This is a genomic window from Rhizobium terricola (assembly GCF_012927355.1).
In the GTDB taxonomy this organism is placed as follows: Bacteria; Pseudomonadota; Alphaproteobacteria; order Rhizobiales; family Rhizobiaceae; genus Allorhizobium; species Allorhizobium terricola.
The window spans coordinates 1-57,671 of the sequence record NZ_JABBGK010000008.1; the positions used below are offsets into that span (position 1 = coordinate 1).

Annotated in this window: 53 protein-coding genes (1 of these 53 running past the window's edge); 35 read left to right on the forward strand and 18 right to left on the reverse strand. The window is 63.1% G+C overall.

Annotated elements, in window-relative coordinates:
- From HHL25_RS21385 to HHL25_RS21400, 4 genes are all read left to right on the forward strand, one after another.
- Positions 1-161: fumarylacetoacetate hydrolase family protein (locus HHL25_RS21385; RefSeq protein WP_205927975.1), on the forward strand; the 161-nt coding region annotated here is incomplete at its 5' end.
- A 101-nt stretch (positions 162-262) separates the two neighbouring features.
- A complete protein-coding gene (locus HHL25_RS21390) occupies positions 263-979 on the forward strand; it encodes a FadR/GntR family transcriptional regulator (RefSeq protein WP_169595273.1) in 717 nt (238 codons plus the stop codon).
- 19 nt (positions 980-998) lie between these two features.
- Positions 999-2,201, forward strand: coding sequence for a mandelate racemase/muconate lactonizing enzyme family protein (locus HHL25_RS21395; protein WP_169595274.1), 1,203 nt, complete (start codon positions 999-1,001; stop codon positions 2,199-2,201).
- 32 nt (positions 2,202-2,233) lie between these two features.
- Entirely contained in the window at positions 2,234-3,157 is a 924-nt protein-coding gene (locus tag HHL25_RS21400; protein ID WP_390624532.1) for a DMT family transporter, read from the forward strand.
- A 225-nt stretch (positions 3,158-3,382) separates the two neighbouring features.
- Here the strand turns inward: HHL25_RS21400 and HHL25_RS21405 are convergent, their stop codons facing one another.
- The 6 genes from HHL25_RS21405 to HHL25_RS21430 form a co-directional block, all read right to left on the reverse strand.
- Complete coding sequence (locus HHL25_RS21405) at positions 3,383-4,387, reverse strand: TRAP transporter substrate-binding protein (protein WP_169595275.1); 1,005 nt, start codon at positions 4,385-4,387, stop codon at positions 3,383-3,385.
- A gap of 48 nt (positions 4,388-4,435) precedes the next feature.
- Positions 4,436-5,713, reverse strand: coding sequence for a TRAP transporter large permease (locus HHL25_RS21410; protein WP_169595276.1), 1,278 nt, complete (start codon positions 5,711-5,713; stop codon positions 4,436-4,438).
- On the reverse strand, positions 5,713-6,246 hold the full coding sequence (locus tag HHL25_RS21415; protein ID WP_169595277.1) for a TRAP transporter small permease: 534 nt from the start codon (positions 6,244-6,246) through the stop codon (positions 5,713-5,715). Before HHL25_RS21415 ends, HHL25_RS21410 begins: the two co-directional genes overlap by 1 nt.
- 19 nt (positions 6,247-6,265) lie before the next feature.
- Positions 6,266-7,426 carry a fumarylacetoacetate hydrolase family protein gene (locus tag HHL25_RS21420; protein ID WP_169595278.1) on the reverse strand — a complete coding sequence of 387 codons (1,161 nt, stop codon included), beginning with the start codon at positions 7,424-7,426 and terminating at the stop codon, positions 6,266-6,268.
- A gap of 201 nt (positions 7,427-7,627) precedes the next feature.
- Positions 7,628-8,344 (reverse strand): FadR/GntR family transcriptional regulator, encoded by a 717-nt coding sequence (locus HHL25_RS21425; protein ID WP_169595279.1) that lies wholly within the window; start codon positions 8,342-8,344, stop codon positions 7,628-7,630.
- 35 nt (positions 8,345-8,379) lie between these two features.
- Positions 8,380-9,828 carry an FAD-binding oxidoreductase gene (locus HHL25_RS21430; RefSeq protein WP_169595280.1) on the reverse strand — a complete coding sequence of 483 codons (1,449 nt, stop codon included), beginning with the start codon at positions 9,826-9,828 and terminating at the stop codon, positions 8,380-8,382.
- 186 nt (positions 9,829-10,014) lie between these two features.
- Here HHL25_RS21430 and denD point away from each other — a divergent pair, with 186 nt between their 5' ends.
- The 3 genes from denD to HHL25_RS21445 are packed head-to-tail and all read left to right on the forward strand — an operon-like array spanning position 10,015 to position 13,696.
- The gene (denD, locus tag HHL25_RS21435; RefSeq protein WP_169595281.1) at positions 10,015-10,998 is read left to right on the forward strand and encodes a D-erythronate dehydrogenase; all 984 of its coding nucleotides are present in this window, start codon (positions 10,015-10,017) and stop codon (positions 10,996-10,998) included.
- A complete protein-coding gene (locus HHL25_RS21440; protein WP_315853109.1) occupies positions 10,995-11,915 on the forward strand; it encodes an NAD(P)-dependent oxidoreductase in 921 nt (306 codons plus the stop codon). Before denD ends, HHL25_RS21440 begins: the two co-directional genes overlap by 4 nt.
- Positions 11,912-13,696 carry an IlvD/Edd family dehydratase gene (locus HHL25_RS21445; protein ID WP_169595282.1) on the forward strand — a complete coding sequence of 595 codons (1,785 nt, stop codon included), beginning with the start codon at positions 11,912-11,914 and terminating at the stop codon, positions 13,694-13,696. Before HHL25_RS21440 ends, HHL25_RS21445 begins: the two co-directional genes overlap by 4 nt.
- Before the next feature lie 79 nt (positions 13,697-13,775).
- On the opposite strand, the gene HHL25_RS21450 is transcribed toward HHL25_RS21445, so the two are convergent.
- Together HHL25_RS21450 and HHL25_RS21455 are read right to left on the reverse strand one after the other, a co-directional pair.
- Complete coding sequence (locus tag HHL25_RS21450) at positions 13,776-14,567, reverse strand: aldolase (RefSeq protein ID WP_169595283.1); 792 nt, start codon at positions 14,565-14,567, stop codon at positions 13,776-13,778.
- Positions 14,568-14,595: 28 nt separating this feature from the next.
- Positions 14,596-15,297 (reverse strand): haloacid dehalogenase type II, encoded by a 702-nt coding sequence (locus HHL25_RS21455; protein ID WP_169595284.1) that lies wholly within the window; start codon positions 15,295-15,297, stop codon positions 14,596-14,598.
- An 88-nt stretch (positions 15,298-15,385) separates the two neighbouring features.
- On the opposite strand from HHL25_RS21455, the gene HHL25_RS21460 reads away from it, so the two are divergent.
- On the forward strand, positions 15,386-16,258 hold the full coding sequence (locus HHL25_RS21460) for a LysR family transcriptional regulator (RefSeq protein ID WP_169595285.1): 873 nt from the start codon (positions 15,386-15,388) through the stop codon (positions 16,256-16,258).
- Positions 16,259-16,355: 97 nt separating this feature from the next.
- Here HHL25_RS21460 and HHL25_RS21465 read toward each other — a convergent pair whose 3' ends face one another.
- Complete coding sequence (locus HHL25_RS21465; RefSeq protein ID WP_169595362.1) at positions 16,356-17,123, reverse strand: SDR family oxidoreductase; 768 nt, start codon at positions 17,121-17,123, stop codon at positions 16,356-16,358.
- 196 nt (positions 17,124-17,319) lie between these two features.
- On the opposite strand from HHL25_RS21465, the gene HHL25_RS21470 reads away from it, so the two are divergent.
- The 7 genes from HHL25_RS21470 to HHL25_RS21500 all read left to right on the forward strand — a co-directional run bounded on the left by HHL25_RS21470 (position 17,320) and on the right by HHL25_RS21500 (position 25,819).
- Positions 17,320-18,042, forward strand: coding sequence for a FadR/GntR family transcriptional regulator (locus HHL25_RS21470; protein WP_169595286.1), 723 nt, complete (start codon positions 17,320-17,322; stop codon positions 18,040-18,042).
- The gene (locus tag HHL25_RS21475) at positions 18,039-19,211 is read left to right on the forward strand and encodes a PLP-dependent transferase (protein WP_169595287.1); all 1,173 of its coding nucleotides are present in this window, start codon (positions 18,039-18,041) and stop codon (positions 19,209-19,211) included. The genes HHL25_RS21470 and HHL25_RS21475 overlap by 4 nt, the downstream gene beginning before the upstream one ends.
- Before the next feature lie 41 nt (positions 19,212-19,252).
- Positions 19,253-20,509, forward strand: a complete 1,257-nt coding sequence (locus HHL25_RS21480) for an ABC transporter substrate-binding protein (protein ID WP_169595288.1) — start codon at positions 19,253-19,255, stop codon at positions 20,507-20,509.
- Positions 20,510-20,579: 70 nt separating this feature from the next.
- Positions 20,580-21,503 carry a carbohydrate ABC transporter permease gene (locus HHL25_RS21485; protein ID WP_169595363.1) on the forward strand — a complete coding sequence of 308 codons (924 nt, stop codon included), beginning with the start codon at positions 20,580-20,582 and terminating at the stop codon, positions 21,501-21,503.
- 4 nt (positions 21,504-21,507) lie between these two features.
- Complete coding sequence (locus HHL25_RS21490; RefSeq protein WP_169595289.1) at positions 21,508-22,341, forward strand: carbohydrate ABC transporter permease; 834 nt, start codon at positions 21,508-21,510, stop codon at positions 22,339-22,341.
- Positions 22,342-22,354: 13 nt separating this feature from the next.
- Positions 22,355-23,422, forward strand: a complete 1,068-nt coding sequence (locus tag HHL25_RS21495) for an ABC transporter ATP-binding protein (RefSeq protein WP_169595290.1) — start codon at positions 22,355-22,357, stop codon at positions 23,420-23,422.
- Positions 23,423-23,455: 33 nt separating this feature from the next.
- On the forward strand, positions 23,456-25,819 hold the full coding sequence (locus HHL25_RS21500) for a transketolase (RefSeq protein ID WP_169595291.1): 2,364 nt from the start codon (positions 23,456-23,458) through the stop codon (positions 25,817-25,819).
- Between the two features lie 61 nt (positions 25,820-25,880).
- Here HHL25_RS21500 and HHL25_RS21505 read toward each other — a convergent pair whose 3' ends face one another.
- Positions 25,881-26,780: a LysR family transcriptional regulator gene (locus tag HHL25_RS21505; protein WP_169595292.1), complete on the reverse strand. Its 900-nt coding sequence runs from the start codon at positions 26,778-26,780 to the stop codon at positions 25,881-25,883.
- 257 nt (positions 26,781-27,037) lie between these two features.
- Between HHL25_RS21505 and HHL25_RS21510 the strand changes: the two genes are divergently transcribed.
- From HHL25_RS21510 to HHL25_RS21545, 8 genes are all read left to right on the forward strand, one after another.
- Positions 27,038-27,838, forward strand: a complete 801-nt coding sequence (locus tag HHL25_RS21510) for a 5-oxoprolinase subunit PxpA (RefSeq protein WP_169595293.1) — start codon at positions 27,038-27,040, stop codon at positions 27,836-27,838.
- 12 nt (positions 27,839-27,850) lie between these two features.
- Positions 27,851-28,090, forward strand: coding sequence for an acetyl-CoA carboxylase (locus HHL25_RS21515; protein WP_169595294.1), 240 nt, complete (start codon positions 27,851-27,853; stop codon positions 28,088-28,090).
- Positions 28,087-29,469, forward strand: a complete 1,383-nt coding sequence (locus HHL25_RS21520) for an acetyl-CoA carboxylase biotin carboxylase subunit (protein WP_169595295.1) — start codon at positions 28,087-28,089, stop codon at positions 29,467-29,469. The genes HHL25_RS21515 and HHL25_RS21520 overlap by 4 nt, the downstream gene beginning before the upstream one ends.
- Positions 29,469-30,344, forward strand: a complete 876-nt coding sequence (locus HHL25_RS21525) for a 5-oxoprolinase subunit B family protein (protein WP_169595296.1) — start codon at positions 29,469-29,471, stop codon at positions 30,342-30,344. Before HHL25_RS21520 ends, HHL25_RS21525 begins: the two co-directional genes overlap by 1 nt.
- Complete coding sequence (locus HHL25_RS21530) at positions 30,334-31,302, forward strand: 5-oxoprolinase subunit C family protein (RefSeq protein ID WP_169595297.1); 969 nt, start codon at positions 30,334-30,336, stop codon at positions 31,300-31,302. Before HHL25_RS21525 ends, HHL25_RS21530 begins: the two co-directional genes overlap by 11 nt.
- A gap of 35 nt (positions 31,303-31,337) precedes the next feature.
- Entirely contained in the window at positions 31,338-32,414 is a 1,077-nt protein-coding gene (torT, locus tag HHL25_RS21535) for a TMAO reductase system periplasmic protein TorT (RefSeq protein ID WP_169595298.1), read from the forward strand.
- A 79-nt stretch (positions 32,415-32,493) separates the two neighbouring features.
- Positions 32,494-34,008 carry a sugar ABC transporter ATP-binding protein gene (locus tag HHL25_RS21540; protein WP_169595299.1) on the forward strand — a complete coding sequence of 505 codons (1,515 nt, stop codon included), beginning with the start codon at positions 32,494-32,496 and terminating at the stop codon, positions 34,006-34,008.
- Positions 34,005-35,042 (forward strand): ABC transporter permease, encoded by a 1,038-nt coding sequence (locus HHL25_RS21545; RefSeq protein ID WP_169595300.1) that lies wholly within the window; start codon positions 34,005-34,007, stop codon positions 35,040-35,042. The genes HHL25_RS21540 and HHL25_RS21545 overlap by 4 nt, the downstream gene beginning before the upstream one ends.
- Before the next feature lie 323 nt (positions 35,043-35,365).
- Here the strand turns inward: HHL25_RS21545 and HHL25_RS21550 are convergent, their stop codons facing one another.
- Entirely contained in the window at positions 35,366-36,139 is a 774-nt protein-coding gene (locus HHL25_RS21550) for a helix-turn-helix transcriptional regulator (RefSeq protein WP_246701931.1), read from the reverse strand.
- Between the two features lie 684 nt (positions 36,140-36,823).
- Between HHL25_RS21550 and HHL25_RS21555 the strand changes: the two genes are divergently transcribed.
- Entirely contained in the window at positions 36,824-37,828 is a 1,005-nt protein-coding gene (locus HHL25_RS21555; protein ID WP_169595301.1) for a fibrinogen-binding protein, read from the forward strand.
- 146 nt (positions 37,829-37,974) lie between these two features.
- The gene (locus tag HHL25_RS21560; protein ID WP_169595302.1) at positions 37,975-40,017 is read left to right on the forward strand and encodes a hypothetical protein; all 2,043 of its coding nucleotides are present in this window, start codon (positions 37,975-37,977) and stop codon (positions 40,015-40,017) included.
- Here HHL25_RS21560 and HHL25_RS21565 read toward each other — a convergent pair.
- Positions 39,995-40,480 (reverse strand): hypothetical protein, encoded by a 486-nt coding sequence (locus HHL25_RS21565; RefSeq protein WP_169595272.1) that lies wholly within the window; start codon positions 40,478-40,480, stop codon positions 39,995-39,997. The genes HHL25_RS21560 and HHL25_RS21565 overlap by 23 nt on opposite strands.
- Between HHL25_RS21565 and HHL25_RS21570 the strand changes: the two genes are divergently transcribed.
- The 5 genes from HHL25_RS21570 (at position 40,395) to HHL25_RS21590 (ending at position 46,539) form a co-directional block, all read left to right on the forward strand.
- Positions 40,395-42,593, forward strand: a complete 2,199-nt coding sequence (locus tag HHL25_RS21570) for a type I secretion system permease/ATPase (protein ID WP_390624534.1) — start codon at positions 40,395-40,397, stop codon at positions 42,591-42,593. The two genes, HHL25_RS21565 and HHL25_RS21570, sit on opposite strands and share 86 nt — an antisense overlap.
- Before the next feature lie 4 nt (positions 42,594-42,597).
- Complete coding sequence (locus tag HHL25_RS21575; protein WP_169595303.1) at positions 42,598-43,947, forward strand: HlyD family type I secretion periplasmic adaptor subunit; 1,350 nt, start codon at positions 42,598-42,600, stop codon at positions 43,945-43,947.
- A gap of 34 nt (positions 43,948-43,981) precedes the next feature.
- The gene (locus tag HHL25_RS21580; RefSeq protein ID WP_169595304.1) at positions 43,982-44,473 is read left to right on the forward strand and encodes a hypothetical protein; all 492 of its coding nucleotides are present in this window, start codon (positions 43,982-43,984) and stop codon (positions 44,471-44,473) included.
- Positions 44,474-44,610: 137 nt separating this feature from the next.
- On the forward strand, positions 44,611-46,242 hold the full coding sequence (locus HHL25_RS21585) for a GNAT family N-acetyltransferase (RefSeq protein ID WP_169595305.1): 1,632 nt from the start codon (positions 44,611-44,613) through the stop codon (positions 46,240-46,242).
- Between the two features lie 69 nt (positions 46,243-46,311).
- Complete coding sequence (locus HHL25_RS21590) at positions 46,312-46,539, forward strand: hypothetical protein (protein ID WP_169595306.1); 228 nt, start codon at positions 46,312-46,314, stop codon at positions 46,537-46,539.
- 3 nt (positions 46,540-46,542) lie between these two features.
- On the opposite strand, the gene HHL25_RS21595 is transcribed toward HHL25_RS21590, so the two are convergent.
- Positions 46,543-47,349: a helix-turn-helix transcriptional regulator gene (locus tag HHL25_RS21595; protein ID WP_169595307.1), complete on the reverse strand. Its 807-nt coding sequence runs from the start codon at positions 47,347-47,349 to the stop codon at positions 46,543-46,545.
- A gap of 189 nt (positions 47,350-47,538) precedes the next feature.
- Here HHL25_RS21595 and HHL25_RS21600 point away from each other — a divergent pair, with 189 nt between their 5' ends.
- From HHL25_RS21600 to HHL25_RS21620, 5 genes are all read left to right on the forward strand, one after another.
- Positions 47,539-48,627, forward strand: a complete 1,089-nt coding sequence (locus HHL25_RS21600; protein WP_169595308.1) for an ABC transporter ATP-binding protein — start codon at positions 47,539-47,541, stop codon at positions 48,625-48,627.
- Positions 48,628-48,669: 42 nt separating this feature from the next.
- Complete coding sequence (locus tag HHL25_RS21605; RefSeq protein ID WP_169595309.1) at positions 48,670-49,830, forward strand: polyamine ABC transporter substrate-binding protein; 1,161 nt, start codon at positions 48,670-48,672, stop codon at positions 49,828-49,830.
- Positions 49,831-50,014: 184 nt separating this feature from the next.
- Positions 50,015-50,881 (forward strand): ABC transporter permease, encoded by an 867-nt coding sequence (locus HHL25_RS21610; protein ID WP_169595310.1) that lies wholly within the window; start codon positions 50,015-50,017, stop codon positions 50,879-50,881.
- Positions 50,881-51,705: an ABC transporter permease gene (locus tag HHL25_RS21615; RefSeq protein WP_169595311.1), complete on the forward strand. Its 825-nt coding sequence runs from the start codon at positions 50,881-50,883 to the stop codon at positions 51,703-51,705. Before HHL25_RS21610 ends, HHL25_RS21615 begins: the two co-directional genes overlap by 1 nt.
- A gap of 3 nt (positions 51,706-51,708) precedes the next feature.
- On the forward strand, positions 51,709-52,470 hold the full coding sequence (locus tag HHL25_RS21620; RefSeq protein ID WP_169595312.1) for an SDR family NAD(P)-dependent oxidoreductase: 762 nt from the start codon (positions 51,709-51,711) through the stop codon (positions 52,468-52,470).
- Between the two features lie 55 nt (positions 52,471-52,525).
- Here the strand turns inward: HHL25_RS21620 and purU are convergent, their stop codons facing one another.
- The 5 genes from purU to HHL25_RS21645 form a co-directional block, all read right to left on the reverse strand.
- Complete coding sequence (gene purU, locus HHL25_RS21625) at positions 52,526-53,407, reverse strand: formyltetrahydrofolate deformylase (RefSeq protein WP_169595313.1); 882 nt, start codon at positions 53,405-53,407, stop codon at positions 52,526-52,528.
- An 88-nt stretch (positions 53,408-53,495) separates the two neighbouring features.
- Complete coding sequence (gene glnT, locus HHL25_RS21630) at positions 53,496-54,803, reverse strand: type III glutamate--ammonia ligase (protein ID WP_169595314.1); 1,308 nt, start codon at positions 54,801-54,803, stop codon at positions 53,496-53,498.
- An 82-nt stretch (positions 54,804-54,885) separates the two neighbouring features.
- On the reverse strand, positions 54,886-56,214 hold the full coding sequence (locus HHL25_RS21635; RefSeq protein ID WP_169595315.1) for an FMN-binding glutamate synthase family protein: 1,329 nt from the start codon (positions 56,212-56,214) through the stop codon (positions 54,886-54,888).
- Between the two features lie 14 nt (positions 56,215-56,228).
- Positions 56,229-56,915, reverse strand: coding sequence for a GltB/FmdC/FwdC-like GXGXG domain-containing protein (locus HHL25_RS21640; RefSeq protein WP_169595316.1), 687 nt, complete (start codon positions 56,913-56,915; stop codon positions 56,229-56,231).
- A 34-nt stretch (positions 56,916-56,949) separates the two neighbouring features.
- Positions 56,950-57,671, reverse strand: the 3' portion of a protein-coding gene (locus tag HHL25_RS21645; RefSeq protein ID WP_169595317.1) for a class II glutamine amidotransferase. 184 nt of this gene lie beyond the right edge of the window; 722 of the gene's 906 nt are visible here — the last part of the coding sequence; its start codon lies off the right edge, out of view; the stop codon is at positions 56,950-56,952.

The window sequence follows — 57,671 nt, forward strand, 5'->3', positions numbered from 1 at the left end:
AGTTCATGAGCCTGCATCCCGGCGACGTCATCTCCACCGGCACACCCCCCGGCGTCGGCATGGGCATGAAGCCGCCCCGTTACCTGAAAGCCGGCGACACCGTCGAACTCGGAATCCATGGCCTCGGTGCGCAGAGGCAGACGTTCAAGGCCGATATCTGAGGACCAGAAGAGGGGGCAGTCACCGGCCCCCTCCATCCGAATTGGCTCTTGGCAGGCCCGCAAACCTATAGTACAGGTTTTTGAAACTTGTAGGATAGGTGATGAGCAACGTTCATTCTGCAGCGGCGGGTACCGGTGATCTGGTCACCGGCGCCGTAGCTCACATTTCGACATTGATCCGCGAAGGCGAGCTGAAACCCGGCGACCGCCTTCCCTCGGAGGCGGCGCTGAGCCAGGAACTGAGAGTTTCGCGCACGGTCGTGCGCGAGGCCCTGCGCTCCCTTGCCGCCCTGCGCCTGATCGACCTCGGCGCCGGCAAGCGCCCGACCGTCGCGGTTCTCGACGACACCTCGATGGCGCTCACCTTCCGCCACGGCCTCTTCACCGACCAGATCGACATCCGGCAACTGCTGGATGCCCGCCGCACGATCGAGGCGCGCACGGCGACCCTCGCCGCTCTGCTCCGCACCGACCGCGAGGCAGCCGAGATCCTCGGGCATGCCCGGGCCATGCAGGACGCCGTCGATCGCCCTGCCCTCGTCATGGAACACGATCTGGCGCTGCACCTCGCGATCGCGCGCGCCTCGCGCAATCCGGTCTTCGCCCTCATCATCGGCGCGATCGAGGGCGTGGTCGTCGAGACCTGGCCGATCGGCTGGAAAAGCCGGGCAAGCGACAACGAGCGCGCAGCAATGAACCGCCTTCACCTCGACCTTGCCGAAGCGATCGCCGAATCCGATCCGAAAGCCGCTACCGAACTCATGAACCGGCACTTCGACGAGAGCCTGAAGGCACTCGCCGCCGCCGGCCTGCTCTAGACCCGAACGGGAGCCCCCGATGAAAATCACCCGCCTCGAAACGGTGCGCGTCGCCGAACGCGCCAACCTTCTCTGGCTGCTTGTCCATACCGATGAAGGGCTGACCGGCCTCGGCGAAACTTTCTTCGGCGCGGAGACCGTGGAAGCCTATATCCACGAATACGTCGCGCCTCGCGTCATCGGCCGGGATCCGCTCGAGATCGACAGGCTTTCGGGCGATCTCGTCGGCTATGTCGGCTTCCGTTCCTCCGGTGCGGAGGTCCGCGGCAACTCGGCCTTCGACATCGCCCTTTGGGATATCTTCGGCAAGGCGACCAACCAACCGATCGCCCAATTGCTCGGCGGTTTCACCCGCCGCGAGATCCGCACCTACAACACCTGTGCCGGCACCGAATACATCAAGAAGGCGACTGGCCAGACCACCGCCAATTACGGCCTTTCGACCGGCCGCGACTATGACGACCTGAACGGCTTCCTCCACCGCGCCGACGAGCTTGCCCAGTCCCTGCTCGAGGACGGCATCACAGCGATGAAGATATGGCCCTTCGATGCCGCGGCCGAGAAGACACGCGGCCAGTATATTTCGGTGCCCGATCTGAAGGAGGCGCTGAAACCCTTCGAAAAGATCCGGGCCGCGGTCGGCGACAAGATGGACATCATGGTCGAGTTCCATTCGATGTGGCAGCTCCTGCCGGCGATCCAGATCGCCAAAGCGCTGACACCGTACGGGACCTTCTGGCACGAGGATCCGATCAAGATGGACAGCCTCTCCAGCCTCAAGCGCTATGCGGATGCCTCCCCGGCGCCGATCTCCGCTTCCGAAACGCTTGGAAGCCGCTGGGGCTTTCGCGACTATATCGAGACCGGGGCCGCCGGCGTCGTCATGCTCGACATATCCTGGTGCGGCGGCCTGTCGGAAGCCCGCAAGATCGCCTCGATGGCGGAAGCCTGGCACCTACCGGTCGCCCCTCACGACTGCACCGGCCCCGTCGTGCTGTGCGCCTCGACCCACCTTTCGCTCAACGCCCCGAATGCCCTGGTCCAGGAAAGCGTCCGCGCCTTCTACCGAACCTGGTATCGCGATCTTGTGACCGCCCTTCCCGAAGTGAAGAACGGCATGATAACGGTGCCGCCCGGCCCCGGTCTCGGCATGGAGCTCAACCCCGAACTCGAACGCGCCTTCACGGTTTCCCGAAGGGTCTCCGACGCGGCGAGCCTTTGAGAGCCGAAGGCTCCGCAAGTGATGAGGATATGATGGCAGACAATACCCGGATGATTTCGACCGCCGGTCGCCTCGGCGCCTTCGCCGGGCCGGCGACCATGCTGCTCGGCATGTTCATGTTCGCGCTGAACGACGCCATGGGCAAATGGCTGGTGGCGAACTACGGCCTCGGCCAGGTCGTGCTGATCCGCTCCATCGCGGCGCTGCTGATCCTTGCCCCGTTCCTCTGGCGCGCCGGCTGGAAGCCGATCGTCGAGGCAGAGCGGCCGCTGATGCAGGCGGCACGTGTGCTCTTTTCGACCATGGAAGTGTTCTGCTTCTACTATGCCGTCATGTACCTGCCCCTCGCGGACGTCATGACCTATTGGCTGGCGGCCCCCATCTATGTCGCGGCCGCCTCGCCGCTCCTGCTTGGTGAGAAAGTCGGCTGGCGGAGATGGACGGCGATCTGCATCGGCTTCGTGGGGGTCATCATCACGCTGGAGCCGTCGAGCGCCATGTTCACCATGCCCGCGATCATCTCGATCGTCGGCACCTTCGCCTTTGCCTTCATGCTGCTCTCCGGTCGCAGCCTGCGCGGCACGCCCGACAAGACCCTCGTGCTCTTCCAACTGCTGGGCGCAGGTCTTGCAGGCCTTGCCTTCGCCCCATTCGACTGGACACCACTCACGTCGCCGTCGGAACTGTCGCTGCTTTGCCTCCTCGGCGTCGTGGCTATGGGCGCACACATGCTGGTCAATCGTGCGCTGAAGATTTCGGACGCGGCGACCGTCGCGCCGCTGCAGTACACGCTCCTGCTCTGGGCGATCATCTTCGGCTGGATGTTCTTCGGCGATATCCCGCGTCTCACCATGCTGTTCGGTGCCGCGCTGATCGTCGGCTCGGGCATGTTCATCTTCTTCCGCGAACAGCAGTTGAAGAAGCGCCAGCCGGACAGGCCTCTCGACGTGCCGTGAGCCAGGCGAGTTAGGATCTGGGTACAAGAGGCCGCTTCAACGAAGCGGCCTTTTCTGTTTACGTTTGCTAAGCCCGCGACGTGATTCCGTTCCTCGCACCTTATCCGATGCCACCCAATGGCCTGAAGCCCACGAAAAAAGCCCGCGGCGACGGCCACGGGCTTTCTCCTCTTGAGCGCGGCCGCGAAGGAGCACGGCTGCATCTCTGCGGTATTCGGTGAAGGCTTACTTACGGATCTCGGCGAGCTCAGCGAGGATGCCGTCGACAACGTCGGCGCCGATTTCAGCCTTGTGCTTTTCGTAGACCACCATCGACTTTTCGCGGATGCGGGTCTGCTCTTCAGGGGACAGAACGTTGACCTCGAGGCCGGCAGCCTTGATCTTCTCCAGCGACTTCTTGTTCAGATCGGCGATGACCTTGCGCTCGACGTCGCGACCGACAACGGCACATTCGCGCAGTGCTGCCTGTTCTTCGGGCGTGTAGGTGTCGAAGATCGCCTTGGAGAACAGGAACAGGAACGGCGTGTAGGCGTGGTTGGTCTCGGTAACGTACTTCTGCACTTCGAAGAACTTCGAGGTGTCGATCGTCACATAGGGGTTTTCCTGGGCGTCGATGGTCTTGGTTTCAAGCGCCGAGAAGACTTCGCCGAAGGCCATCGGGGTGGCGTTGGCGCCAAGGTTCTGGAAGGTGTCGAGGAACACGTTGTTCTGCATGACGCGAACCTTCATGCCTTCGAAGTCTTCCCACTTGGTGACCGGGCGAACCGAGTTCGACAGGTTGCGGAAGCCGTTTTCCCAGTAAGCCAGGTTGACGAGGCCGACGGCAGCCATCTTCTCGTTCATCATGTCGCCGAACTTGCCGTCGAGAACCTTGTAGGCTTCCTCGGCATTGGCGAACAGGAACGGCAGGTCGAACACGCCGAGCGCCGGCTCGATGCCGACCAGCGGCGAGGACGAGGTGACGACGGCTTCCTGGACGCCCGAACGCAGCGCCTGGGTTGCCTGCAGGTCACCGCCGAGCGCGCCGCCCCAGAAAGCGGTCAGCTTCAGCTTGCCGCCGGACTTGGTGTCGAGGCATTCCTGCATGGCCTTGATGCCGTTGCCGACCGGATGGTCGGCATTGATACCGTTCGAGACGCGGATGTTACGGTCGTTGAACTCGGCGAAGGCCGGAGCGGCGGCCGAGCAGGCAAAGGCGATGGCGGTGGTGGTGAGTAGAAGCTTTCTCATAGTATCCTCCCAAGGACGGTTGATTGAGCAGGTTGATGGGTCAGTCCATCACCGCAGCCACTGCGCGGGCACGGTGATGATTTCGGGAAACAGCACGAACAGCATCAGGAGTGCCGTCTGGGCCAGCAGGAACGGCACGATACCGGTGACGACCTTGCCGAGCGGCACGCGGCCGACGCCGCTGACGACATTGAGCACGACGCCCACTGGCGGCGTGATCAGGCCGATGCAGCAGTTCATGATAAACATGACGCCGAAGTAGATCGGGTCGACGCCCGCCTGCTTGATGATCGGCATCAGAACCGGCGTCAGGATCAGGATGGTCGGCGTCAGGTCGAGCGCGGTGCCGACGATCAGGATGAGGATCATGATCGCGAAGACCAACAGTTTCGGACGGTCGATCAGCGGCTCGATGTAGCTGGTGATCTCGGCCGGAATGTTGGCGGCGGTGATGAGCCATGCCGAGACAAGCGCGGCGCAGACCAGGAACATGATGACAGACGTGGTCTTGGCGGCCTGCAGGATCACGTGCGGCAGATCGCGCGGTTTCAGCTCGCGATAGATCACCATGCCGACGAACAGCGCGTAGAAGGCGGCGATGACGGCGGCCTCGGTCGGGGTCACCACGCCAGCCTTGATGCCGCCGAGGATGATCACCGGCATGCCGAGCGCCCAGGCTGCGCGACCCGTGGCGTTGATGCGCGCCGACATCGGTGCCTTTGGTAGCGGCTGGATATTGTCCTTGCGAACCACAAACTGCCAGGTCACGATCAGCGACAGCCCCATCAAGAGACCCGGCACGATGCCGGCCATGAACAGCTGGGTGATCGACACGTTGGCCGATACGCCGAAGACGATGAAGGCCATCGACGGCGGGATGACCGGTGCGATGATGCCACCCGAAGCGATCAGGCCGGCGGAGCGCGGCACGTTGTAGCCGGCCTTCGCCATCATCGGGATGAGGATCGCGGCAAGCGCCGCGGTGTCGGCGGCGGCCGAGCCGGAAATCGAGGCCATGATCACGGCAGCCATGATCGCGACGATGCCGAGCCCGCCACGGATATGGCCGACGCAGGCGATCGCGAATTCGATGATGCGCTTGGACAGGCCGCCCGAGTTCATCAGTTCACCAGCCAAAACGAAGAACGGAATTGCCAGCAACGTGAAGGTGTCGGCACCGATGATCATGTTCTGAGCGATGATCTGGCTGTTGAACATCCCCATGAACCACATGAGGACGACACCGCAGAACATCAGGGCGAAGGCGACGGGAACACCGATCGCCATGGCGCTGAGCAGGGAGGCGATGAAGACGAGAAGGGTCATCAGCTACGCTCCACCAGATGCTCGATGGACATGTTTTCGCCCGCGAAGGCCGCCAATTCCTCCTCGGTCACGCGACCGGTCAGAATACGGATGAGGCGCTCGACGGCGATCAGGATACAGCCAGCGCCGGTGAAGAAGCCGATACCGTAGACGAAACCCATGGACAGGCCGGTCACCGGGGCGCTCATGCTCCAATTGATCGGAAACTGTTTCCAGGTTCCCCAGAAGAAGATCGCCGACACGCCGATAATCACGATGTTGCTGAGCGCCATGCAGATCACGCGCCCCTTGCGTCCAAGCATCGCCACCAAGGTTTCGACACCCATGTGCCCATGTTCACGAAACGCCACGACAGCGCCGATGAAGGTCAGCCAGACGAAGAAATAGCGCGCCATCTCATCCGAGACGGTCAGGCCGGAATTCATGGTGTAACGCATCACCACATTGATGAAGACCATGACGGCCATGCCCGCCAGAAGCAGGATCAGCAGGTACTCCAGAACCTTGTAGAAAAGATCGACTAGTTTTTGCACGTGTTCCTCCCCGCCTCGTTCACAAGAGGCCGCGCTGGGCGAGATTTTTCATGAGGGCCCCGATGCCGAAGGTCCATTCCGGGCAGGCGTCGCTGCGCTGAACCCAGTTGACCAGACGTCCGAGCTTCGGCGTGGCGATCTCGACCCGGTCGCCAAGCTCATGGGTGAAGCCCTTGCCCGCGCCGCGGCGGTCCTTCACAGGCGCGAACATCGTGCCGAGAAACAGCACGGCGCCGTCCGGATATTGGTGATTGCGGTTCATCAGCTGGCGGGCCAGTTCCGCCGGCTTGCGGCTGATCGCCTCCATCGGGCTTTCACCGGTCATCTCGAAGCCGTCCTCGCCCTCGACGAGAAGCGAAACACGCACGCGACCGAGATCTTCGAGCGTGAAGCCGTTGTCGAACAGCCGGATGAACGGACCGATCGCGCAGGAGGCGTTGTTGTCCTTCGCCTTGCCGAGCAGCAGTGCCGAACGGCCTTCGACGTCGCGCAGGTTGACGTCGTTTCCGAGCGTCGCGCCGACAATCTCCCCGCTCGAACGGAGCACGAGCACCACTTCGGGCTCGGGATTGTTCCATTCGGAGATCGGGTGGATGCCGACCAGCGCCCCGCAGCCGACGGCAGACATCGGCTGGGCCTTGGTGAAGATTTCCGCATCCGGGCCGATACCGACCTCGAGATACTGGGACCAGAGGTTCATGTCCTGAAGCAGCGCCTTGACACGGGCGGCCTGTTCCGAACCCGCGACGACGCCACGAAGGCTATCGCCGAGCACGGGTGCGAGACGCTTGCGAATTTCGAGCGCACGAGAGGAATCGCCCTTGGCCTGTTCCTCGATCACGCGCTCCAGCATGCTGTCCGCGAATGTCACGCCAGCGGCCTTGATCGCCTGGAGATCGACCGGCGCCAGAAGTTCTCCGGCATCGCCCGACAGGAAATCATCCACCGAACCGAATTCGGCAAGATCGCCCGCAGCCTTCAGGCGGGCGGCGATGCCGTCGATTTCGAGAAGCGACGAGACGGTGGGCGAGATCGGCGAAAGGTCGAGAAGGCGGCCGTTTCTAACCATCACGGGGCACGGGCCGTTGGCCGCTTTGGACCAGACGCGACCGATCAGAAGCGCCTCGGCGGCGTCCTCCGGCAAAATCTTCACGGCATGCAGCGAATGCTTGGAACCCAAGTCCACCCTCCCTCGTTCTGAACGCAAGATGCGCCCTCCAGCACTCTTGCCGTATTGTCAGGATGTCTGACAACGTAACTTACAACGTTTTAGTCATACTTTTTGCCACTGTCCAGCGCGTAAAATAGCAGCCTGTGAAAAACCCCTTCCGGCTTGTGCAGCCAGTCGCGGGATACTTCACCCTCGGACCGAGGAGCGACCTCAGTCGGTCTCGAGCGTCAGATCGAGGCGTCCAGCGGCGCCAAGCAGATGATGCTTCATCGCCTCGCGCGCCTTCTGCGGAACCCGGCCGGCGATCGCGTCACGGATCGCCACATGTTCCGCAATCGTCACCTCGACGATCTCCTCGAGAACCGCCGTTGCCCGCGCCGCGTTGATCGCCAGGCTTATACGCTCGGCGATAAAACCGATGAACAGCGAGAAATACTCGTTGCCGGTGGCGGCGGCGACCGCGCGATGAAAGGCAAGGTCGGCGACGATCCCCTGGTCCGTCCACTTGTCCGCCCCGGTCATGGCGGCAAGCGTCTCATCGAGCTTGGCGAGGTCGGCGTCGGTGTGGTGAATGGCGGCCAGACCGGCAGCCTCGATCTCCAACGGCATGCGCAGCTGGAAAAGGTCACGAAAGCTCGCCCTGTCGTGCAGGTCGTCCTGCTCGATGCGGATCGACTGGCGGGCCTGCAGCTCGGTGGCGAAAGCCCCCACACCTTGCCGCGTTTCGACGAGGCCTTCGTTTCGAAGCTGGGCGATTGCCTCGCGCACCACCGACCGGCTGACGCCGAAACTGTTGGCGAGGAAATGCTCCGTCGGCAATTTCTCACCGGGCAGGATGCGCCCCTCCGCGATCTCCCGACCGATCTGCGCGGCAATACGCGCAGGCAGATGCTCGCCGCGCCTGATCTGACCGAAATCCACCGACATTCCGTCCCGTTCTCCTGAGATCCCCCGGCGGTTTTCTATGAATTTCGTTCGAAATTCAATTGGCAACCCGGGTTCATGACCAAAGTCGGATCGATCGCCGTCTTCAACGCCGTCAGCAGCTTGCGCCGCACCTCCGGCAGACGGGCGTCGTAGTCCGGCCGCTTCAGCCGACCGATACCGTGTTCCGCGCTGATCGAACCATGATAGGTGTCGAGAACCGCGTTGATGACGGACTTGGCCTTGTAAATCCGCGCCGCGATCTCTTCCGGCGCCAGATCCGACGGCGGCAACACATTCAGATGAACATTGCCGTCCCCGACATGGCCGTAGGAGACATTGACACAGTCCGGAAGGGCGGCGGCAACCGCGGCTTCTGCATCGCGCACAAAGTCCGCAAGCCGCGACAGCGGCACGGAGATATCGGTGCGCAGATGCGGGCCGCGCTTGGCCTGCCCCTCGTTCATGCCCTCCCGGAAGAGCCAAAGATTGCGGGCCTGCGCCTTGGAACTGGCGATCACGCCGTCGGCGACGAGCCCCTCCTCCATCACCGCCCCCAGGAAGCGCTCCATGAGGTCGTTGATGTCGACCAGTCCGGAGCCCGAGATCTCCATCAGCACATAAGCGGGGTAGTCACCGGATATCGGCATCGGCAGATCGGGGATTGCCTCGTGCGCCAGCACGAAGGCGAGCGGCGGCATGAATTCGAAGGCCGACATGAGATCGCAGCAGTCACGGCGTGCGCGGCGGAAGAGCGCGATGGCGTCATCGAGCGCGTTGAGCCCCAGGAGCGCCGTCGCGACCTGATCCGGCTCCGGCGTCAGCTTGACGGAAACCGCGGTGACGATGCCGAGCGTCCCCTCCGCGCCGATGAAGATCTGCTTGAGATCAATGCCGCGATTGTCCTTTCGCAGCGTCGACAACCCGTCGAATATCGTGCCGTCCGGCAGCACGACTTCGAGACCGAGCACCAGTTCGCGGGTCATGCCATAGCGCAGTACGTTGATGCCGCCGGCATTGGTGGAGACGTTGCCGCCGATGCGGCAGGAACCCTGCGCCCCGAGCGCCAGCGGGAAGAACATGCCCTCGCGCGCGACCGCATCCTTGAACTCGGAGAGGATGCACCCAGCCTCGACGACCGCGGAAAAATCGTCGGCGTCGATGCGGCGGATCCGCGCCATGCGCTCGAGGCTGATGACGACCTGGCGCGCCGGATCGTCGGGCGTCGCCCCCAGCACAAGTCCTGTATTGCCACCCTGGGGCACGACGGAAAGACCGAGTGCGGCGCAGGCCTTTACCGCAGCCGCCACATCTTCGGTCGAGCGCGGACGAAGAACAGCGACAGCACCGGTCGTCACGTCGCCATGCCAGTCACGGCAGTAACGCGCCACCTCGTCGCCGACGAGCACGAGATCCGCACCGAGTGCCTGCACCAGACGCTCTTCATACTGCACTTGCCGCGCCGCCCCGTCCTGTCCGCTCACCACATTTCTCCCGTATTGCGCCGGTCCGGCCGACGATCCACAAGACCTCGGGCCATCTCAGCACAGTAATTAACTATTCTGTTTCCAAACTCACCATATAAGGTTATCAGACAACCTTACAATATTTTTGTTTGGGTATCACCACCTGCGTCTTCGGAGGTGACCCGCATCACAGGGAGGAGGATTTCCATGCACATTCTCATCATCGGCGCCGCCGGCATGGTCGGCCGCAAGCTCGCGCAACGCCTCACGAGTGACGGGGCGCTCGGCAATCGCCCGATTGAGGCGATGACCCTGGTTGACGTCGTCACCCCCGAGGCACCGGAAGGTTTTACCGGCAAAGTTACCCTCGAAACCGTCGACCTCTCGACGCCGGGCGAAGCCGAACGCCTGATCGCCGGCCGCCCCGACGCCATCTTCCACCTCGCCGCGATCGTCTCCGGCGAAGCCGAACTGGACTTCGACAAGGGTTATCGCATCAACCTCGACGGCACGCGCTATCTGTTCGATGCCATCCGCATCGCCCATGGCCAGGAAGGCTATAAGCCGCGCGTCGTATTCACCTCGTCGATCGCTGTCTTCGGCGCGCCGCTGCCCTATCCGATCCCGGACGAATTCCACACCACGCCGCTGACCAGCTACGGCACGCAGAAGGCGATCTGCGAACTTCTCCTCGCGGACTATTCCCGTCGCGGTTTCTTCGACGGCATCGGCATTCGCCTTCCGACCATCTGCATCCGCCCCGGCAAACCGAACAAGGCCGCCTCTGGCTTCTTCTCCAACATCCTGCGCGAGCCGCTGGCCGGCATCGAGGCAGTGCTGCCGGTGCCCGACGACATCCGCCACTGGCATGCGTCACCGCGCTCCGCCGTCGGCTTCCTGATGCACGGCGCAACGATCGACCTTGACGCGGTCGGCCCGCGCCGCAATCTTTCGATGCCGGGGCTGAGCGCCACGGTCGGGGAACAGATCGAAGCGCTGCGCCGCGTCGCCGGCGACAAGGCCGTGAAGCTCATCCGTCGAGAACCGGACGAGATGATCATGCGCATGTGCGCCGGCTGGGCTCCGGGCTTCGAGGCGAAGCGGGCAACCGCCCTCGGCTTCACCGCCGAGACGTCGTTCGACGAGATCATCCGCGTCCATATCGAGGACGAAATGGGAGGAAAGCTGTGACCGCATCCATTCAGGCAACACCGGCCGTCAAGCGCCGGATCGCCTTTCTCGGCACCGGCCTGATGGGCGCACCCATGGCCCGCCGGCTGCTGAAGGCCGGATTTCCGGTCACCGTCTGGAACCGCGACCCCTCTAAGGCCCAGGCGCTTGCCACAGACGGCGCCATCGTCGCCGCGACCGCGGCAGAGGCCGCAACCGGCGCCGACATCGTCATCACCATGCTGAGCGACGGCAAGGCGGTCGGAGAGGTCTTGTTCGCCGGCGGCGTCAAAGCGGCCCTGAGGTCCGGCGCGGTGGTCATCGACAGCTCGTCGATTGCACCGCCCATTGCCCGCGACCATGCGGCACAGCTGGCCGAAACCGGCATCACGCATGTCGACGCCCCGGTCTCCGGCGGTGTCGTCGGCGCCGAGGCGGGAACGCTTGCCATCATGGCCGGCGGCGATGCGGCTGTTGTCGAAAGTCTTGAGGACGTCTTTGCCGCTCTCGGCCGCGTCACCCATGTCGGCCCCTCCGGTGCCGGCCAGATCTGCAAGCTCGCCAACCAGCAGATCGTCGCAATCACCATCGGCGCGGTGGCCGAGGCGATGATCCTCGTCGAAGCAGGCGGCGCCAGCCGCGAGAAATTCCGCGACGCGATCCGTGGCGGCTTTGCCGAAAGCCGGATCCTCGACCTGCATGGCGGGCGCATGGTGGCCCGGACCTTCGCACCCGGCGGTCCCTCGCGGCTGCAACTGAAGGATCTCGACGCCGTCGCTGCCATGGCCGAGCTCTTTTCGCTCGACCTTCCGCTGACAGCACAGGTCCGCGACGAATTCCGCGACTTCGTCGCCGACGGCGGTGGCGACACGGACCATAGCGGCCTGCTGCTGCATCTGGAAAAGATCAATCAACGCCAAGGGGAGGAAAACCGATGAGCGACGAGACGAGACCGACCCGCCGCCTGCGCTCCCAGGACTGGTTCGACAATCCGGACCATATCGACCTGACCGCGCTCTATCTCGAGCGCTTCATGAACTACGGCACAACGCCGGAAGAGCTGCGCTCGGGCAAGCCGATCATCGGCATCGCCCAGTCGGGCAGCGACCTCAACCCGTGCAACCGCCACCATCTCGACCTCGCCAAGCGCCTGCGCGACGGCATTCGCGACGCCGGCGGCATTCCGATCGAGTTCCCCACCCATCCGCTGTTCGAGAACTGCAAGCGCCCGACCGCCGCGCTCGACCGCAACCTCGCCTATCTCGGCCTGGTCGAGATCCTCTACGGCTACCCGCTCGACGGCGTGGTTCTGACCACCGGCTGCGACAAGACCACACCGTCGGCGCTGATGGCGGCCTCCACGGTCGACATTCCGGCGATCGTGTTTTCCGGCGGCCCCATGCTCGATGGCTGGCATGACGGCGACCTCGTCGGCTCCGGCACCGTCATCTGGCGCTCACGCCGCAAGCTCGCCGCCGGCGAGATCACCCGCGAGGAATTCCTCGAAGCGGCGCTTGATTCCGCTCCCTCGGTCGGCCACTGCAACACCATGGGCACGGCCTCGACGATGAACGCCATGGCCGAGGCGCTCGGCATGTCGCTGACCGGCTGCGCCGCCATTCCGGCCGCCTATCGCGAGCGCGGCCAGATGGCCTATCGCACCGGCCGCCGCGCCGTAGAACTCGTGCTGCAGGACATCAAGCCGTCCGACATCCTGACGCGCGCCGCCTTCCTCAACGCCATCAAGGTCAACTCTGCCATCGGCGGCTCGACCAATGCCCAACCGCATCTCGCCGCCATGGCCAAGCATGCCGGCGTCGAACTGCATCCAGCCGACTGGCAGGTACACGGCTTCGATATTCCGCTTCTGGCCAACGTCCAGCCGGCCGGCGCCTATCTCGGCGAACGCTTCCACCGCGCCGGCGGCGTGCCGGCGATCATGTGGGAACTGCTGAAGGCCGGCAAGCTCGATGGCGCCTGTCCGACGGTCACCGGAAAGACCATGGCCGAAAACCTCGAAGGTCGGGAATCCGACGACCGCGAGGTCATCAAGCCCTATGACGCGCCGATGCGCGAACGGGCCGGCTTCCTGGTGCTGAAGGGCAACCTGTTCGACTTCGCCATCATGAAGATGAGCGTCGTGTCGGAAAGCTTCCGCCAGCGCTACCTCCAGGAGCCCGGCCGCGAGGGCTTGTTCGAGGGTCGTGCCATCGTCTTCGACGGTTCCGAGGACTACCACAAGCGCATCAACGATCCGTCGCTCAATATCGACGAGAACTGCATCCTGGTTATCCGCGGCGCCGGACCGAAGGGTTGGCCGGGCTCGGCCGAGGTGGTCAACATGCAGCCGCCGGATCATCTCCTGAAGAAGGGCATCATGAGCCTGCCGACGATCGGCGACGGCCGCCAGTCCGGCACCGCCGACAGCCCGTCGATCCTCAACGCCTCGCCGGAAAGTGCTGCCGGCGGCGGGCTGGCATGGGTTCGCACCGGTGACATCATCCGCATCGATTTCAACAATGGCCAGTGCGACATGCTGGTCGAGGAGGCCGAAATCGAACGGCGCAAGGCGGATGGCATCCCCAAGGTTCCGGCCGACGCCACGCCGTGGCAGAAGATCTACAGGCAGACCGTCACCCAGCTCGCGGACGGGGCCACGATCACGGGCGCCGACGCGTTTCGCCAGATCGCGAAAACCCCGCCGCGTCACAACCACTGACGCCGCGCACTCCGACAAATGAAAAAGCCCTCCCGGACGACACCGGGAGGGCTTCTCTGTTGAGGTCAGGACATCAGGCTCAGTCGCGATATTCCGGTTCTTCCCGGTCAAGACGCCGCCGCAGGCTTTCGAGGTGCATCAGCGCACTTGCCGGGTCGCCTTCGCGCATCTGCCGGGCCGCTGCCTCGGCAATCTCCGGAGGAACCGGCAGCAACTTGCGCCCGGTGCTCATCGCCTTCAACTGCACCTCCGCGGCGCGTTCCAGGTAATAGAGATCGTCCCAGGCTTCGGCGATGTTGGGGGCGCAGACCATGACGCCGTGATTGCGCATGAAGATGATGTCCTTGTCGCCGAGCACGGCGGCGATGCGGTCGCCTTCGCGCTCGTCGAGTGCCAGGCCGTTGTAATTGTCGTCGACGGCGACACGCCCATAGAACTTGAGCGCCGTCTGGCCGGCATAGACCAGCGGATCCCCCTCGACCATGCTGAGCGCCGTCGCGTTCGGCATGTGGGTATGGAAAGCAGCCCCGACGCGAGGCGCCATCTTGTGCAGCCGGGCATGAATGAAGAAAGCGGTCGCTTCCGGCTCGCCGTCGCCGGCAACCACGTGGCCGTCGAAATCGCAGATCAGCAGCGACGAGGCGGTCGCCTCCTCGAAGGCCCAGCCGAGCCGGTTGACGAGAAAGAGATCCGGATGTCCGGGCACGACGGCGGAGAAATGGTTGCAGATCCCCTCCTCCAGGCCGAGCCGTGCCGCCATGCGCAACGAGACGGCAAGGTCGCGACGAACCTCCCAGATTTCGTCGGTGTCGAGCGAGGCGTTGCGCAGGAGCGCAGGCGCACCCTTGTGCAAGTTAAGTTCGTGAGCCATTCCGTTGCGTCTCCTTAGTACTCTGTCATCACATCCAGCCGGCGTCGGCGAACAGCCCCGGCACGTGGTCGAGGCTCGGCACCGTACCGTCGGGCTGGTAGTCGGGCAGCGGCTTGCGCCCGGTACCGCGATCCACCCAGACACAACGAAAGCCGAGTTCGCGTGCCGCCGCAAGGTCGAGATGCGGACTTGCGCAAATATGCACGAGATCGTCCATGCCAATGTCGAGTTCGTCCCAGGCATGAAGGAAGATCTGGGCTGAAGGCTTGTAGGCTCCCGCCTGTTCAGCCGTGATCACGCGATCGATATGGCCTCCGAGCTGGGCCACATTACCGGCAATGATCGCATCGTCCGTATTCGAGACGATCGCCAGTTTGAAACCGGCTGCCTTGAAGCGGCCGAGCGTCGTGACGACCTCCGGAAAAGGTGGCATACGGCCGATCGAAGATGTCAGGATCTCGGCATCGGCCGGGTCGAAGGCGAGATCGAATTCGCCCATGGCATATTGCAGCGCGGCGGCGCTGACCGCTTTGAACGTCCGGTGCGGCCGCTCCTCCTCCAGGGCATGTTCGAAACGGTCATACGTGGCGATAAAGGCCTGCCGGTCGATCGAGCCTCCCTTGCGGCCAAGAATTCGGTCCATGGCCGCGATCAACCCCTCGTCCCACTGGATCAACGTCCCGTAGCAATCGAATGTCAGCCAAGTCGGCCGTCGTCCCTTCAGTGTCATGATACGCTCCCTTGTTTCACAGAGAGATTGACAAACGACAGAGACATTTGGAAATTAAATGCCTCCATAAATGAAATTGGATTTTCGAATGACCTTCGCTTTCGACCTGGATCTTCTGGGGACGTTTGTCGCCGTCGTCGAGACCGGCGGCTTCACCCGTGCCGCAGAGCGGATAAACCTGACGCAGTCGACGGTCAGCCAGCAGATCAAGAAGCTCGAGACCAATGTCGGTCACACGTTGCTCTCGCGCGACAAGTCCGGGAGCGGAGTCGAGCCCACCGAACAGGGTGAATTGCTGCTGAGCTATGCGAGGCGCATTCTGTCGATCAGCGAGGAAGCGACCGAGACGATGCGCCGGCCGACGGCCCCCAGGACCGTCAGGCTCGGCGTGCCGGAGGATTTCGCCGGTCGACGCCTGATCGACCTTCTTTCACGATTTTCCATGGCCACGCCGCATATCCGCCTCGATACGGTCAGCGGCTGGAGCGCGCAGCTCAACCGCCTGCTCGAACTCGGCGAGATCGACCTTGCGCTGGTCAAGCGGGAGCCGGGCGAGGGTACGGCGATTGCGCGCTGGCCCGAGGATTTGGTCTGGGTGGCCGGCGCCGGTCATAACGTGCCCACCGACCCTGTCCCGCTCGCCGTCTTTCCGCCCGGTTGCATCTACCGCGAACGAGCCATTCGCCTCTGCGAAAGCCAGGGGCGGCCCTGGCGCATTGCCTATACGAGCCAGGGCCTAATGGGGGTGCAGGCAGCCGTCGCCTCGGGCCTCGGCATCAGCCTGCTTCCGGCCAATGCCGTTCTGCCGGAACATCGCCGGCTTGGCAAAGACGACGGCTTTGCCCCCGAAGCACCCTCCGAACTCGCGCTCGTCAAGTCAAAATCGCGCCTGACCTCCGAGGTGCGCATCCTCGGCGACTTTCTCGCCACCAATCTGGACACGGCCGGCGACGTCTCCTGAAGGACCCGCTCGCCAGACGCCGGAGCCAGGAACGCTCAATCAGAACTTGACTGTCGGATCGCCCGAGGCCCCGGCAGAAGATCTGAAGTATGCGAGGTCAAAGAACAGAACTCATGCCGCCGTCGACATAGATGATCTGGCCGTTGACGTAGTCGGAGGCGGCCGACGACAGGAAGATGGCCGTGCCGACCAGCTCGTCCGGGCGTCCCCAGCGGCGGGACGGCGTGCGCGACTTCACCCAGGAATCGAATTGCGGATTGCTGGTCAGCGCCTGGTTCATGTCCGTCAGCATGTAGCCCGGACCTATGGCATTGGCCTGGATGCCGTGCTCGGCCCATTCCGCCGCCATGGCCTGGGTCAGAAGCTTGATCCCGCCCTTGGCCGCCGTGTACGGCGCGACTGTCGGACGGGCAAAATTGCTCATCAGCGAACCTATATTGATCACCTTGCCGCGGCCGCGCGGGATCATGCGCCGGGCCGCCTCGCGACCGACCAGGAAGGCGCTGGTGAGATTGGTGTCCAGAACACGATGCCATTCTTCCGCAGAGAAGTCGACGAGCGGTTTTCGAAGCTGGATACCGGCATTGTTGACCAGGATATCGACTTCGATCCCGGCCGCGTCGAGACGTCGGAAGGCGGCGATCACCGCGGCTTCGTCCGTCACGTCGAAGGCAGCGGCGTGAACCGAATGCCCCTCCGCCCTCAGAGCATCGGCGGCCGCCGTGAGCCGTTCGGCATCCATCCCGTTCAGAACGACGGTCGCGCCGGCCTCCGCCAGTCCCCGCGCGATCGCTTGGCCGAGCCCCCGCGACGAGCCGGTGACGAGCGCCGTCCGCCCCTCGAGATTGAATTGCGTGACCGACACCATCGTGAACTCCTCCTTCGAAACGCCCCGCGAATATAGGCCCCGCCGCGCGCGGCGAAAGGTCCGCCCGGTGCTCGCCAACAGGGAACTGCATCTCTCCGGAGAGGTCTCCGGGGAAAACGACAGATTCGTTATTGACCAAAATCAATGAATGCGAAATGGTATGTTGTCAGACCAATTTTAAGGCAAGCTCGCCATGACGATCTCGTCGAACCCCAGACCACCGATCGCGCCACTGCCGACGATGGACCGCGCCCGCCAGGTCATGGATTCGCTTGCCGCCTACATCGACCAGGCAAACCTCGCCGGCGGGGACAGGCTCCCTGCCGAGCGCGAACTGATGGCAGCACTCGGCGTCGGGCGGTCGACGATCCGCGAGGTAATCCGCCACTTCCAGGCGCTCGGCGTCATGGAAACCCGAAAGGGAAGCGGCACCTATCTCCTGAAGCCGATCACTTCGGCGACGATCCACATGCCGCTCTCGGTCGAGACAGCAAGCGTCCGCGACGCGCTCCTGCAGACGCTCGAGGTTCGCCGCGGCATCGAATGCGAGGCCTGCATGGTGGCCGCGCGCCGACGCACCGACGCAGACCTCTTCAACATCGAGGAGAAGCTCGACGAAATGGAGCGCGTCCACCTTCTCAAGGGCACCGCCGGCGAAGAAGACCTGGCCTTCCATCTGGCGATCTATGACGCAACGCATAACCCGCTGTTCCGCCAGCTACTCGAACAGATGCGCGAAGCCTTCGAGCGCTTCTGGGAAAAGCCATTCGATCGGCCGGACTTCGCCCGCCGGTCCTTTCCATATCACCGCACCCTGTTCAATGCGATCGCCGCCCAGGACACCGAGGCAGCCCGTCGCGAGACCATCAAGATCCTCGACGTGGTCGAGGAAGACATCAAGGAAATGTCCAAATGATCAACGGGTCAGAACCGTTTGACTATGCATCGCTCGTCGTCGCCCATGACGAGAGCAACGCCTTCGACGCCGTCGTCCCGCCGATCGTCCAGACGTCGCTTTTCACCTTTTCCAGCTATGACGAGATGGTCGAGACCTATCGCGGCGAAAAGGTCCGTCCCGTCTATTCGCGCGGCCTGAACCCCACCGTGCGCGTCTTCGAGGAAATGCTGGCCAAGCTCGAATGCGGCGAGGATGCGCTCGGCTTCGGCAGCGGCATGGCCGCGATCTCGTCGACCGTCCTGACCTTCGTCGAGCCGGGCGACCGCATCGTCGCTGTCCGCCACGTCTATCCGGATGCCTTCCGCCTGTTCGGCACGCTGCTGAAGCGCATGAAGGTCGAGGTAACCTATGTCGACGGCCTCGACGAGGATGCGGTGGCCAAGGCACTTCCCGGCGCCAAGCTCTTCTACATGGAAAGCCCAACCAGCTGGACCATGGAGGCCCATGACGTCGGCGCCCTCGCCAGGCTCGCGAAAGAGCACGGCGTCATCAGCGTGATCGACAACAGCTGGGCGAGCCCCGTCTTCCAGCGCCCGTTGACCCTTGGTGTCGATCTGGTCCTGCACTCGGCCTCGAAATACCTTGGTGGCCACAGCGACGTGGTCGCCGGGGTGGTCGCCGGCCCCAAGCACCTGATCGACCGGATCCGCGGAGAAACGCTTCCCTATCTCGGCGGCAAGCTCTCGCCCTTCGACGCATGGCTGCTGGTGCGCGGCATGCGCACCCTCCCGGTGCGCATGAAGGCCCACGAAGCTTCCGGCCTCGAAATCGCCAAGCGCCTGCAATCGCTCGCGATCGTCGAGCGGGTCCATCACCCGGCCCTGGCCAACCAGCTGCCTCCCGGCCTTTCCGGCACGTCGGGCCTGTTTTCCTTCATCTTCCGCGAAGGCATCGACATCCGCGCCTTCGCCGACAACCTGAAGCTCTTCAAGCTGGGCGTCAGCTGGGGCGGACACGAGAGCCTGATCGTCCCTGGCGAAGTCGTCCTTCAGCAGAAGGCCCAACCCAATTCCGCGCACACCTTCGGCATCAGTGCGCGGTCCGTTCGTCTCCATGTCGGCCTCGAAGGAACCGAGGCTCTGTGGAGTGACCTGGAAGCGGCGATGGCCGCCGCGACCACAACCTGAATCTCTTGCCGCACCAACACACAAAAGAGGAGGAACTACGCATGAAAACACTTCTGACCGCCGCCCTGATGAGCGCGCTCATGGCCGGAACGGCCCTCGCCGACACGACGCTGAAGCTCGTCGAAGTTATCACCAGCCCCGAACGCACCGAGACCCTGAAGTCTATCGTCTCGAAGTTCGAGGCGGCCAACCCGGGCACCAAGGTGGAAATCATCTCGCTCCCATGGGGTGAAGCCTTCCAGAAGTTCGCCACCATGGTTTCGGCCGGCGAAATTCCGGACGTCATGGAAATGCCGGACACCTGGCTGTCGCTCTATGCCAACAACGGCATGCTCGAGAGCCTGGAACCTTATCTTGCCAAGTGGGACAAGACGTCCGACCTCAGCGATCGCGCGCTTGAACTCGGCCGCGACGTCAAGGACACGGCCTACATGCTGCCCTACGGCTTCTACCTGCGCGCCATGTTCTACAACAAGAAGCTGCTCGCCGAGGCCGGCGTCTCCGAGCCGCCGAAGACCATGGACGAATTCGCCGAAGCTTCGAAGAAGGTCTCTGCCATCTCGGGCAAGTACGGCTACTGCCTGCGCGGCGGTCCGGGCGGCCTGAACGGCTGGGTGATGTTCGGCGCCTCGATGGCCGGCTCCAACAAGTTCTTCAACGAAGACGGCACCTCCACCTTCAACTCGGAAGGCTGGGTCAAGGGCCTCACCTGGCTGATCGACCTCTACAAGAACGGCTATGCGCCGAAGGACTCGGTCAACTGGGGCTTCAACGAAATCGTCGCCGGTTTCTACAGCGGCACCTGCGCCTTCCTCGACCAGGATCCGGATGCGCTGATCGCGATCGCCGAGCACATGAAGTCGGAAGACTACGGCATCATGACCATGCCGAAGGGTCCGGACGGCAAGACCTTCCCGACCATCGGTTATGCCGGCTGGTCGATGATGGCGAAGAGCGAGAACAAGGACCTCTCCTGGAAACTGATCGAGACCCTCGAAGGTCCGGAGGGCAACATCGAGTGGAACAAGCGGACCGGCGCATTGCCGGCGCTGAAGTCCGCCGAAAAGGACCCCTTCTACTCCAGCCCGCAGTTCAAGGGCTGGTTCGAGGAACTGGCCGACAAGGACGCCGTTCCGACCGTGATGCCGACCCATCTCGAGGAGTTCGCCTTCTTCAAGGACTCGCTCGTGATCAAGACCTCGCAGCAGGCGCTGCTCGGCGACATCACGCCTGAGGAACTGGCCAACCAGTGGGCCGACTACCTGACCAAGGCGCAGCAGAAGCACCTCGCCAAGTAAGGCGACCCGTCCGGGCGGACAAGTCCGCCCGGACCCCTTCATGTCTGACTGCCTGAACGGAATCGAGCCGATGAATTCGCCCGCACGACCCGATGACAGACGCCCGCTCGTAAAGCGGCTCGCGGATGCGTCGGAACCCTATCTCTACAGCGCCCCCGCGCTGTTCCTGATCATTGCCGTGATGCTGGTGCCGCTGGTACTCGGCGTGTCCTACGCATTTCGCGACATCCAGTTGCTCAATCCGTTTTCCGGCGGTTTTATCGGTCTCGACCATTTCCGGGCGCTCGGACGGGACGACGATTTCTTCCGGGCGCTGAAGAACACGCTCTGGTGGACCGGCGCATCGGTCTTCCTGCAGTTCGTCTTCGGCCTCATCCTCGCGCTGCTGCTCGACAAGCCGTTCCGCGGCCGCGGGCTTGCGCAGGCCCTCGTCTTCCTTCCCTGGGCGGTCCCGAGCTTTCTTGCAGGCCTCAACTGGGCCTGGCTCTTCAATCCGGTGATCGGTCCCCTGCCGCACTGGCTTCACGCACTCGGCATCCTCGACGCGCCAAACAACATTCTCGCCGACCCCGACCTCGCCATGTGGGGGCCGATCGTCGCCAACGTCTGGTGGGGCATCCCCTTCTTCGCCATCACCCTGCTCGCCGCGCTTCAGGCAATCCCGCGCGACCTCTACGAGGCGGCATCCATCGACGGCGCGGGCCCGGTGCAGCGGTTCATGTCGATCACCCTGCCCTTCCTCGCGCCGACCATTGCGATCACCGTGCTGCTCAGGACCGTCTGGATCTCGAACTTTGCCGACCTGATCATCGTGATGACCAATGGCGGCCCGGCCGACCGGACCCAGATCGTCGCATCCTACATCTTCACCCAGGCCTTCAAGCGGCTGGACTTCGGCTATGCCTCGGCGATCGCGCTGGTCCTGCTCGTCCTGCTGCTCGCCTATTCCATGCTGATCGTCTTCCTGCGCCAGTCGCTGCTGAACAAGGATTGAGACCATGAGGCCGACCAAGATCCTGCTCACCGGCGCCCACCGCCTGGCGATCCTCGCCTATATCGTCGTGGCCCTCTTCCCGCTCTTCTGGCTGCTGAAGGTGTCGGTGACGCCGAACGAACTGCTGTACAGCGAGGGCGTGCGCCTCTGGCCGTCACGCACGACCTTCGAGCACTTCGAATTCGTCATCGCCCACAGCGCCTTTCCGACCTTCTTCATGAACAGCCTGATCGTCGCCGGCTCGACGGCGCTGGTCGTCACCGCGCTCGCTTCGCTGTCGGGTTATGCCCTCTCCCGCTTCTCGTTCCGTGCCAAGTACTGGATCGTCGGGCTGATGCTGCTCACCCAGATGTTCCCGCTCGTCATGCTGGTCGCGCCGATCTTCAAGATGCTCTCGCCGCTCGGCCTGACCAACAGCCTGACCGGCCTGGTGGTCGTCTACACGGCCTTCAACGTGCCCTTTGCCACCTTCCTGATGCAGTCCTTCTTCGACGGCATCCCGAAGGACTTGGAAGAGGCTGCGATGATCGACGGCGCAACCCAGTTCGTGGCCTTCCGGCAGATCATCCTGCCGCTCACTTTGCCCGGCATTGCCGCGACGCTCGGCTTCGTCTTCACCGCCGCCTGGAGCGAACTGCTCTTCGCGCTGATGCTGATCTCCGGCAACGACGCGGCGACCTTCCCGGTCGGCCTCCTGTCCTTCGTCTCCAAATTCTCCGTCGACTTCGGGCAGATGATGGCGGCGGGCGTTCTGGCCCTCATTCCGGCCTGCCTCTTCTTCCTCCTCATCCAGCGCTATCTCGTGCAGGGCCTGACGGCCGGCGCGGTCAAAGGCTGAAAGGTCTCATTCCATGGCTTCCATCGACATCTCCGCCATCCGCAAGAGCTACGGACATTTCCCCGTCCTGCACGGCGTCGACCTCACCATCCGCGACGGCGAATTCATCGTGCTGGTCGGCCCCTCAGGCTGCGGCAAGTCCACGCTGCTCCGCATGATCGCCGGCCTCGAGGAGGTGACCTCCGGCGAGATCCGCATCGCGGGCAGGCGCGTCAACGAACTGGCGCCCAAGGACCGCGACATCGCCATGGTGTTCCAATCCTACGCGCTCTATCCGCACATGAGCGTCGCGGACAACATGAGCTACAGCCTGCGCCTGCGCAAAACGGCGAAGGAGAAAATCGCGAGCGTGGTTTCCGCAGCAGCCGGCAAGCTCGGCCTCGATCCGTTGCTGGAACGCCGCCCGAAGGCGCTGTCCGGCGGCCAGCGCCAGCGCGTCGCCATGGGCCGCGCCATCGTCCGCCAGCCTAAGGCCTTCCTGTTCGACGAACCGCTCTCCAACCTCGACGCCCGCCTGCGCGAGCAGATGCGCGCCGAGATCAAGAAACTGCATGGTGAGCTGGGTGCCACCTCGATCTACGTCACCCACGACCAGATCGAGGCGATGACGCTCGCCGACCGCATCGTAGCCATGCATGGCGGGGTCGTCCAGCAGGTCGGCACGCCGCTCGATCTCTACGACCGGCCGGCCAACCTCTTCGTCGCCGGCTTCATCGGCTCGCCGGGCATGAACTTCCTCGAAGGCCGCTACGAGACCGTAGGCGAAGCCGCAACGGTGGTCCTGGCGGACGGCACCGCCGTGGCTATCGACAGGAAATCCGCGCTCAGGTCCGGCTCAACCGTCACACTCGGCGTTCGGCCGGAACATGTCACGATAGGCAAGACCTCCGGCATGGAGGCAAATGTCGAGTTGATCGAACCGACCGGCTTCGGCATCATCATGCATCTGTCGCTGCATGGCCTGCCCTTCAAGGTCTTCACGCTCGACCGCGAAGTGCTGCAATCCGGCCCCAAGGTGCATGTGGAGTTTCCGCAGAAGCATCTTCACGTCTTCGACAGCGAGGGAAACCGGGTCGACTGACCAGCGCCACGGCATCTTGAGGGAGGAGCAGTCATGGAAAAGATGAGCCGATTGAAGGATCTCGAACGCCAGGCCCATTGGCTGGCGAGCTGGATGATCCACAATGCCAACCATCTGCGCGACAAGGACGAGGTGAAGGTCGGCGGACACCAGGCCTCCTCCGCCTCGATGGTGTCGATCATGACGGCCCTCTATTTCCATGCGCTGCGCCCGGAGGACCGGGTCGCCGTCAAGCCGCACGCCTCGCCGGTCTTTCACGCCATCCAGTACATCATGGGCAACCAGACCCGCGAGAAGCTCGAGAACTTCCGCGGCTTCGGCGGCGCCCAGTCCTATCCGAGCCGCACCAAGGACATCGACGATGTCGACTTCTCGACCGGCTCGGTGGGGCTCGGCGTCGCCATCACCGCCTTTGCCTCCATCATGCAGGACTACATTCGCGCCAAGCCCTGGGCAGCCGACCGCGCCAAGGGGCGCATGATCGCGCTCGTCGGTGACGCCGAACTCGACGAGGGCAACATCTACGAGTGCCTCCAGGAAGGCTGGAAGCACGACATCCGCAACACCTGGTGGATCATCGACTACAATCGCCAGAGCCTCGACGGCGTCGTGCGCGAGGGCCTCTGGCAGCGGATCGAGGCGGTCTTCCGGGCCTTCGGCTGGGATGTCCGCGTGCTGAAATACGGCACGCTTCAGCAGGCTGCTTTCTCCGAACCCGGCGGCGAGGCCCTGCGCCGCTGGATCGACAACTGCCCCAACCAGCTCTACTCGGCCCTGACATTCCAGGGCGGTGCCGCCTGGCGCAAGCGCCTCACCGACGAGATCGGCGACCAGGGCAATGTGACGGCCCTGATCGATCGGCGCAACGATGCGGAGCTCGCCGAGCTGATGAGCAATCTCGGCGGCCACTGCCTGCGCTCGCTGACCGATGCCTTCGACAGCATCGACCACGACCGCCCGACGGTCTTCCTGGCCTATACGATCAAGGGCTGGGGCACGCCGCTTGCCGGCCACAAGGACAATCATGCCGGACTGATGACCAAAGCGCAGCTGGCCGAGTTCCAGCAGACGATGGGGGTCGAGGAAGGCCGCGAATGGGAACGCTTCGCAGCAGTCCGAAACCCCGACGGCCTCGACGCGTTCCTTAAGCAGGTTCCCTTCTTCAGCAAGGGGACGCGGCGCCTCAGCGCCGACAAGGTCGCCTCGCCCGGCCCGGTCCTGCTCGACGATCGCGAACTGTCGACCCAGGCCGGCTTCGGCAAGATCCTCGATGCCCTTGCACAGCAGGGCGGCAGCCTTGCCGACCACATCATAACGACTGCCCCCGACGTCACCGTCTCGACCAATCTCGGTCCGTGGGTCAATCGCCGCGGCCTCTTCGCCTCCGACCACCAGAAGGACACCTTCCGCGACGAGCGGGTGCCCTCCGCGCAGAAATGGGCGTTTTCGCCGGACGGCCAGCACATCGAGCTCGGCATTGCCGAGATGAACCTCTTCCTGCTGCTCGGCGCAGCCGGCCTGTCGCATTCGCTGTTCGGCGAACGCATCCTGCCGATCGGCACGGTCTACGATCCCTTCATCGCCCGAGGCCTCGATGCCTTGAACTATGCCTGCTACCAGGATGCGCGCTTCATGATCGTCGGCACCCCGTCGGGCGTGACGCTCGCCCCTGAAGGCGGCGCCCACCAGTCGATCGGCACGCCGCTGATCGGCATCAGCCAGGATGGCCTGGCAAGCTTCGAGCCCGCCTTCCTCGATGAACTGTCCGTCATCATGGACTGGTCCTTCGACTACATGCAGCGCGACGGTGAGGGAGACCCGGACGAGCGGACCTGGCTGCGCGACGAAACCGGCGGCTCTGTCTACCTGCGCCTCTCCACCCGGCCGCTCGAACAGCCGCTCCGGCGCGAGGACGAGGCCTTCCGTCAGGGCGTCATCGACGGCGCCTACTGGTTGAAGAAGCCCGGCCCCAACGCCACCGTGGTGCTGGCCTATCAGGGATGCGTGGCGCCAGAGGTCATCAGGGCGGCCGGCATGATCGGCGAGGATCGCCGCGACATCGGCGTCCTGGCGATCACCTCGGCCGACCGCCTGAACGCCGGCTGGACGGCGGCCCAGCGCGCGAGACGCCGCGGCGTCGTCAATGCCCGCGGCCATGTCGAGAGCCTGCTCGCCGGCCTTCCGGCCCACTGCACCCTCGTCACAGTCACCGATGGCCATCCGGCGAGCCTTGCCTGGCTCGGCTCCGTCCACGGCCACAAGACCGTGCCGCTGGGCGTCGAGCATTTCGGCCAGACGGGCACGATCACCGACCTCTACCGGCATTTCGGCATCGACACCGACACCATCGTCCGAACCGTCTCCAACCTGACGCCGGGGCGGCGCCTGAGCGCATAGTTCCACCCGAAAGGCGGCCCCGTCGGCCGCCTTCGTTCCGCCGCGTATCCTGCCGGCGGAACTATTCGGGAATGTTGAACGAGCGGCGGAAATAGGAGCGGACGGCCTCCATCGCGGGGCTGAACTCCCCGTTGCGCCGCCAGGCGAGGCCGACATCCATCGACGGGATCGGATCGGTCAGCGCGATCGTCTCGATGCGCCGCCCTTCGAGCGACCAGGGGCGGTGAACCATGTCCGACAGGATCGCCACACCTTGCCCATTCGCCACCAGCGAACGCACCGCCTCGACCGAGGAGGTGCGAAGGGTGATGCGCGGTAGATAGGCGGTCTGGCTCCAGTATTTCAGCGAGCTGTGCGACGCCTCGTCCACCGTCAGCATGATGTAGTTCTCCTCCGACACCTCCTTGAGCCCGACACCGTCCTCGCTCAGCAGCCGATGGCGCGCCGGCACCCACAGACGCCGCTGCGAGCTCAGGAGCTTCTCGGTGGTCAGTTCCGGGTTCAGGATGTTCGAGGTCAACATCACCGCGATGTCGTAGCGGTTGGTCAGCAGCCCCTCCTCGACGGATTCTCGGTTGAGCTCGAAAAGCTGAATGTCGATCCCGGGAAACTGGCGCTTCATGCGTTCGATATGAAACGGCAGGAAGTAGCCGATGACGGTATAGGTCGTCGCGATGCTGAGCGTGCCCTTCACCTCGCGGGTCACCAGGTTGAGCTGCGTTGCCTCTTCGACCTTCTGCAGGATTTCATAGGCCTGGGACAAGAAACGGCGGCCCGCCGCCGTCAGCTCCATGCCGTGTGGCGTGCGCTCGAAGAGACCAGCCCCGACGGTCTCCTCGAGGTCCTTGATCGCCGTGGTGACGGCCGACTGCGAAATCGAGAGGTTCACCGCAGCCTGGGATACCTGTCCCGCCTCCGCGGTTGCGATGAAATATCGGATTTGTCTAAGGCTGAGCGACATGCCATCCGCCAATCTGAATCTGAAATATTCGACATCTGAAAATCAGATCGCAAATCGTATGGATTGCAGAACCGGCCGAGATTCCCGTCAACACGGAAAGAAAACGCCTGATTTTCATGGATTCCACTCGGAGAGCCTACAACCCACGTCCATACAAATATCAGATAACGAGCTTCTGAAAATAGAATTTTTCAAATGAAATTTTTCTTCCTACGGTTTTCTGACAAATACGCAGGCATCTCGCTGCGTTGCACAAAATGCAGGCAAGACAGGGAAGAAAAGTGGCACTCGAGGTCGTAGACATCAATTGTGATCTGGGCGAGGCCTTTGGCCGCTGGCGTGTCGGCGACACCGAAGACAGCGCCCTGATGGGACTAATCAGTTCCGCAAACATCGCGGCCGGCTTCCATGCCGGCGATCCGAACCTGATGGACAATACCGTCCGCGTCGCCGTCGAGCACGGCGTCGGCATCGGTGCCCATCCGGGCTATAACGACCTTCAGGGTTTCGGCCGCCGCAAGATCAACGGCACGGCCCGCGAACTGGTCAACGACATCGTCTATCAGGTCGGCGCGATCCGCGAATTCGCCCGCCGCCACGGCGCCACCCTGCAGCACGTCAAGCCGCACGGCGCGCTCTACATGGAGATGGCCGTCAATCCGGAATTCGCCCAGCTCTTCGTCCACTACATGCGCACCGTCGCGCCGAACGCCTATGTCTTCTGCATGGCGGGCTCGGCGACCGAAGTAGCCGCCCTCGAAGTCGGCCAGCCGGTGGTACGGGAATTCTATGCCGACCGCGACTACGACGAGAGCGGCTCGATCGTCTTCACCCGCGACGTCGGGCGCCCCGATCCGATGGCGATCGCCCGCAAGGTGGTCCGCGCCTGCACCGAAGGCCTCGTCACGACGGTCACCGGCAAGGACATCGAGGTGCCCTTCGAATCCATCTGCTTCCATTCCGACACGCTGGGTGCGCTCGACATCGTGCGCAACATGCGGGAAGCGCTGATCGCCGAAGGCATCCGCATCGCCCCCATTTCAGAAATCGTCAGATAACCGGAGACTACCATGAGCAAGCTCGAGATCAGATCGCCCCTGCCCGGCACCTTTTACCGCAAGCCGTCGCCGGACGCCGCGGCCTACAAGGCCGACGGTGACCAGGTTGCGGTCGGCGACGTCATTGGCCTGATCGAAGTGATGAAGACCTTCCACGAGGTTCACGCCGACACTGCCGGCAAGATCACCTTCGTCGCCGACGACAACGAGCCGATCATGGCTGGCCAGGCCGTCGCCGAGGTGGAGGCATGACCATCCGTTCGATCCTCATTGCCAATCGGGGCGAGATCGCGGTGAGGATCATCCGCGCCGCCCAGGCGCTCGGCATCCGGACCGTCCAGGTCCATTCGGCCGCCGACCGCGACATGCTCGCGGTCAAGCTCGCCGACCAGTCGGTCGAGATCGGGCCGCCGTCAGCGGCCAAGTCCTACCTCAATATCGAAGCCGTCCTGAAGGCGGCGAAGGAGACCGGTGTCGATGCCGTCCATCCGGGCTATGGCTTCCTCTCCGAAAACGCCGCCTTCGCCCAGGCCGTGGAAGATGCCGGCCTGATCTTCGTCGGCCCGAAGGCAGGCGCGATCAGCCTGCTCGGCGACAAGGTCGAGGCCCGCAAGGTCGCCAAGCGCGCCGGCGTTCCGACCGTGCCGGGTTCCGAGGGGCGCATCGACGACCTGGCCACGGCCCGCACGATCGTAGAGACAATCGGTTTTCCGGTGATGATCAAGGCCGCTGCCGGCGGCGGTGGCCGCGGCATCCGCATCGCCGAGACCATGGACGATTTCGAGCGCCATTTCCCGCAGGCCTCGGCCGAGGCGCTCGCCGCCTTCGGCGACGGCGGCCTCTACGTCGAAAAGGTGATCACCCGCGCCCGCCACGTCGAGGTGCAGATCCTCGGTGACGGCGAGGATGCCGTGCACTGCTTCGAACGCGAGTGCTCGCTGCAGCGCCGCCGCCAGAAGGTCTGGGAAGAGGCTCCCTCCTTCCGCCTGCCGGACGACGTGCGCCAGGAACTCTGCGCCAGCGCGGTCGCCCTTGCCCGCGAGGTCAACTACCGCGGCGCCGGCACCGTCGAATATCTCTATGACGAGACGACCGGCGAATTCTACTTCATCGAGGTGAATACCCGCATCCAGGTCGAACATCCGGTCACAGAGATGATCACCGGCATCGATCTGGTGCAGGAGATGATCAAGGTCGCCGGCGGTGACAGGCTCTCGGTCCGCCAGGACGACATCCGGGTCGCGGGCCATGCCATCGAATGCCGTATCAATGCCGAAGACCCGGCCCGTGGCTTCCTGCCGGGCCCGGGCACCATCGAGGCGCTCGGTGTTCCTGAAGGCGACGGCGTACGCTTCGACACGATGCTTTACGAAGGCTACACGGTTCCGCCCTTCTACGACTCGCTGCTCGGCAAGCTGATCGTCTGGGGAGAAACCCGCGACGCTTGCATCGCCCGGCTCGCCGACGCCCTCGACAATCTCGAGATCCGCGGCCTCGCCACCACAATTCCGCTCCACCAGGCGCTTGCCGCCGACCCGTCGGTCGCATCGGGCGACGTTCACACGCGGTTCCTCGAACCCTGGCTGGAAACGGACTTCAAGGCCTTTGTCGCATCCAAGGAGGTTGCCTGATGCCCATGCGCTATACATTCGGGGGTGACGAGCACCTCTTTGTCGAATGCTCGGAGGAAATGTCGCTCGAGGCCTTCTTCAACTCGCTGTCGATGACCTCCGGCATCAAGGAAGCGAAGATCAAGGGCGTGACCGAGATCTGCCCGGCCAACGCCTCCTTCCAGATCAAGTTCGACCCCGATGTCATCCATCCGAACGACATCCTGAAGGAAGTACAGGCAATCGAGGTCGCGGCGGCGAAGTCCGAACCGGTCATCACCACCCGCATCGTCGAAATCCCGGTCTTCTACAATGACCCCTGGACGCACGAGACGCTGATGCGTTTCCGCGAGCGCCATCAGGACCCGACCGGCACGGACCTCGACTACGCCGCTCGCATCAACGACTACGGCTCGGTCGACGACTTCATTACCGCCCATGCCGGCTCGCCCTGGTTCGTCTCGATGGTCGGCTTCGTCTCCGGCCTGCCCTTCATGTACCAGATGGTCGAGCGTCAGCGGCAGATCCAGGTGCCGAAATACCTGCGCCCGCGCACCGACACCCCGCGCCTCACCGTCGGTCATGGCGGCTGCTTCGGCTGCATCTATTCGGTGCGCGGCGCCGGCGGCTACCAGATGTTCGGCATCACGCCGATGCCGATCTACGACCCGACCCAGACCACCTCCTACCTCAAGGACTTCATGGTGTTCTTCCGTCCGGGCGACATCGTCAAATTCAAGCCGGTCGATCGCGACGGCTATGACGCAGCGGTCGAGGCGGTCGACAAGGGACAATTCGTCCCCCCGATCCGTGAGGTGAAGTTCGACCTCAACGAATTCCAGAAAGACATCGACGGCTACAACGCGAAGCTGGAGGGCGTTCTCCATGGCCATTAAGGTTCAACATCCCGGTCTTGCGACCTCCGTCCAGGATCTCGGCCGTCCCGGCTATTTCCATCTCGGCATCCCGCTCGGCGGCGCCATGGATCGCCTGGCACTGAAGGCTGCCAACCTGCTCGTCGGCAATGACGAGGGTGCTGCCGGCCTCGAAGCGGTGTTCATCGGGCCGAAGCTGGAATTCACCGAGGACGCCATGGTCGCAGTGACCGGCGCCGACATGCCCATCAAGGTCGACGGCGAGGAAAAGCCCGGCTGGACCGCCTTCAAGGTCAAGGCCGGCCAGGTTCTGACCTTCGACTTCCTGAAGACCGGCGCCCGCATCTATATCGCCGTCTCCGGTGGCATCGACGTGCCGCTCGCTCTCGGCTCTCGCTCCACCTATGCGATCGGCGCTCTCGGCGGCTTCAAGGGCCGCCCGATCGCCGCCGGTGACGAACTGCCGGTCGGAACGGCCGGCAAGGCGGAAGAAGGCAAGTCGATCCCGGAAGCCTTGCGCCGCAAGCCGGGCATGCCGGCCGAACTGCGCGTCCTGCCGGGGCTCTACTGGCACCGCATCACCGAGGAAGCCGGACGGAACTTCTTCGAGGACACCTGGAAGGTGGCCCCGGAAGCAGACCGCATGGGCTACCGTTTCCGCGGTGGACGCAAGCTCGACTTCGTCGAACGCACCCCGCCCTTCGGCGCGGGTTCGGATCCGTCCAACATCGTCGATGCCTGCTACCCCTATGGCTCCATCCAGGTGCCGGGCGGCACGGAACCGATCATCCTGCATCGCGATGCGGTTTCCGGTGGCGGCTACTTCATGCTCGGAACGGTGATCTCGGCCGACATGGACCTGATCGGCCAATTGCAGCCGCACACGCCGACCCGCTTCGTCAAGGTGGACATGGAAACCGCCCTGACCGCCCGGAAGGACCGGGCAACGCAGATCGACAAGATCCGCGCGCTTTTCTGAAACCTAGATTGCCAACTCAAAACAGGGGAACGACCATGAAACACAAGATTGCAACGACGCTCGCAAGCTCCATGCTGGCGCTTGCGGTGGCAAGCCCGGTGCTCGCCGCCGATGCCTGGTACCCTTACCCGGCCCAGGCGATCGAGCCCGCCTTCGCCGCCGACGGCAAGTCGGTCGACGTCGACTATTCGCCGCTCGAAAAAGCGGAGAAGCCGTGGAACATCTGCGTCTCCTTCCCGCACATGAAGGACGCCTACTGGCTCGGCGTCGACTACGGTGTTGCCGAACAGGCCAAGGACCTCGGCGTGAAGCTGAACCTGGTCGAAGCCGGTGGCTATACCGAACTCAACAAGCAGATCAGCCAGATCGAGGACTGCGTCGCCGGCGGCGCCCAGGCCGTGGTCATCGGCGCGATCTCGTTTGACGGCCTCAACAACCTCGTCAGCGAAATCAAGAAGAAGAACATCCCGGTCATCGACGTCATCAACGGCATGTCCTCGCCGGACCTGACCGCGAAGTCGCTAGTCTCCTTCTACACGATGGGCTTTGAGACCGGCGCCTATCTCGCCAAAAAGCACCCGGCCGGCTCGGAAGAAGTCAAGGTCGGCTGGTTCCCTGGTCCGGCCGGCGCCGGCTGGGTGGAAGCCGCCAACAAGGGCTTCCTCGAAGCCATCAAGGGTTCGGCCGTCAAGGCGCTCGAGCCGAAGTACGGCGACACCGGCAAGGAAGCACAGCTGAAGCTGGTCGAGGACGTGCTGCAGGCCGAGCCTGACGTCCGCTATGTCGCCGGCACGGCCGTCACCGCCGAAGCGGCGCAGGGCCTCATCCGCGAACGCGGTCTCAAGGGCAAGGTCGACCTGCTCGCCTTCTACATGACGCCCGGCGTCTACGAAGGCATCAAGCGCGGCTTCATCCTCGCGGCTCCCGCCGACTCCATGGTCGTTCAGGGTCGTATCGCCGTCGACCAGGCCGTTCGTGCTCTGGAAGGCAAGGAACTCGTCAAGCATGTCGGCCCGAAGATCTTCGTCGTCGACCCGTCGAACGTCGAAAGCGTGCCGCAGACCAACATCCTGCCGCCGGACGGCTTCAAGCCGGTCTTCTCGGTCAACTGACACCCCAAGGTCCCGACGCGCGAATGCGCCGGGACCGCCCCCAATTTTTCAAGCGATACGACTTCACGGACCGATACGGATGGCATTGACTGCACCTCTTGTCGAAATGACCGGCATCGCCAAATCCTACCCGGGCGTACGCGCGCTGGACGGCGTCGACTTCTCGCTCGAACGTGGGGAAGTCCACGTTCTGTTCGGTGAGAACGGCGCCGGAAAATCGACATTGATCTCCATTCTCGCCGGCGTCACCGCGCCGACCGAGGGGAGCATCCGCATCGACGGCGAAGAAAAGCACTTCTCTTCAGTAAAAGACGCACGGGCAGCCGGCATCGGCGCCGTGTTCCAGGAATTTTCCCTGGTCCCGACCATGACCGTGGCGGAAAACATCTTCCTCGGCCAGGAACCTCGCAAGATGGGCCTGGTCGACCGTCGCGGCATGGTCGAGGAGTCCGGGGCGCTGTTTGCCGGCTTGGGCTTTGCCATCGACGTGCGCCGCCCGGTCATCTCGCTGTCGCGTGCCGAACAGCAGATGGTCGAGATCGCCAAGGCGCTGCACCAGGAAGCGCGCATCCTCATCCTCGACGAACCGACGGCGTCGCTAACCGAGCGCGAGACGGAAAAGCTGTTCGAATTCATCGGCCAGGCCAAGGCCAGGGGCGTCGGCATCGTCTACATCTCCCACCGTATCCAGGAGTTCAAGGCGATCGCCAACCGCATAACCGTGCTGCGCGACGGCCGCCTGATCGGCACGATCGGCGCGGAAAACCTGTCGGAAACAGTGCTGGTCGAGATGATGACCGGCCGCAAGATGGACGAGATCTATCCGCATATCGAACGCAATCCCGTCGCCGAACCGGTGCTGACCATCCGCGGCCTGAAGGCCTGGGGCGTCGACGGCGTCGACATCGACGTCCGCCGTGGCGAAGTGCTGGGCGTCGCCGGGCTTGTCGGCTCCGGCAAGTCCCGTACCTTCCGCGCTGTCATGGGGCTGCTGCCGGTCGAGGCCGGAACAGTCACCGTTCACGGCCATGACCGGACCGGTTCGCCCACCCGCGACCTCTTGCGCGACGGCGTCTTCTTCCTGCCCTCCGACCGCAAGGAGGAGGGCCTGCTGCTCGGCGCGACGGCCCGCGCCAACATCGCGCTGTCCGTCCTCAACCGCCACGAAACCAATGCCGGCCTCGGCCTCCTCTCGCCACGCGGCGTCAAGGCGCTGACCAGCGAGATCGGCGGCAAGGTCGATCTGAGCGAAGCCTTCCTCGAGCGCACCGCCTCAAAACTCTCCGGCGGCAACCAGCAAAAGATCCTCTTCGGCAAGAGTTTCGGCGAGGACTACGACATCTACATCTTCGACGAACCGACCGTCGGCGTCGACGTCGGTACCCGTGCCGCCCTCTATCGCATCATCAAGGCGATCGCCGAGGCCGGCAAGGCCGTCGTGGTGATCTCCTCCGACCTCCCCGAGGCCATGCATCTCGCCCATCGCCTGATTGTCTTCCGCAACGGCCGGATCTCGGCGGAGTTCGAGGGCGAAGCCATTCAGGAACAGGCGGTTCTCGGCGCCTTCTTCGATCAGGAAAGACAATCGGCATGAACACCAAGCTCGAATCCGCGTCGGTCGCCGACGCCAAGCCCTCCTTCTCCGCCCTCGCGGCTCTCAAGGCCGTCTTCGTCAAGCTCGGCGTCCTGCCCTTCTTCCTCGTCGCCGCGCTGGTGCTCTTCACGATCGCCTCGAAACAATTCCTGACCCTCGACAACCTCACCAATGTCGCGCGCCAGTCGGTCTATCTCGTGCTCGTCTCGCTCGGCCAGATGCTGGTGCTGGTCACCGGCGGCTTCGATCTGGCCGTCGGCACCTCGATTGCGCTGACCTCTGTGGTCTCCGCCTCGGTCATGGTCTATGTCGCCGCCATGTTCCCCGACATGGTCTGGCTCGTCATCCTACTCGGCATCCTCGCCGGTTTCCTCGCCGCGCTGGCCATCGGCTCGCTGAACGGCCTCGGCATTGCCCAGTTCGGTGTCTCTCCCTTCATCATGACGCTCGGCGCCCAATCGGTCGGTGCCGGCATCGCGCTCTACCTGACCGGCGGCGTGCCGATCGGCAATCTCCCTTACGAATTCGGTGATTTCTTTGGCTTCGGCCGCATCCTCGGCGTACCCGTGCCGGTCCTGATCGCCGTCGTCGCCATCGTTGGAATGTGGATCCTGATGAACCGCACCCGCTCCGGCGCGCGCATCTATGCGATCGGTGGCAACATCAAGGCGGCCAACCTGTCCGGCATCAACACCAAGCGCACGCTCTTCCTCGCCTACATAATCTGCGCCCTTCTCGCCTCGGTCGCCGGTGTGCTGCTCACCGCCCGTGTCGAAAGTGGCGAGACCAATCTCGGCGGCACGATCGCACTGGAATCGATCGCCGCTTGCGTGATCGCCGGCGTCTCGCTCCGCGGCGGCATCGGACGGGTGGAAAGCGTGGTTCTCGGCGCCTTCTTCATCGTGCTGGTTCAGAACGGCATGAACCTCATGCAGATCGGCTCCTATATGCAGATGGTGCTCCTGGGGGCGCTTCTCATCCTGGCCGTCGTCATCGACCAGTTCCGCTACCGCATGCTGGTCGGCAGCCGCTGACACCAGGATGCACGCGAAGCGCCGCGCGGTTCTCACCGCGCGGCCTGGAGGTCACTTCGAAGTCTGGGATGTGGGGCCGACCACCTTTGGCTGCAGGGGATCGTGCGGTCGGCCCCGTCACGCCATTCGGTAGATAGTGGGGACGAACGGCGAAGACCAATCATACCGCCGACCCTATATAAGCGAAACCTACAATATTGATTAGACGCCTAACCCATTGCAATTAGTATCACTTCAGCCGGCCATCTCGACTTGACACGCGCCTACGTCAGGATCCGAAAATCGGACCTGTAAGAAGCGGATGCGCCACTGGGATCCGGCGGTCAGTTACGGCGCTTGCCAGCCTGCATCGCCCGATCATTGTTGAAGAAGCGCGAAGCTGCCTCCGTGCGGTTCCGCACATGCATCTTCTTGTAGATATTCCGGATGTGAACCTTCACCGTATTTTCGGAAAGGTGCAGCTTGTCGGCGATGATCTTGTTCTGCGTCCCTTCGCAAAGAAGGTCGAGGATCTGCACCTCGCGCGTCGTGAGCGCCGCCATGTCGCCGGAGGGTAGTGCCAGGTTGCTTGTCCGCGCCACCGAAACCAGTTCGCTGCCCAGACTGTCCGACTCGTCGGCGGCCGGGTCGTTGCTCAACCGCTGCAGAAGCGCCGACGGGAAATGTTCACCCCCCTTGGCCAGCAAGTCGGTCGCCGCCAGAAAGACGTCAAGGCGCAGATTGAGCGGCAAAATCCCGTCAATTATGCGGGTCTCCGCAAGTCTTCGGAAATAGCCTTCAAGCTTTTCGGTCCCCTCGACGACCATCGCCATCGCCGCGCGATTCTTCCCGCGATGAAAACGCTGAACGACAGCCTGTATTTCCTCGACGGGCAGACGGTAAAGAAGAACGAGCTTGATATCGTTCAATTCTTCTTCCGTTACCTCGGCCAGGCTGGGACGGACGACGACTTCGTGCGCAGGAAACTTGTTGGACAGAATTACAGCGAGACACTCTGACAACAGATCCTGATCCGCGATCATAAGTATCGTATTTCCATGGATCCCGGCCTGCGAATGCCGTGCAGGCTCGCTAATGTGAGATTCCGCCATCAACATTCACGCCTCCCCTTGGTTCTCGACTACTCGATACAGTATCACCCCTCGGGAGAACCAACTCAGGCCCCCACTGCCATCGTTCTTTAAGCATTAGTTAATGATCGTAGTTCGAAATAAGTGAGATGGAAATGACCATTTTGGGTTATCTCGACGCGGAAAACGTCGTTTTTCTAGGCCAAACACACTAACCCGTGCCGTTTTCGCACGCTCGAACGAGCTCGCGTCGGTGCTGGCCAGGCAGTCTCGCTCCACAAGTATTAATCAGCCTTTTCTTTGGCTTTGCCGTCGTCCCTATCGCCCCTCGCCGATGCCGACAGACCCCGCCGCCATTGGTGCTAATCCCAATTCGTGGCTGGAAACCTCGTTTTTTTTGGTATTGAGTGGCGTCATCACGATTGGGAACATGCGCTCTGAAAGACGCGGGCTCCTTCGGAGTAAGAAAAAGAATACAATCGCGATCAACAAGACAAGAAGAAAAGAAACTAAACCGGGGCGATCTCTCGCCGACGGAACGGGAAAACGCATCCTTAAGGGAGGATCGTCCCGAATTACATCAGTTGCAGCAGATGAACGGGTGTGGAGTGCATCTGCTATGTTCAACAGTACGGAGCAAGCGCGAGTTAGATCCCATTTGAGATGAGAGGGATTTCGAAAGCTGCTCCGCTTTTTTTTGGAGGAATGGAAATGCCTCAATTCTACGATCCGAACGGTGATACCGAGATCACCACGGTCGGCGCACTCGCTGACGGCTTTGCCAATAGCGCGATCAACTCGACGGAAATCGAGGACGATTCAACCGGCTATGTCGGCGGCCTCGCCAATGGCGACAATCGCGACAACACGGACCAAAGCACGGATGTCGACATCGACACCGACGTGAAGGTCGACGTTGACGCCAACAACGGCAACAACCGCGACAACGAGTATGACTGGAGCTACGACAGCAAGTCCTATTCGAACACGGAAACCGAGACCGACATCAAGACAGTGACGGACACCGACACGAAGTCGGTGTCGACGTCCGACAGCTTCAACTACAACGACAACGACTGGAGTCAGGACAACAGTCAGGACAACGACTGGAGCTATGATAGCAAGTCCTACTCCAATACCGAAACCGAAACCGACATCAAGACGATCACCGAGACGGAAACCGACATCAAGACGGTGACGACGACCGACAGCTTCAATTCGTCCGACGACGACTTCGGCACGATCAACGATGTCCACGACTTCGCCAACCTCGGCGTTGCCGGCGGCGATCTCACCTTCGACATCGGGGACGACTTCTCCTTCAGCCTGGATGTCGACAACATCCTCAACAACTCCCTCAACGGAGCCGGAAACAGCGCCGGGTTCAGCGCGGTTCAGGCGAACCATCTGGCCGACCAGGACACAGCCTGGGAAGTCCGCATGGAGAACGGTGGCGCGCAGAACCATCTCAATGCCACCGGCGGGGGTGCCAACAGCGATGAGGGCATGGATCTCGATGGCAAGGGTTGGGACCTCCGGTCCGGCGACGACGTCGCGGGCGCAAGCACGGCCGATGCCTCGGCGATCCTGGCCAATTCGGGCTTCCACTTCGAATTCGTCCAGGGCGCGAACCTGTTGAGCAACACGATCGACAGCAGCGTCATCGGCGGCAATTCGCATGTCACCGACGTCGGCGAGGATTCCACGGGCACCTGACCAGGCCTCCCCCAAGGCAAGAAGAACTGCACCGGCCGAGAGGGTCGGTGCAGTTCAATGGTTTGAGGCTGTAGGAGCGGAAAAGACGATGCACCGGTTGGTTTCAACAGGGCGACATCGCGGTCCGCTCGGACAGGGAGGCGGACATGCACACCGAGAAGACGTCGGAAATCATCGCACACTTCATCGGCCACTTTGACGCGATCATCGACGAAGTGCGAATGCGCATCGGCTACACCCAGGGCGAAGTGGCAACCGAGGCGGCAGAACCGTTGCCGGATCTGGAGGCACTGGATCCGGATTTTGCCTCTCAGCTGCTGCTCAAGGATTTCGGTCCCGGCGTTGTCTACAAGGGCGGGCCGTTCGAGCTTGAGGGTCAGATCGGGACGGAGCCGCCCACGGGACCGTCATTTCAAGAGATCGTTGATGATTTGTCCGACATTGCGTCCGCCGGGACGCGGTTCCCCCATTTCGGCTGGGGCGCATCCGTACCGGTCGAAGAAGAACTCGAGGTTTATACCGGACCGGGCTCGACCATCTCGCACATGTCCCAGTTCAACCTGTTGCAGGACGATGACTATCTCAACATGACAGGCGAGGAGCATGCGAAGCTGGATACTAGCTTCGTCGTGGAGCGGCTCGCCGAATATGCGACCAAGGCTGCGGTTTTCACCTCCTTCGCCGCCCTCGATCGCACCGACGTCTATGAAGACCTCGTCAAGATCGCGGATGATATTCACGCGTTCAAGGAAGGCCTGCTCAACGATGAAACAACCGCGTTCGGCACCGATGCGGACGTCGATTTCGTTCTCGCAGGAAATCGGATCGACGGCACTTACGTCGACGGCGAACTGACCGACGAGGCACCTGTTCTCGAGGACCTGCTGCCCGACCGCGGCATAGCCAAGCCTCCGGAAGATATTGACGAAGAAGGCACGGAGACCTCGATCGAACAGACCGCCGGGCCCCAAAACATCCTCGACGTCGGCGCCGGCGCCAATATCGTCGCCAACATAGCGGCCGTAACGAACACAGGTGTGATCGCTCCGACAATGAGCGTGATGGGCGACTATCACCAGGTCGACATGATCACCCAAGCCTACATCTATAGCGACAACGACACCAACGGCCTCGCACCTTCGGCGCAGTGGGGTGACTGCGACGGCCCACAGCAATCCTCGACCGTCGCGATGAACGTCGCTCTTTTCGAGCGCGACACCTATGGCGACCCCGGTTCGGAGCCCGAGACGCCCGCAGAAGGTGAGCCGACCTTCCCGTCGGACTGGCGCGTCAGTGTCATCGAGGGTGATGTCTGCTTCGTCCAATGGATCGAACAGTACAATTTCATCACCGACAACGACCAGATGATCGTCACGACGACCGGCAGCGAAACCTCGGTCCTGCTTGGCGGCAATGTGGCACTGAACATTACCGCCTATCTCGGCATCAGCATGCAGTATGACCTGGTCATCGTCGGCGGCGACATGCTCGACATGAACATCATCAGCCAACTGGCGGTGCTCTACGACAATGACTGGATCATCGGAGCCGACGGCTGCCCCGAAGGCATCGTGACCCAGACGGGCAACAACCTTCTATGGAACCAGGCTTCGATCCAGAATGTCGGCGACGACGACCGTTTCGAAACCATGCCGGACTACATGAACCAGACGGTACAGGGTATTCAGGACGGCAATCCGGACATGCCGCAGGATCTCGCCACCGACGTCAACTTCAGCGGCTACGATTGGCTGAATGTTCTCTACATCACGGGCAACCTCTACGATGTCACCTACATCAAGCAGGTGAGCGTTCTCGGCGATGCGGACCACGTCACCCAGGCGGCGGCCGAACTCCTCGCCAATAACGAGGATGCGCAGGTGACGATCGACACCGGCAGCAATGCGGTCGTGAACATCGCTGAGATCATCGACTATGACAGTTTTGGAGACACGACCTATATCGCGGGCCAGGTCTATTCCGACGCGATCCTGATCCAGGGCGGCATCATCGAAGACGACGCGACGCAGCCGCAGCCCGTGAATCACCAGCTGGCCAACGAGGTTATCGCATTTCTCGACGATGATCCGTCGACCAATGACACGGATGATGCGGTCATCAATGCGGGCCACGACTTGTCCTGGTCGAACGCCTGCCCGTCAGACGTCATGCAATCCGTAATCGCCTGAGTTGATGGAGGAACCAGCCCATGAACCAGGTGGCAAAAAGCGGATTGATCGGAAGCGCGGCACTCCGGCTGGAACTGGGCACGCGTGTCCCTGACGCCGAGAGGAAGGACGACGCGGCGCTCACCGAAGCATGCATGGCGGCGATCGACACGGCCGTGGAAAACATCAAGCGGGCCGCCGGTCCCGGGCCACTCTCGACGCTCGGCCAGCCCCAGCCGGCACGACAGCCGATCGCCGAGGAACCGAGAGAACCAAGGATGGATGCCTTGGAAGCCTGGGCAAGAGCGATCCGGGATGCTGCAAGCGCGTCGCGAAGCCGGACTGAAGTGGAGCCGCTCAGCAGGGCGCGCGTGACCAGCCCGCTGCCGGACGCAAGGATGGCGCCGCCCGCACCGAAGCCAATCGTCCCGAGACCGGCACGCCCGGCCCCGGAGCAGGTAGCGCCGGCCAGCCCTTTGCGCATTCGCGAACCTGTTCAGCCCCCGGGGACGTCACCACCGCAGCAACCGGCCGAGGCGAGGCAACCGATCGAGGCGAGGCGACCGGAGCCGCCGCGTGAAACGGTCCGGCCTGAACGGCCCGTCGAAGCAAGAACCGAACGTCCGGTTACCCAGCCAAATCGGAGAGTAGAAGGTCCGGCGCATTCACCGGGACCGGCACCAGGCCCGGCACCGCAACGCCAACCACCCGCCCCCGCACCGGACAGACCCTTTGCCCGCACCATCGACAACGATAGCGGGCCAATAAAGCAGAACGACCGCCGCCCGACGAGCGACGGAGGCGGGAACGGAAACGAGAAAGATTCCAATGGGGGTGGCGGTGGTGGTGGCGGCGGACATAGCGGCTTCCACAAGCGGAGCGGGCCAGTCAATTTTGCGGCCAGCCTCGCGAAGGGCATAGCTGCGGTCCGCCGCAACATGGCGATCGTCATGGTATTCACCATTGCCATCAACATCCTGCTGCTGGCGATCCCTCTCTACCTGTTCCAGATATCCGACCGCGTGCTGACAAGCCGCTCGATGGATACCCTGATCATGCTGACCATAGCCGTCGTCGGTGCGGTTGGCCTGCAGGCCTTCCTGGATTCCATCCGGCGTTTCATCCTGATGCGCACGGCGGTCGAGCTTGAGGTACAGCTAGGCGCTCCGATCCTGAGTGCCGCAGCCCGCGCGTCGCTTCACGGCAGCGGCAAGGACTATCAAACCCTGCAGGATCTGCAGCAGCTCCGCTCCTTCCTGACCTCCGGCACACTGATCGCCTTCCTCGACGCACCCCTGATGCCGCTCTTCGTGCTGGTCGTCTATCTGGTGCATCCGCATCTGGGACTGATCATCATGGCCTGCTGTGCGGTGCTGTTCGTCATCGCGTTCCTCAACCAGCGCTTCACCGCGCGGCATTTTGCCGAGGCAAACGGTTACCTGAGCCGCGCCAACTTCCATCTCGATTCCATGTCGCGCAATTCGCAGATCATCAACGCCATGGCGATGATCCCGGAAGCCGTGCGGATGTGGGGCCACGAGACCGCGGGTTCTCTCAAGGCAAATGTCGCGGCCCAGGACCGCAACATCATGTTTGCCGGCCTCTCCAAGGCCTGCCGCATGATGACCCAGATCGCCCTGCTCGGCTGGGGTGCGCACCTGTCGCTTTCTGGCCACCTGACGGGTGGGATGGTGATCGCCGCCTCGATCATTTCCGGCCGGGCGCTTGCACCGATCGAGGGCGCCATCGAAGGATGGCACCAGTTCAACAAGTCGGCCGCCTCCTATGGCCGCATCAAGCAGCTGCTGGTCAGCTCGCCGCTCAACTTCCCCCGCCTGCGCCTTCCCAACCCGGAAGGACGCCTCGATGTGGAGCGCATTCTTTTCGTGCCGCCGCCGCAGAAGAAGGTCATCCTGAACGGCATCTCCTTCTCGCTGAAGAAGGGCGAGTCTCTGGCGATCATCGGCAACTCGGGTTCGGGCAAAACGACGCTCGGCAAGATGCTGGTCGGTTCGATCCTGCCGACCTCCGGCAATGTCAGGCTCGACCTGATGGACTTGAGGAACTGGGACCAGCGCCAGTTCGGCGAAAGCATCGGTTACCTGCCGCAGGACGTGCAGCTCTTCCCCGGCACGATCAAGGCGAACATCAGCCGGATGCGTGACGACGTCGAGGACCGGCAGATCTTCGAGGCTGCCGTGCTCGCCGATGTGCACGAACTGATCGCCTCCTTCCCGCAGGGCTACGAGACGGTCGTGGCAGCCGACGGCGCCCCTCTATCGGGCGGCCAGAAACAGCGCATCGCGCTGGCGCGCGCCTTCTTCGGAAATCCCAAGTTCGTCGTCCTCGATGAGCCGAATTCCAACCTCGACACCCAGGGAGAAACGGCGCTGGCGAGGGCTCTTCTGCACGCCAAGAAGCAGGGCATCACGACGGTGACGATCACCCAGCGACCGGCCCTGCTCCAGGCTGTCGACAAGATCCTCGTGCTGAAGGACGGGTCGGTGGCGATGTTCGGCGAACGCGCAGAGGTCCTCAAGGCGCTCGCCAAGAATCCCGGACCCGACGACCAACCGCGCCAGATCAATAACAGGTGAATCCATGACACGCGCGCTCCAAACGAAGATCGAACAGGGCCAGCCGGAATGGTACAACGACGTTCCCCGGTCGATACGTACCCATACGGTCGTCGGGCTTGCCGTCCTGATCAGCACCTTCGGTGGCTTCGGCTTCTGGGCGGCCACTGCACCACTCGCCTCCGCGATCATCGCCCAGGGAAGCTTCGTCGCAACCGGCAACAACAAGATCATCCAGCATCTGGAAGGTGGCATCATCAAGGAGATGATGGTCAATGAAGGTGAGATGGTGAAGGAAGGCGACGTCCTGCTCAAGCTCGATCCGACGGCCGCATTGGCCAATGAGCGAGCAATGAATCTCAAGCGGCTTCGCCTTGAGGCGGTGATCGCCCGACTGCGTGCGGAAGCCCAGGGCGACAAGGATCTGACGATCCCGGAGATCGTCATGAAGCAGGCCAGCGACCCGGACGTCAACGCGATCATCCAGAGCCAGAACGTTATCTTTCGCAGCAAGCAGATCAAACTGTCCGAACAGCTGAATCTTATCGAAAAGAACATTCGGTCGCTCGAATACCGTTTCAATGGTTACGGCGGCCAGAAGAAATCTTTCGAACGGCAGATGGCCCTGCTGACGGAGGAGCGGGATTCCAAGGCGCGGCTCGTCAAGGTCGGCTATCTCAGCAAGACGGATCTCATGGCCATCGAACGCGCCATCGCCGATGCGATGGGCGATATCGCGCGCCTTGAGGGCGAGATGAACGAAAGCGACGCACAGATCGCCAAGTACCGTCAGGAGGCAGTCATCGCGATCAATTCCAGCAAGCAGGCCGCGCTTGATGCCCTGGAAACAGCGGAATCCGACCTGGACAGCGTACGCGAGCAGATGAACGAAGCGGCCGGCGTCCTGGAACGCACCGTCATCCGCTCACCCGTCACCGGAACGGTGGTCCGTTCCTACTACCACACCTCGGGCGGCGTCATCACCACCGGCAAACCGATCATGGAGATACTCCCCGCAGGGGTACCGCTGATCATCGAGGCCCAGGTGCTGCGCACCTCCATCGACCAGTTGCACGAAGGCCAGACCGCCGCCATCCGGCTCTCCTCGCTCAACCGCCGAACCACGCCGGTGCTGAGCGGCAAGGTCTTTTACGTGTCGGCGGACTCGATCGATGAAGGCACGATGAGTGCTCCGAAGGACGTCTACATCGTCCGAGTGGAGCTTTCGGACCAGGAAATCACCCGCGTACACGGCTTTCATCCGGTGCCCGGCATGCCGGCCGACGTGTTGATCCAGACATCGGAAAGGACCTTCTTTGACTACCTGTCCAAACCGATCAGCGACAGCATGTCCCGCGCTTTCAAGGAGCAATGATACGATGGTCGGGCGCCGCTAGGAGGTACGGAAGATGGGAAACATGTCGGACGTCCTGCTCAGGGTCGGCAGGTTGAATTATGTCTGGACCAACACCGAAAGCCTGCTGATCTACGTCATTGCCCACCTTCTGGCAGTCGACAAGGAAACGGCGATCATCGTCTTCCTGACCCTCAACACGACACGGGCGCGCATCGATCTCGTCGAGCGGCTGGCCAAACGCCGCTCCACCGATCCGACCGAACGGGCAGCGATCCTCGCCGACATGTCACGGCTGAAGAAGGAAGCGAAAGTCCGCAACAAGTACAATCACAGCATCTACTCCTTCGATGAACGCGGCGACATCTCGAGCACGCAACTGATGCGGCTTGTCGAGACCGACGAGGAGATCCGCTACGGCAAGGTCGAACAGATGGATGCGAAGGAAATGCAGCAGCTGGAGCGCGCCATCGCGGAGATCACCGACATCAGCAAGTCGCTGTGGCGCTTCATCCATGCGAGCACGCATCTGGAGAGCGAAATCTAGAAGGACACGGAACTCGGCGCCTAACCCATTTTCGCGAGGCGCTTTCGCCCGAACGGAGCATGTTTCGTATCGGAGGTTTCGACCTAACATGGATCTTTCGAACCCGCGCCGAGACGCCGGGGAAATGGGGGCAGATCATGCGGATAGAGGTCATAGAGACGCAAGACGCCTTTGCGGCCGTTCGCCCGCATTGGGACGATGTCTTCATGGCCGATCCGCATGCTCAGCATTTCCTGTCCTGGATATGGCTGAACCGCTATCTCGGCCATCGCCGGCGGTGGTTCATCCTCGCGCTGCGGGACGGTGGACCTGACGGGCGCTATCTCGCCTTTTTTCCTCTTCGTCTCCAGACCCGGCAGAACGCGGACGGCATATTCGTTGACGAAATCATCATGGCCGGCAACTTCACCGCCGACTACACGGGCTTCATCGCCCGACCGGACCATGAGAGCCAGGCGATCGCCGGCTTCACGACCTATCTGAAACGCCAGAACTGGATGCAGATCAAGTTCGATTACATCAACGGCCCGCCCGAACGCCGCGAGGCCATGATCCGTGGCTTGCAGGGTCCGGATGTGATGTTCCGCAACATAGTTCCGCGCAACGAGCAGAACATCGACAACACGATCTGCCCGAGGATCGCTCTCCCCGATGACTGGGACACCTATCTCGAACAGCACATGAGCGGCCAGACGCGGCAGAAGCTGCGGCGCTTCCTGCGCACGGTCGAAGGCGGTGACGAATATTGCATCACGATGGCGACGAAGGACACGATCGAGCGTGACCTCGACATTCTCTTCGATTTCTGGCGAACACGCTGGAAACCGGTCAAGGGCGCGGAAAAGACCGAAAAGCTGGTCCGGTCGTCGCGCGAGATGCTGGAGGACTGCTTCGCCGACGGCAATCTCGACGTACCGGTCCTCTGGCATGGAGAACGACCGCTCGGAGCGCTGGCGAACATCATCGACCGACAGAAAAAGGCCGTGCTCTTCTACATAACTGGCCGTGACGAGACCTGGAAAACGCCGTCGCCGGGCCTCGTACTGCATGGTTACAGCATCCGCAGGGCCATCGCAGAAGGCTTGCGGACCTACGATTTCCTCCGCGGCAACGAGCCCTACAAGTACATGTTCGGCGTCGAGGACCGCCAGATCAGCTGCACGCTTTTCCGGACCAGAAGCGGGCTCAACCTCGGCAACAGGCTAAATCCCCGCAGTGTCCGCTTCGTCTACGAGAAGGCGATCGACCTCTACCATGCCGGCAAGAAGGCAGACGCGGAAGCGGGGTTCCGGCAGATCCTTGACGTGATGCCGGATCATCGTGGCGCGGAATTCTGGCTGGCCAATATTCTCTTCGAAAAGGGCCGGCTGGTTGAAGCAGAGGCGAGCTATCGCGCCCTCCTGCCACGGCTCCGCGACCCTGTGGCGGTGATGCTCCGTCTCGCCGACGTACACCTTGCACGGCATCGCTTCAGGGAAGCGGCCGACCTGCTTTCCGATATCTGCCGCCGAGCGCCGCTCAAGACCGAGGCCCGCTACAAGTGGGGCGTCGCGCTGCTCGCCGACAGGCAGGTTCGTGAGGCAGCCCGTGTTTTCGCCGAAGCCTGTCGCAACCACGTTCCGGGTGACGACGCGACCGACGCACTCTACGCCGGGAAGGCGCGCGATGCGCTGGCGCGGGTCGCCTACGCCCTCGAACCGGCCCCGGATCCTGCCTTCTATCCTGCCCGGTTTGCGGCAGGTGACCGACCACCGCCGATGCTGCACTGAGCGTTGCGTAAATTCTGTTGGCGTAGCTCCCTTCCATTCCGTCTTGCCCAACCGTCAGAGGCTACCCCGATGGCTCTCATTTCGTCGCCACAGGTCTCCCGTTTCCATGCGGATCGTTTCGAGGAATGCCAGCGCGCACTCGAACCCGCGGTGCGCGAACTCATGCTGACCGCGGAAGCGGCCGGCTGGATGCCGGAGGAAATATCCGCTGCAATTGCAGCGATCGCCGATTTCCAGATGCTGACGCTCGAGGCCGGCGACGTGATTGCAAAACTACGCAGGCACCTCACCGACTGAAACTCAGCCGAGGCTCTTCAGATAGATCGACAAGAGCTGTGTCTGGGACGAAATGCCGAGCTTGCGGTAGACATTGCGGCGATGAACCTTCACCGTCCCCGTCGAGATACCCAGCCTCAGCCCGATCGACTCCGACGAGTGCCCCTGAAGCACCAGTTCCACGATCGCCGCCTCGCGATCGGTCAGGTTGAGATCGCGCCAGACCCGCTCAGTCTCCGGATGGGCGGCCCTGCGCCCGCCCTTGCCGCGCCGGGCGATCGCATTGTCGAACCGTCGCCCGAGATCGTTCCAGGCGTGGCGGACAAGCGCCACGACGACCGGCTCGGCTTTCTTGAGCAGGGCGAATTCGGCCGCCGAAAATACCCCCGACTGTTCCCGGCGCATCAGCGAGAGCACGACCGTGATGCCGTTTTCCAGCGCCACAAAGAAGCCGATCTCCTCCGCCAGCCCGGTCTGGGTATAGTAGCTGCGGAAATACTCGCTGGAGAAGAAGCGGTCGGGTGCAAGCTCGCGCATTCTCCATACCCCGGGCTTCGGTTCCTGCGCGGCACTGTAGAATGGATCGAGCAGATAGGGGCCGGCCTGGTACATGCTGACGAACACCACGTGTTCCTCAGGAGTGAAGGTGCTGTAGAGATCGATCGGGCGTTCCTGGCCGCGATAGGCGAAGACGACGATATAGTCGAAGCGGAGCAGGCTCTTCATCAGGGCATGGAAGGCAGGCCCGGCTTCGTGCTCGCCGGGAGCATCCTGCCCCACGAGTTGCCCCATGATGTTGAACAAGGCTTCGAGATCCATGCAGACACCCATCCACGTGCGGAAGAGCGCGCGATACGCTCCCGGGGGTATACACCCTCCACATCGCGGAACGGCTTGGAATACCTCTCTCGGGGTATATACCGCAAACGACCGGCTTGAATAGGTTTGAACCAGACGGTGTGGAGCCGGGCAATCGCGAGACGGCCCGGCATTCAGAAAAACGACCGCGGGGAATATGACGTGACAGCGCCTTCGACGAACGACATCGAATTCCGTTCGGTCGCCAAACGCTATGGCAGCGTGACGGCCGTATCGGACATCAATCTGGCAGTGCCCAAGGGCGCCTTCGTCGCCCTGCTCGGGCCGTCAGGGGGTGGCAAGACCACGTGCCTGCGCATGATCGGCGGCTTCGAACAGCCGAGCGAAGGCACAGTGCTGATCAACGGCCGCGAGATGAACGGCGTGCCGCCCTATCGCCGCCCCGTCAACATGGTGTTCCAGCATTACGCGCTGTTCCCGCACTTCAACGTCGAGCAGAACGTCGCCTACGGTCTCCGGCAGATGCGCCCGAAACTTGAAGCCGCGGAGATCGCGCGCCGAGCGAAAGAAGCGCTCGAGATGGTGCGCCTCGGCGGCTTCGAAAAACGCCGCGTCCATGAGATGTCGGGTGGCCAGCAGCAGCGCGTCGCGCTCGCCCGCGCCATCGTCAACAAGCCCTCCGTCCTTCTGCTCGATGAACCGCTCGCAGCCCTCGACAAGAAACTGCGCACCGCCATGCAATTCGAGCTGCAGACCCTCCAGCGTGAACTCGGCATCACATTCGTCCTCGTCACGCACGACCAGGAGGAAGCGCTTTCGATGAGCGACCTCGTCTGCGTGATGAATGCCGGGCGTATCGTCCAGATGGCGAGGCCCCAGGAAATCTACGACCATCCGGCAGATCTGTTCGTCGCTGACTTCGTCGGCAAGACCAATCGTCTATCGGCAACGCTGGAAGCCGACGGCACGACGCTGAGGCTCGCCGACGGCACGGCGCTCGCGCGTGTCGGAAAGGCGGCCTCGCCATCCGGGGCAGTCACCGTCGCCCTGCGTCCCGAGGCCATCGAACTCGTGCGCCAGCCATCCGGCGGCAACGGCCAGATCGCCGGCACGGTAACCCACCGCATCTTCCTCGGCTCGACCGCCGAATACCAGATCAAGGTCGACGGCCTCGGTGATTTCCTCGTCACGGCCGACCATCGCAGCATGCAGGAAAGCGATCTCGTCGAGCCGGGCGAACGGGTCGTTCTCAAATTCGATCCCGGCAAAATGCATGTTTTTCCGGCCTGAGGAACGGCCGCCCCCGTCAAGACAACAAAAGGGAACAGCGTCATGACAAAGTGGTACAGAGAAAATGCCCCGATCACTGCCGAACAGCTCAGCGACGAATGGATGCGCCTGAAACGCGGTTCCGTTTCCCGTCGTCACTTCCTCGGCGTCACCGGCCTCGGGCTTGCCGCGGCGGTACTCGGCCGCCAGCCCGGCGCGTTCAACGCCAACGCTTATGCCGGTGACCTGGGCACGACCATGTCGCTCGCCACGTGGCCCAACTATCACGACCCGGCGACCTTCGAAGCCTTCACTGCCGCGACCGGAGTCGCCGTCGAGGTCAATGTCTTCGGCTCCAACGAAGAGATGCTCGCCAAGCTGCAGGCCGGTGGCACCGGCTGGGACCTGTTCGTCCCGACCAACTACACCATCTCGACCTATGTGAAGCTCGGCCTGATCGATCCGCTCGACATGTCGAAACTGCCCGCCTTCTCGCAAGCCAGCCAGTCGGCCCGCTTCACCTCGGAAGGAGCCATCGACGGCGTAACCTACGCCCTGCCGAAGAACTGGGGCACGACGGGCATGGCGGTCAACACCTCGAAGATCAAGTCGAAGATCACCTCATGGAAGGACTTCTTCGAAGTGGCCATGACGGAAGCCGACGGCCGCGCCATGGTGCACGACTACCAGCTCACCACCATCGGCAGCGCGCTCGTCTCGCTCGGCTACTCGTTCAATTCGGTGAAGCCCGAGGAACTCGCCAAGGCCGAGGAACTGCTGATCAAGGTCAAGCCGCATCTCTACGGCATCAACAGCGACTACCAGCCGGGCATGCGTGGCACCGACGCCTGGATGACCATGTGCTGGACCAATGACGGCGCCCAGCTCAACCGCGACATGCCCGAGATCGCCTACATCCTCGGTTCCGATGGCGGCGAGATCTGGACGGACTTCTACGCGATCCCGAAGAGCGCTGCCAACAAGCCGGCCGGCTACGCCCTGCTCGACTTCCTGATGACGCCGGAGAACGCGGTGAAGGAACACCTGGCCAACGGCGCCCCGACGACCGACAGCCGCGTGCTCGCGCTGCTGCCGTCGGACGTGACGTCGAACAAGATCGTCTATCCGGACGAAGCCTCGCTCACCCCGCTGGAATTCGGCGCCGCCGTCACGCTGACCGATCCGGCCCGTGCGGAACTGATGGCCCGCTTCAAGGCGGCTTGACGGCCCTCCTCTGATCTGAGCGACAGCCCCTCATCCGGCTGCCGCCACCTTCTCCCCGCAAGCGGGGAGAAGGAAATCTGCCGCAACGTTTTCGATCCCCTCTCCCCGCCAGCGGGGAGAGGGCCAGGGTTGAGGGGCAAATCCTCGCTCGATACCTGCCGATCACACACACCGGGACCACCGCATGGCCTTAACCATGGACACACGAAAGAGACTGGTCACCGCCGCACTGGTTGCGCCTGCGGCGATGTGGCTCCTTGTCTTCCTCGTCCTGCCCTTCATGGCGATCGTGGTTTTCTCGGTCGGCGAGCGGGCGCCCGAGGGGGGCTACCAGGCGGCCTTCACCTTCGCCCAGTTCGCCAATCTCGCCTCGCGCGCCGCAGCCTTCCGCAACACCATGCTGATCGCGCCGCTCGGCGCCTTCCTCTGCCTGCTCGTCGCCTATCCGGTCGCCTACTATCTCGCCATCAAGGCCAATCCCCAGTATCGGCTGGTGCTGGTGTCGCTGGTCGTCGTGCCCTTCTGGACCAGCCTCCTGGTGCGCACCTATGCCTGGATGTACATCCTCGGATCGCGCGGGCTGCCGAACCTCCTGTCGATGATCGGCATCGAGGACGTCCGGCTGCTCAACACCCCCGGCGCCGTCCTACTCGGCATTGTCTACGGCTACCTGCCGCTGATGATCATGCCCATCTATGTGAGCCTCGAAAAGCTCGACCGCAGGCTGCTCGAGGCCTCCGCCGACCTCGGCGCGAAGCCGGTTTCCACTTTCTTCGGCATCACCCTGCCGCTCTCGCTCCCGGGCGTCATGACCGGCGTCGCCCTCGTCACGATCCTGCTGCTGGGCGAGTATCTGATCCCGCAGCTGCTCGGCGGCGGCAAGGTGTTCTTCATCGGCAACGCGCTGGTCGATCTCTTCCTGCAGTCGCGCAACTGGCCCTTCGGCTCGGCAATCGCCGTGACGCTTGTGGTGGTCGTCGTGATCGTCCTGACGGTTGCCATGCGCATTGCATGGAAGATCTCCGGCTCCAAACAGGTGGATCTCGTCTGATGCGCGCGCTTGTCACCTTCGTCTACCTCTTCCTCTATGCGCCGATCGCACTGGTCGTGCTGTTCTCCTTCAACGCCGGACGCAATGCTTCGGAGTTCACCGGCTTCTCGACCCAGTGGTACGGCAAGGCGCTGTCGAACACCTTCCTGATCACCGCGCTGGAAAACAGCCTGCTGATCGCCTTCACCAGCGCCGCCCTCGCCGCTGTCTTCGGCACCATGGCAGCGCTTGGCATGGAGCGGCTTTCGCCGCGCGGCCGGGCCATATTCGATGCGCTGTTTGCGGCAGCGATCGTGGTGCCCGGCGTGGTCATCGGGATTGCGACCCTCGTCGCGCTTGTCGAGGTGTTTTCCTTCATGAACCCGGCCCTTGCCGCGATCTGGCCAGGCGAAAAGCCCCCGCAGCTCGGTCTTGGCTATGGCTCGATCATCGCGGCGCACGGCCTGTTCTCGCTGGCGCTGGTGACGATGATCGTCAAGGCGCGCATCGCAAGCCTCGGCCGCGATATCGTCGAGGCGTCCAGCGATCTCTACGCCACCCCGCTCACCACCTTTCGCGAGATCGTCCTGCCGCAGATCATGCCGTCCATCCTGGCTGGCTTCCTGCTCGCCTTTACCTTCTCCTTCGACGATTTCATCGTCGCCTTCTTCGTCGCCGGTTCCAAGACGACCCTTCCGATCTACGTGTTCGCCTCGATCCGTCGCGGCGTGACGCCCGAAATCAACGCGATCGCGACGCTGGTGCTGGTTGCCTCGCTGTTCCTGATCCTGATCGCCCGCACGCTGATGCGGGAAAAGAAAACAAAATCGCATGCCGGGGAGTAAACCATGATCCTGAAAGACCGGATTGCCATCGTCACCGGCGCCGGCTCGGGCATCGGCCAGGCGGGCGCCGCCATCATCGCCCGCGAAGGCGCCCATGTCGTCGTCGTCGACCGCAACGGCGAAGCTGCCGAGACGGCGGCATCCGAAATCCGGGCGAACGGTGGCAGGGCCGAAGCGCTCGCGCTGGACGTGACCGACGATACGGCCCTCACCGACGGCATCAATGCCGTAATGGCCCGCCACGGGCGGATCGACATCCTGCACAACCACGCCGGAGCCCAGGTTGCCGGCAACCTCGAACAGGTCGAGGTCGAGGGCTTCGACCGGTCCTGGAGCCTCAACGTGCGCGCCCATTTCATGGCGGCCCGCCTCGTGATGCCGATCATGAAGAAGCAGGGCGACGGCGTGATCCTCAACACCGCATCCTCCTCCGGCGTGCTCTACGATCGCGAGATGATCGCCTACACGACGACAAAACACGCGGTCATCGCCATGACCCGCCAGATGGCCGGCGACTATGCCCGTTTCGGCATCCGGGTCAACGCGCTCTGCCCCGGCTGGGTCGACACGCCCTTCAACGCCCCCTTTATCGAACAGATGGGCGGCCGGAGTGAGATCGAGGCCTATGTGCGCGAGAAGGTGCCGATGGGCCGCTGGGCCAGCGTCGAGGAGATCGCCGAATCCATCCTGTTCCTCGTATCGCCGCGCTCGTCCTACATGACCGGCCAGATCCTCGTGGTCGACGGCGGCGAGACCGTCGTCTGACAGGCCGACAACGAAAGGCTGCCAGCCTGCCGGTTGGCGCCGGTCCGAGGCTTCCTCAGCCCATGCGCTCGGAAGCGTAGGATCCGGGACTTGCCGGGAAAACGACGGTGCGGTTGCCGTTGATGAAGGTGCGGCGGTGGATATGCGCGTGGATCGCCCGGGAGAGCACCTGGGCCTCGACGTCACGGCCGATCGAGACATAGTCGTCCGCCGACTGGGCATGCGTGATGCGGGCGACGTCCTGCTCGATGATCGGACCTTCGTCGAGATCGGCAGTGACGTAGTGCGCCGTCGCGCCGATCAGCTTCACACCGCGCTCATAGGCCTGCTTGTAGGGGTTCGCCCCCTTGAAGGACGGCAGGAAGGAGTGGTGGATATTGATGATCCGGCCCGACATCTCGCGGCAGAGCGCGTCCGACAGGACCTGCATGTAACGCGCCAGCACGACGAGCTCGGCGCCGGAGTCCCGGACGATCTGCAGGAGCCGGGCTTCCGCCTCGGGCTTGTTCTGCTTGGTGACGGGAACGTGGAAGAAGGGAATGTCGTGGTTCACCACGACCTTCTGGTAGTCGAGGTGGTTCGACACCACCGCGACGATGTCGATCGGCAGGGCGCCGATCCGCCAGCGGTAGAGAATATCGTTCAGGCAGTGCCCGAAGCGGGACACCATCAACACCACCTTCATCCGCGCATCGGCGTCATGAATGTCGAATTCCATGCCGAAGCGCTCGGCAATCGGTCGGAAACCCTCCGCGAGCACCGCCAGATCCTTGCCCTCCTCGGAGAGGAAGGAGACGCGCATGAAGAACTTGTCGCTTTCCAGATCGTCGAACTGGGAACTGTCGATCATGTAGCAACCTGCGTCGGCGAGGTAGCCGGAGATCGCGGCAACGATGCCCCGCGTGGTCGGGCAGGCGACGGTCAAGACGAACTTCATGGAGATGTTCCTTCGGGTCTAGGAAGAGAAAGAAGGTCCCGGATTGCTCCGGGACCCAAAGTGCCTTCGAGAGAGGCTGGGGAAGTGGTTAGATGTCAAGCGTGGTCTGGTGTTCCCAGGCCGTAAACTGCGAGCAGTAGGTGTTCCATTCGCCATGCTTGAGCTTGAGATAGGCGGCCGAAAATTCGGTGCCGAGGGCACCCTGCAGCCCCTCGTCCTCCTCATAGGCGCGCAGCGCGTCGAGCAGGTTGAGCGGCAGCTTCGGTGCGTCCTTGACCAGATGACCGTCGCGATACATGTCGATGTCGTAGTGGACACCGGGATCAGCATTGGTCTTCAGGCCACTCAGGCCGGCGGCAATGATGATCGCCTGCAGGAGATAGGGGTTCACCGCACCGTCGGGCAGACGCAGCTCGAAACGGCCGGGGCCGGGAACACGCACCATGTGGGTGCGGTTGTTGCCGGTCCAGGTCACCGTGTTCGGTGCCCAGGTGGCGCCGGAGATCGTCCGCGGAGCGTTGATGCGCTTGTAGGAATTGACGGTCGGGTTGGTGACCGCGGCCAGAGCCGAGGCATGCTTCATGATGCCGCCGAGGAAAGTCTTGCCCTTGGCCGAGAGTCCGAACGGCATCGCCTTGTCGGCAAAGGCATTGGTTTTGCCGTCGATGTCCCAGACCGAGATGTGGGCATGGCAACCATTGCCGGTCAGGCCCTTGAACGGCTTCGGCATGAAGGTGGCGCGAAGCCCGTGCTTCTCGGCGACCGACTTCACCATGAACTTGAAGAAGGAATGCTTGTCGGCGGTCTTCAGCGCGTCGTCATATTCCCAGTTCATCTCGAACTGGCCGTTCGCGTCCTCATGGTCGTTCTGGTACGGCTTCCAGCCGAGCTCCAGCATGTAGTCGCAGATCTCGGCGATCACGTCGTAGCGGCGCATCAGCGCCTGCTGGTCGTAACAGGGCTTTTCGGCGTTATCGAACTCGTCGGAGATCTTCTCGCCGTCGGCGGAAATCAGGAAGAATTCCGGTTCGACGCCGGTCTTGACGCGAAGGCCCATTTCGGCGGCTTCCGCGACCAGCTTCTTCAGCACGACGCGCGGGGCCTGCTCGACCGGCTTGTCATCCATGACGCAATCGGCAGCGACCCACGCGACATCCTTCTTCCACGGGAGCTGGATGACGGAGGACGGGTCCGGAACGGCAAAGAGGTCGGGATGGGCGGGCGTCAGGTCGAGCCAGGTGGCGAAACCGGCAAAGCCGGCTCCGTCCTTCTGCATGTCGGCGATCGCTTCAGCCGGCACCAGTTTGGCGCGCTGGGCGCCGAAGAGGTCGGTGTAGCTGATCATAAAATATTTGATGCCGCGCTCGGCGGCGAATTGCAAAAGATCCTGTGTCACGTCGTTCCCCTGTATTTTTTGGATTGAGACACATGTTGAAGAAAAATGGCCGCCCCCTGGGAGGGAGGGGCGGCCATCGGTGTTAGAAACTTCCCTTGCCGGGGTACCAGCTGGTGCCGGCAAGCGGCACCTGGGCCATCGCCGCGGCTTCCATGGTGAGCGCGCAGAGGTCTTCCGGCTCCAGGTTGTGCAGCTTGTTCTTGCCGCAGGCCCGCGCGATCGTCTGCGCCTCGAGCGTCATCACCTTGAGGTAGTTGGCGAGGCGGCGGCCGGCGAGCTCCGGATCGAGGCGCTTGGCGAGCTCCGGATCCTGGGTCGTGATGCCGGCCGGGTCCTTGCCCTCGTGCCAGTCATCATACGCGCCGGCGGTCGAGCCGAGCTTCCGGTACTCGTCTTCCCAGTGCGGATCATTGTCGCCGATGGCGACCAGCGCGGCGGTGCCGATCGACACCACGTCCGCACCCAGCGCCAGTGCCTTGGCGACGTCGGCACCGGACCGGATACCGCCGGACACGATGAGCTGCACCTTGCGGTGCATGCCGAGGTCCTGAAGCGCCTGGACGGCCGGGCGAATGCAGGCGAGCGTCGGCATGCCGACATTCTCGATGAAGACGTCCTGCGTCGCCGCCGTTCCGCCCTGCATGCCGTCGAGCACGACGACGTCGGCGCCGGCCTTCACGGCCAGCGCCGTGTCGTAATAGGGGCGCGCCCCGCCGACCTTCACGTAGATCGGCTTCTCCCAGTCGGTGATCTCGCGCAGTTCTAGGATCTTGATTTCCAGGTCGTCCGGGCCGGTCCAGTCGGGATGGCGGCAGGCGGAACGCTGGTCGATGCCCTTCGGCAGGTTGCGCATCTGCGCCACGCGGTCGGAGATCTTCTGGCCGAGCAGCATGCCGCCGCCGCCGGGCTTCGCGCCCTGGCCGACCACGACCTCGATCGCATCGGCGCGCCGCAGATCCTTCGGGTTCATGCCGTAGCGCGACGGCAGGTACTGGTAGACCAGTTTCTCCGAATGGCCGCGCTCTTCGTTCGTCATGCCGCCGTCGCCGGTGGTGGTCGACGTGCCGGCAAGCGTGGCGCCGCGGCCGAGCGCTTCCTTGGCATTGCCGGATAGCGCGCCGAAGCTCATGCCGGCAATGGTGATCGGGATCTTCAGCTCGATCGGTTTCTTGGCAAAGCGCGTGCCGAGCACGACCGAGGTGTCGCACTTCTCGCGATAGCCTTCGAGTGGATAGCGCGAGATCGATGCACCGAGGAACAGGAGATCGTCGAAATGCGGAACCTTGCGCTTCGTGCCACCGCCGCGGATGTCGTAGATGCCGGTGGCGGCTGCGCGCCGGATCTCGGCGAGCGTATAGTCGTCGAAGGTGGCAGACTTGCGCGGCGGGGTGTTCGGGTTGTGGTAGCTCATCTCGGGATCCCCGCTCAGTAGGCTTCGGCGTTGTCGATGTTGAAGTTGTAGAGCTTGCGGGCAGAGCCGTAGCGCTTGAACTCCTCGGGCTTGACGTCCTTGACGCCGGCTTTTTCCAGAAGCTCGGCAAGCTTCTCGAGATGTTCCGGCCGCATGTCCTTCTGGATGCAGTCGGCCCCGAGGCTCTTGACCGAACCGCGTACGAATAGCTTCGCTTCGTAGAGACTGTCGCCGAGCGCTTCACCCGCATCGCCGAGCACGACGAGATGGCCGGACTGTCCCATGAAAGCCGACATGTGGCCGATCGAACCGTGCACCACGATGTCGATCCCCTTCATCGAGATGCCGCAGCGTGAGGCCGCATTGCCCTTGATGACGAGCAGACCGCCCTGTCCGGTGGCGCCCGCATACTGGCTGGCGTCGCCTTCGATGACGACCGTGCCGGACATCATGTTTTCGGCGACCCCCGGGCCGGCCGAGCCATGAACGGTGATCATGCCGCCATCGTTCATGCCGGCACAGTAATAACCGACGGACCCGCGCACTTCGACGGTCACGGGGCTGTCGATACCGACGGCAACCGCATGGCTGCCGCGCGGATTGACGACCTCGAAGGCCGTGTCGTTGGCGCCGGAGCCGAGATTGTGGAGGGCGCTGTTGAGCTCGCGGAGGGGGGTTTGGGAGAGGTCGAATACGGGCATGGAGTTCGGACTTTCTTCGTGAAGGACGGACGCCTCAGGCGACCTTCTCGTGATCCCAGAAATAGACGGTGGCGGGCTCGGGCTCCCAGACCCGGGCATTCTCGATGCCCGGCAGGTTGACCAGCGCGCGATATTCGGAGCCGAAGGCGACATACTGGTCGGTTTCAGCCATGACCGCAGGCTTGCAGGCGATCGGATCGCGCACGACGCCGAAACCGGACTTGGTGCCGACGACGAAGGTGAAGAACCCGTCGAGGTCGTCGAGCGCGCCGGTGAGCGCCTGTCCGAGATCCTTGCCCTTGGCCATTTCGGCCGTGAGGTAGGCGGCAGCGACTTCAGAGTCGTTCTGCGTCTCGAAGGTCATGCCTTCGCGGATCAGCTCGCGGCGCAGGTTGTTGTGGTTGGACAGCGAACCGTTGTGCACGAGGCACTGGTCGGACCCGGTGGAAAACGGATGGGCGCCGAGCGTCGTGACCGCGCTTTCGGTTGCCATACGGGTGTGACCGATACCGTGGCTACCGCCCATGGCGCGCACCTCGAAACGGGCGACCACGTCCTTCGGCAGGCCGATCTCCTTGAAGATCTCGACGCTTTCGCCCGAACCCATGACGCGGATGTTCGGGCGGATCTCGGCGAGCAGGTCGCGGATCCCGGCGAGCTTCGCGGCATCGATCTCGATCACCGCATGCGTGCTCTTGACCTGGACCGAGGCCGAAATGCCGGCCTGCTTCAGCGCGGTTTCGAGGCCGGCGAAAT

Coding starts and splice junctions, on each gene's coding strand:
- HHL25_RS21390 (WP_169595273.1), top strand. CDS start 263: ATGAGCAACGTTCATTCTGCAGCGGCGGGTACCGGTGATCTGGTCACC.
- HHL25_RS21395 (WP_169595274.1), top strand. CDS start 999: ATGAAAATCACCCGCCTCGAAACGGTGCGCGTCGCCGAACGCGCCAAC.
- HHL25_RS21400 (WP_390624532.1), top strand. CDS start 2,234: ATGGCAGACAATACCCGGATGATTTCGACCGCCGGTCGCCTCGGCGCC.
- HHL25_RS21405 (WP_169595275.1), bottom strand. CDS start 4,387: ATGAGAAAGCTTCTACTCACCACCACCGCCATCGCCTTTGCCTGCTCG.
- HHL25_RS21410 (WP_169595276.1), bottom strand. CDS start 5,713: ATGACCCTTCTCGTCTTCATCGCCTCCCTGCTCAGCGCCATGGCGATC.
- HHL25_RS21425 (WP_169595279.1), bottom strand. CDS start 8,344: ATGTCGGTGGATTTCGGTCAGATCAGGCGCGGCGAGCATCTGCCTGCG.
- denD (WP_169595281.1), top strand. CDS start 10,015: ATGCACATTCTCATCATCGGCGCCGCCGGCATGGTCGGCCGCAAGCTC.
- HHL25_RS21445 (WP_169595282.1), top strand. CDS start 11,912: ATGAGCGACGAGACGAGACCGACCCGCCGCCTGCGCTCCCAGGACTGG.
- HHL25_RS21450 (WP_169595283.1), bottom strand. CDS start 14,567: ATGGCTCACGAACTTAACTTGCACAAGGGTGCGCCTGCGCTCCTGCGC.
- HHL25_RS21455 (WP_169595284.1), bottom strand. CDS start 15,297: ATGACACTGAAGGGACGACGGCCGACTTGGCTGACATTCGATTGCTAC.
- HHL25_RS21460 (WP_169595285.1), top strand. CDS start 15,386: ATGACCTTCGCTTTCGACCTGGATCTTCTGGGGACGTTTGTCGCCGTC.
- HHL25_RS21470 (WP_169595286.1), top strand. CDS start 17,320: ATGACGATCTCGTCGAACCCCAGACCACCGATCGCGCCACTGCCGACG.
- HHL25_RS21475 (WP_169595287.1), top strand. CDS start 18,039: ATGATCAACGGGTCAGAACCGTTTGACTATGCATCGCTCGTCGTCGCC.
- HHL25_RS21480 (WP_169595288.1), top strand. CDS start 19,253: ATGAAAACACTTCTGACCGCCGCCCTGATGAGCGCGCTCATGGCCGGA.
- HHL25_RS21485 (WP_169595363.1), top strand. CDS start 20,580: ATGAATTCGCCCGCACGACCCGATGACAGACGCCCGCTCGTAAAGCGG.
- HHL25_RS21490 (WP_169595289.1), top strand. CDS start 21,508: ATGAGGCCGACCAAGATCCTGCTCACCGGCGCCCACCGCCTGGCGATC.
- HHL25_RS21495 (WP_169595290.1), top strand. CDS start 22,355: ATGGCTTCCATCGACATCTCCGCCATCCGCAAGAGCTACGGACATTTC.
- HHL25_RS21500 (WP_169595291.1), top strand. CDS start 23,456: ATGGAAAAGATGAGCCGATTGAAGGATCTCGAACGCCAGGCCCATTGG.
- HHL25_RS21505 (WP_169595292.1), bottom strand. CDS start 26,780: ATGTCGCTCAGCCTTAGACAAATCCGATATTTCATCGCAACCGCGGAG.
- HHL25_RS21510 (WP_169595293.1), top strand. CDS start 27,038: ATGCAGGCAAGACAGGGAAGAAAAGTGGCACTCGAGGTCGTAGACATC.
- HHL25_RS21515 (WP_169595294.1), top strand. CDS start 27,851: ATGAGCAAGCTCGAGATCAGATCGCCCCTGCCCGGCACCTTTTACCGC.
- HHL25_RS21520 (WP_169595295.1), top strand. CDS start 28,087: ATGACCATCCGTTCGATCCTCATTGCCAATCGGGGCGAGATCGCGGTG.
- HHL25_RS21525 (WP_169595296.1), top strand. CDS start 29,469: ATGCCCATGCGCTATACATTCGGGGGTGACGAGCACCTCTTTGTCGAA.
- HHL25_RS21530 (WP_169595297.1), top strand. CDS start 30,334: ATGGCCATTAAGGTTCAACATCCCGGTCTTGCGACCTCCGTCCAGGAT.
- torT (WP_169595298.1), top strand. CDS start 31,338: ATGAAACACAAGATTGCAACGACGCTCGCAAGCTCCATGCTGGCGCTT.
- HHL25_RS21540 (WP_169595299.1), top strand. CDS start 32,494: ATGGCATTGACTGCACCTCTTGTCGAAATGACCGGCATCGCCAAATCC.
- HHL25_RS21545 (WP_169595300.1), top strand. CDS start 34,005: ATGAACACCAAGCTCGAATCCGCGTCGGTCGCCGACGCCAAGCCCTCC.
- HHL25_RS21550 (WP_246701931.1), bottom strand. CDS start 36,139: ATGTTGATGGCGGAATCTCACATTAGCGAGCCTGCACGGCATTCGCAG.
- HHL25_RS21555 (WP_169595301.1), top strand. CDS start 36,824: ATGCCTCAATTCTACGATCCGAACGGTGATACCGAGATCACCACGGTC.
- HHL25_RS21560 (WP_169595302.1), top strand. CDS start 37,975: ATGCACACCGAGAAGACGTCGGAAATCATCGCACACTTCATCGGCCAC.
- HHL25_RS21570 (WP_390624534.1), top strand. CDS start 40,395: ATGGCGCCGCCCGCACCGAAGCCAATCGTCCCGAGACCGGCACGCCCG.
- HHL25_RS21565 (WP_169595272.1), bottom strand. CDS start 40,480: ATGCGCAAAGGGCTGGCCGGCGCTACCTGCTCCGGGGCCGGGCGTGCC.
- HHL25_RS21575 (WP_169595303.1), top strand. CDS start 42,598: ATGACACGCGCGCTCCAAACGAAGATCGAACAGGGCCAGCCGGAATGG.
- HHL25_RS21580 (WP_169595304.1), top strand. CDS start 43,982: ATGGGAAACATGTCGGACGTCCTGCTCAGGGTCGGCAGGTTGAATTAT.
- HHL25_RS21585 (WP_169595305.1), top strand. CDS start 44,611: ATGCGGATAGAGGTCATAGAGACGCAAGACGCCTTTGCGGCCGTTCGC.
- HHL25_RS21590 (WP_169595306.1), top strand. CDS start 46,312: ATGGCTCTCATTTCGTCGCCACAGGTCTCCCGTTTCCATGCGGATCGT.
- HHL25_RS21595 (WP_169595307.1), bottom strand. CDS start 47,349: ATGGGTGTCTGCATGGATCTCGAAGCCTTGTTCAACATCATGGGGCAA.
- HHL25_RS21605 (WP_169595309.1), top strand. CDS start 48,670: ATGACAAAGTGGTACAGAGAAAATGCCCCGATCACTGCCGAACAGCTC.
- HHL25_RS21610 (WP_169595310.1), top strand. CDS start 50,015: ATGGCCTTAACCATGGACACACGAAAGAGACTGGTCACCGCCGCACTG.
- HHL25_RS21615 (WP_169595311.1), top strand. CDS start 50,881: ATGCGCGCGCTTGTCACCTTCGTCTACCTCTTCCTCTATGCGCCGATC.
- HHL25_RS21620 (WP_169595312.1), top strand. CDS start 51,709: ATGATCCTGAAAGACCGGATTGCCATCGTCACCGGCGCCGGCTCGGGC.
- purU (WP_169595313.1), bottom strand. CDS start 53,407: ATGAAGTTCGTCTTGACCGTCGCCTGCCCGACCACGCGGGGCATCGTT.
- HHL25_RS21635 (WP_169595315.1), bottom strand. CDS start 56,214: ATGAGCTACCACAACCCGAACACCCCGCCGCGCAAGTCTGCCACCTTC.
- HHL25_RS21640 (WP_169595316.1), bottom strand. CDS start 56,915: ATGCCCGTATTCGACCTCTCCCAAACCCCCCTCCGCGAGCTCAACAGC.